General features: G+C 73.0%; 53 protein-coding genes, 1 tRNA gene, 1 other RNA gene and 2 pseudogenes (2 of these 57 running past the window's edge). 20 read left to right on the top strand and 37 right to left on the bottom strand.

Annotated elements, in window-relative coordinates; all coding sequences use genetic code 11:
- On the bottom strand, positions 1–1,540 hold the 5' portion of the coding sequence (locus ACI79T_RS07505) for a hypothetical protein (protein ID WP_456609424.1). The gene continues 332 nt to the left of window position 1, outside the view; the window shows 1,540 of its 1,872 coding nt (coding positions 1–1,540); the start codon lies at positions 1,538–1,540; its stop codon lies beyond the left edge, outside the window.
- A 1,673-nt stretch (positions 1,541–3,213) separates the two neighbouring features.
- On the opposite strand from ACI79T_RS07505, the gene ACI79T_RS07510 reads away from it, so the two are divergent.
- Complete coding sequence (locus tag ACI79T_RS07510; protein WP_456609425.1) at positions 3,214–4,062, top strand: hypothetical protein; 849 nt, start codon at positions 3,214–3,216, stop codon at positions 4,060–4,062.
- A 180-nt stretch (positions 4,063–4,242) separates the two neighbouring features.
- On the opposite strand, the gene ACI79T_RS07515 is transcribed toward ACI79T_RS07510, so the two are convergent.
- Positions 4,243–4,500, bottom strand: coding sequence for a hypothetical protein (locus ACI79T_RS07515; RefSeq protein WP_456609426.1), 258 nt, complete (start codon positions 4,498–4,500; stop codon positions 4,243–4,245).
- A 792-nt stretch (positions 4,501–5,292) separates the two neighbouring features.
- Between ACI79T_RS07515 and ACI79T_RS07520 the strand changes: the two genes are divergently transcribed.
- The 3 genes and pseudogenes from ACI79T_RS07520 to ACI79T_RS07530 all read left to right on the top strand — a co-directional run.
- Positions 5,293–5,502: a hypothetical protein gene (locus ACI79T_RS07520; protein WP_456609427.1), complete on the top strand. Its 210-nt coding sequence runs from the start codon at positions 5,293–5,295 to the stop codon at positions 5,500–5,502.
- A gap of 197 nt (positions 5,503–5,699) precedes the next feature.
- Complete coding sequence (locus tag ACI79T_RS07525) at positions 5,700–5,912, top strand: helix-turn-helix domain-containing protein (RefSeq protein ID WP_456609628.1); 213 nt, start codon at positions 5,700–5,702, stop codon at positions 5,910–5,912.
- Positions 5,913–5,986: 74 nt separating this feature from the next.
- A pseudogene (locus ACI79T_RS07530) lies at positions 5,987–7,012 on the top strand (tyrosine-type recombinase/integrase); the annotation flags it as partial.
- Positions 7,013–7,212: 200 nt separating this feature from the next.
- Here ACI79T_RS07530 and ACI79T_RS07535 read toward each other — a convergent pair.
- The 4 genes from ACI79T_RS07535 to ACI79T_RS07550 all read right to left on the bottom strand — a co-directional run bounded on the left by ACI79T_RS07535 (position 7,213) and on the right by ACI79T_RS07550 (position 9,061).
- Positions 7,213–7,285: transfer RNA gene (locus ACI79T_RS07535), tRNA-Ala, on the bottom strand.
- A 105-nt stretch (positions 7,286–7,390) separates the two neighbouring features.
- Positions 7,391–7,804 carry a VOC family protein gene (locus ACI79T_RS07540; RefSeq protein WP_456609428.1) on the bottom strand — a complete coding sequence of 138 codons (414 nt, stop codon included), beginning with the start codon at positions 7,802–7,804 and terminating at the stop codon, positions 7,391–7,393.
- Between the two features lie 20 nt (positions 7,805–7,824).
- The gene (locus ACI79T_RS07545) at positions 7,825–8,238 is read right to left on the bottom strand and encodes a helix-turn-helix domain-containing protein (RefSeq protein WP_456609429.1); all 414 of its coding nucleotides are present in this window, start codon (positions 8,236–8,238) and stop codon (positions 7,825–7,827) included.
- 25 nt (positions 8,239–8,263) lie between these two features.
- Entirely contained in the window at positions 8,264–9,061 is a 798-nt protein-coding gene (locus ACI79T_RS07550) for a M23 family metallopeptidase (RefSeq protein ID WP_456609430.1), read from the bottom strand.
- Positions 9,062–9,492: 431 nt separating this feature from the next.
- Here ACI79T_RS07550 and ACI79T_RS07555 point away from each other — a divergent pair, with 431 nt between their 5' ends.
- From ACI79T_RS07555 to ACI79T_RS07570, 4 genes are read left to right on the top strand one after another with little or no spacing between them, the layout of a single operon-like run.
- Positions 9,493–11,103 carry a mannitol dehydrogenase family protein gene (locus ACI79T_RS07555; protein ID WP_456609431.1) on the top strand — a complete coding sequence of 537 codons (1,611 nt, stop codon included), beginning with the start codon at positions 9,493–9,495 and terminating at the stop codon, positions 11,101–11,103.
- Between the two features lie 35 nt (positions 11,104–11,138).
- The gene (locus ACI79T_RS07560; protein ID WP_456609432.1) at positions 11,139–11,921 is read left to right on the top strand and encodes an HAD family hydrolase; all 783 of its coding nucleotides are present in this window, start codon (positions 11,139–11,141) and stop codon (positions 11,919–11,921) included.
- The gene (locus ACI79T_RS07565; protein ID WP_456609433.1) at positions 11,918–13,051 is read left to right on the top strand and encodes a CDP-glycerol glycerophosphotransferase family protein; all 1,134 of its coding nucleotides are present in this window, start codon (positions 11,918–11,920) and stop codon (positions 13,049–13,051) included. The genes ACI79T_RS07560 and ACI79T_RS07565 overlap by 4 nt, the downstream gene beginning before the upstream one ends.
- A complete protein-coding gene (locus ACI79T_RS07570) occupies positions 13,032–13,853 on the top strand; it encodes a phosphocholine cytidylyltransferase family protein (protein WP_456609434.1) in 822 nt (273 codons plus the stop codon). The genes ACI79T_RS07565 and ACI79T_RS07570 overlap by 20 nt, the downstream gene beginning before the upstream one ends.
- Before the next feature lie 16 nt (positions 13,854–13,869).
- Here ACI79T_RS07570 and ACI79T_RS07575 read toward each other — a convergent pair whose 3' ends face one another.
- From ACI79T_RS07575 to ACI79T_RS07595, 5 genes are read right to left on the bottom strand one after another with little or no spacing between them, the layout of a single operon-like run.
- Positions 13,870–14,943, bottom strand: a complete 1,074-nt coding sequence (locus tag ACI79T_RS07575) for a hypothetical protein (RefSeq protein ID WP_456609435.1) — start codon at positions 14,941–14,943, stop codon at positions 13,870–13,872.
- Entirely contained in the window at positions 14,940–15,608 is a 669-nt protein-coding gene (locus ACI79T_RS07580; RefSeq protein ID WP_456609436.1) for an SCO family protein, read from the bottom strand. Before ACI79T_RS07580 ends, ACI79T_RS07575 begins: the two co-directional genes overlap by 4 nt.
- Positions 15,605–16,336, bottom strand: coding sequence for a YcnI family copper-binding membrane protein (locus tag ACI79T_RS07585; protein WP_456609437.1), 732 nt, complete (start codon positions 16,334–16,336; stop codon positions 15,605–15,607). Before ACI79T_RS07585 ends, ACI79T_RS07580 begins: the two co-directional genes overlap by 4 nt.
- A 41-nt stretch (positions 16,337–16,377) precedes the next feature.
- On the bottom strand, positions 16,378–18,147 hold the full coding sequence (locus ACI79T_RS07590) for a copper resistance CopC/CopD family protein (RefSeq protein ID WP_456609438.1): 1,770 nt from the start codon (positions 18,145–18,147) through the stop codon (positions 16,378–16,380).
- The gene (locus ACI79T_RS07595) at positions 18,144–18,788 is read right to left on the bottom strand and encodes a zf-HC2 domain-containing protein (RefSeq protein WP_456609439.1); all 645 of its coding nucleotides are present in this window, start codon (positions 18,786–18,788) and stop codon (positions 18,144–18,146) included. The genes ACI79T_RS07590 and ACI79T_RS07595 overlap by 4 nt, the downstream gene beginning before the upstream one ends.
- Positions 18,789–18,862: 74 nt before the next feature.
- Here ACI79T_RS07595 and ACI79T_RS07600 point away from each other — a divergent pair, with 74 nt between their 5' ends.
- From ACI79T_RS07600 to ACI79T_RS07615, 4 genes are all read left to right on the top strand, one after another.
- Positions 18,863–19,426: a sigma-70 family RNA polymerase sigma factor gene (locus tag ACI79T_RS07600; RefSeq protein WP_456609440.1), complete on the top strand. Its 564-nt coding sequence runs from the start codon at positions 18,863–18,865 to the stop codon at positions 19,424–19,426.
- Between the two features lie 107 nt (positions 19,427–19,533).
- Positions 19,534–20,151, top strand: coding sequence for a DUF47 domain-containing protein (locus ACI79T_RS07605; protein WP_456609441.1), 618 nt, complete (start codon positions 19,534–19,536; stop codon positions 20,149–20,151).
- A 34-nt stretch (positions 20,152–20,185) separates the two neighbouring features.
- Positions 20,186–21,187: an anion permease gene (locus ACI79T_RS07610; protein WP_456609442.1), complete on the top strand. Its 1,002-nt coding sequence runs from the start codon at positions 20,186–20,188 to the stop codon at positions 21,185–21,187.
- Between the two features lie 247 nt (positions 21,188–21,434).
- Positions 21,435–22,415, top strand: a complete 981-nt coding sequence (locus ACI79T_RS07615) for a sulfite exporter TauE/SafE family protein (RefSeq protein ID WP_456609443.1) — start codon at positions 21,435–21,437, stop codon at positions 22,413–22,415.
- Positions 22,416–22,446: 31 nt separating this feature from the next.
- Here ACI79T_RS07615 and ACI79T_RS07620 read toward each other — a convergent pair whose 3' ends face one another.
- The 5 genes from ACI79T_RS07620 to ACI79T_RS07640 all read right to left on the bottom strand — a co-directional run bounded on the left by ACI79T_RS07620 (position 22,447) and on the right by ACI79T_RS07640 (position 27,438).
- Complete coding sequence (locus tag ACI79T_RS07620; protein WP_456609444.1) at positions 22,447–23,439, bottom strand: NAD-dependent epimerase/dehydratase family protein; 993 nt, start codon at positions 23,437–23,439, stop codon at positions 22,447–22,449.
- Positions 23,440–23,570: 131 nt separating this feature from the next.
- Positions 23,571–24,071 (bottom strand): DUF5994 family protein, encoded by a 501-nt coding sequence (locus ACI79T_RS07625; protein ID WP_456609445.1) that lies wholly within the window; start codon positions 24,069–24,071, stop codon positions 23,571–23,573.
- A 293-nt stretch (positions 24,072–24,364) separates the two neighbouring features.
- Positions 24,365–26,257: a translational GTPase TypA gene (gene typA / locus ACI79T_RS07630; RefSeq protein WP_456609446.1), complete on the bottom strand. Its 1,893-nt coding sequence runs from the start codon at positions 26,255–26,257 to the stop codon at positions 24,365–24,367.
- A 102-nt stretch (positions 26,258–26,359) separates the two neighbouring features.
- Positions 26,360–26,701 carry a hypothetical protein gene (locus ACI79T_RS07635; RefSeq protein ID WP_456609447.1) on the bottom strand — a complete coding sequence of 114 codons (342 nt, stop codon included), beginning with the start codon at positions 26,699–26,701 and terminating at the stop codon, positions 26,360–26,362.
- Between the two features lie 176 nt (positions 26,702–26,877).
- Entirely contained in the window at positions 26,878–27,438 is a 561-nt protein-coding gene (locus ACI79T_RS07640) for a YceI family protein (protein WP_456609448.1), read from the bottom strand.
- Between the two features lie 86 nt (positions 27,439–27,524).
- Between ACI79T_RS07640 and ACI79T_RS07645 the strand changes: the two genes are divergently transcribed.
- Positions 27,525–28,025 carry a MarR family winged helix-turn-helix transcriptional regulator gene (locus ACI79T_RS07645; protein ID WP_456609449.1) on the top strand — a complete coding sequence of 167 codons (501 nt, stop codon included), beginning with the start codon at positions 27,525–27,527 and terminating at the stop codon, positions 28,023–28,025.
- 46 nt (positions 28,026–28,071) lie between these two features.
- Here ACI79T_RS07645 and ACI79T_RS07650 read toward each other — a convergent pair.
- The 3 genes and pseudogenes from ACI79T_RS07650 to ACI79T_RS07660 form a co-directional block, all read right to left on the bottom strand.
- Positions 28,072–28,944: pseudogene (locus tag ACI79T_RS07650) on the bottom strand (enoyl-CoA hydratase-related protein); the annotation flags it as partial.
- Positions 28,945–29,019: 75 nt separating this feature from the next.
- Complete coding sequence (locus ACI79T_RS07655) at positions 29,020–30,012, bottom strand: acyl-CoA dehydrogenase family protein (RefSeq protein WP_456609450.1); 993 nt, start codon at positions 30,010–30,012, stop codon at positions 29,020–29,022.
- Entirely contained in the window at positions 30,009–31,244 is a 1,236-nt protein-coding gene (locus ACI79T_RS07660) for an acyl-CoA dehydrogenase family protein (RefSeq protein ID WP_456609451.1), read from the bottom strand. Before ACI79T_RS07660 ends, ACI79T_RS07655 begins: the two co-directional genes overlap by 4 nt.
- Positions 31,245–31,350: 106 nt before the next feature.
- Here ACI79T_RS07660 and ACI79T_RS07665 point away from each other — a divergent pair, with 106 nt between their 5' ends.
- Together ACI79T_RS07665 and ACI79T_RS07670 are read left to right on the top strand one after the other, a co-directional pair.
- Positions 31,351–32,004: a TetR/AcrR family transcriptional regulator gene (locus ACI79T_RS07665; RefSeq protein WP_456609452.1), complete on the top strand. Its 654-nt coding sequence runs from the start codon at positions 31,351–31,353 to the stop codon at positions 32,002–32,004.
- Positions 32,005–32,068: 64 nt separating this feature from the next.
- Positions 32,069–33,664, top strand: a complete 1,596-nt coding sequence (locus ACI79T_RS07670) for a long-chain-fatty-acid--CoA ligase (protein ID WP_456609453.1) — start codon at positions 32,069–32,071, stop codon at positions 33,662–33,664.
- Positions 33,665–33,711: 47 nt separating this feature from the next.
- On the opposite strand, the gene ACI79T_RS07675 is transcribed toward ACI79T_RS07670, so the two are convergent.
- Positions 33,712–34,872, bottom strand: coding sequence for a glycerophosphodiester phosphodiesterase (locus tag ACI79T_RS07675; RefSeq protein WP_456609454.1), 1,161 nt, complete (start codon positions 34,870–34,872; stop codon positions 33,712–33,714).
- 143 nt (positions 34,873–35,015) lie between these two features.
- Positions 35,016–35,867, bottom strand: a complete 852-nt coding sequence (locus ACI79T_RS07680) for a patatin-like phospholipase family protein (protein WP_456609455.1) — start codon at positions 35,865–35,867, stop codon at positions 35,016–35,018.
- A 76-nt stretch (positions 35,868–35,943) separates the two neighbouring features.
- Here ACI79T_RS07680 and ACI79T_RS07685 point away from each other — a divergent pair, with 76 nt between their 5' ends.
- Together ACI79T_RS07685 and ACI79T_RS07690 are read left to right on the top strand one after the other, a co-directional pair.
- Entirely contained in the window at positions 35,944–37,686 is a 1,743-nt protein-coding gene (locus tag ACI79T_RS07685) for a class I adenylate-forming enzyme family protein (RefSeq protein ID WP_456609456.1), read from the top strand.
- 74 nt (positions 37,687–37,760) lie between these two features.
- Complete coding sequence (locus ACI79T_RS07690; protein WP_456609457.1) at positions 37,761–38,819, top strand: potassium channel family protein; 1,059 nt, start codon at positions 37,761–37,763, stop codon at positions 38,817–38,819.
- A 264-nt stretch (positions 38,820–39,083) separates the two neighbouring features.
- On the opposite strand, the gene ACI79T_RS07695 is transcribed toward ACI79T_RS07690, so the two are convergent.
- A complete protein-coding gene (locus ACI79T_RS07695) occupies positions 39,084–40,604 on the bottom strand; it encodes an adenylate/guanylate cyclase domain-containing protein (RefSeq protein ID WP_456609458.1) in 1,521 nt (506 codons plus the stop codon).
- Between the two features lie 142 nt (positions 40,605–40,746).
- Between ACI79T_RS07695 and ACI79T_RS07700 the strand changes: the two genes are divergently transcribed.
- Together ACI79T_RS07700 and ACI79T_RS07705 are read left to right on the top strand one after the other, a co-directional pair.
- Positions 40,747–41,307, top strand: a complete 561-nt coding sequence (locus ACI79T_RS07700; protein ID WP_456609459.1) for an isochorismatase family protein — start codon at positions 40,747–40,749, stop codon at positions 41,305–41,307.
- A 111-nt stretch (positions 41,308–41,418) separates the two neighbouring features.
- Positions 41,419–43,164 carry a DUF2207 domain-containing protein gene (locus tag ACI79T_RS07705; RefSeq protein WP_456609460.1) on the top strand — a complete coding sequence of 582 codons (1,746 nt, stop codon included), beginning with the start codon at positions 41,419–41,421 and terminating at the stop codon, positions 43,162–43,164.
- A gap of 133 nt (positions 43,165–43,297) precedes the next feature.
- Here ACI79T_RS07705 and ssrA read toward each other — a convergent pair.
- From ssrA to prfB, 14 genes are all read right to left on the bottom strand, one after another.
- Positions 43,298–43,673, bottom strand: a transfer-messenger RNA (tmRNA) gene (gene ssrA / locus ACI79T_RS07710).
- 63 nt (positions 43,674–43,736) lie between these two features.
- On the bottom strand, positions 43,737–44,147 hold the full coding sequence (locus ACI79T_RS07715; RefSeq protein WP_456609461.1) for a protein-tyrosine phosphatase family protein: 411 nt from the start codon (positions 44,145–44,147) through the stop codon (positions 43,737–43,739).
- A gap of 17 nt (positions 44,148–44,164) precedes the next feature.
- Positions 44,165–45,313 (bottom strand): magnesium and cobalt transport protein CorA, encoded by a 1,149-nt coding sequence (locus tag ACI79T_RS07720; RefSeq protein WP_456609462.1) that lies wholly within the window; start codon positions 45,311–45,313, stop codon positions 44,165–44,167.
- Between the two features lie 276 nt (positions 45,314–45,589).
- On the bottom strand, positions 45,590–46,132 hold the full coding sequence (locus ACI79T_RS07725; protein WP_456609463.1) for a carboxymuconolactone decarboxylase family protein: 543 nt from the start codon (positions 46,130–46,132) through the stop codon (positions 45,590–45,592).
- Between the two features lies 1 nt (position 46,133).
- Positions 46,134–47,003, bottom strand: coding sequence for an SCO6745 family protein (locus ACI79T_RS07730; RefSeq protein ID WP_456609464.1), 870 nt, complete (start codon positions 47,001–47,003; stop codon positions 46,134–46,136).
- Positions 47,004–47,013: 10 nt separating this feature from the next.
- Positions 47,014–48,018, bottom strand: coding sequence for a GNAT family N-acetyltransferase (locus tag ACI79T_RS07735; protein WP_456609465.1), 1,005 nt, complete (start codon positions 48,016–48,018; stop codon positions 47,014–47,016).
- A 47-nt stretch (positions 48,019–48,065) separates the two neighbouring features.
- Positions 48,066–49,070 (bottom strand): GNAT family N-acetyltransferase, encoded by a 1,005-nt coding sequence (locus ACI79T_RS07740; RefSeq protein WP_456609466.1) that lies wholly within the window; start codon positions 49,068–49,070, stop codon positions 48,066–48,068.
- 43 nt (positions 49,071–49,113) lie between these two features.
- Positions 49,114–49,491 (bottom strand): VOC family protein, encoded by a 378-nt coding sequence (locus ACI79T_RS07745; RefSeq protein WP_456609467.1) that lies wholly within the window; start codon positions 49,489–49,491, stop codon positions 49,114–49,116.
- Positions 49,491–50,381 carry an amidohydrolase family protein gene (locus ACI79T_RS07750; protein ID WP_456609468.1) on the bottom strand — a complete coding sequence of 297 codons (891 nt, stop codon included), beginning with the start codon at positions 50,379–50,381 and terminating at the stop codon, positions 49,491–49,493. The genes ACI79T_RS07745 and ACI79T_RS07750 overlap by 1 nt, the downstream gene beginning before the upstream one ends.
- Before the next feature lie 23 nt (positions 50,382–50,404).
- Positions 50,405–51,319, bottom strand: coding sequence for an NADP-dependent oxidoreductase (locus ACI79T_RS07755; protein WP_456609469.1), 915 nt, complete (start codon positions 51,317–51,319; stop codon positions 50,405–50,407).
- Positions 51,320–51,332: 13 nt separating this feature from the next.
- Complete coding sequence (smpB, locus tag ACI79T_RS07760; RefSeq protein ID WP_456609470.1) at positions 51,333–51,809, bottom strand: SsrA-binding protein SmpB; 477 nt, start codon at positions 51,807–51,809, stop codon at positions 51,333–51,335.
- A 129-nt stretch (positions 51,810–51,938) separates the two neighbouring features.
- Positions 51,939–52,823, bottom strand: a complete 885-nt coding sequence (ftsX, locus tag ACI79T_RS07765) for a permease-like cell division protein FtsX (protein WP_456609471.1) — start codon at positions 52,821–52,823, stop codon at positions 51,939–51,941.
- Positions 52,824–52,883: 60 nt separating this feature from the next.
- The gene (gene ftsE / locus ACI79T_RS07770) at positions 52,884–53,564 is read right to left on the bottom strand and encodes a cell division ATP-binding protein FtsE (RefSeq protein ID WP_456609629.1); all 681 of its coding nucleotides are present in this window, start codon (positions 53,562–53,564) and stop codon (positions 52,884–52,886) included.
- Between the two features lie 192 nt (positions 53,565–53,756).
- Positions 53,757–54,866 (bottom strand): peptide chain release factor 2, encoded by a 1,110-nt coding sequence (gene prfB / locus ACI79T_RS07775; RefSeq protein ID WP_456609472.1) that lies wholly within the window; start codon positions 54,864–54,866, stop codon positions 53,757–53,759.
- A gap of 46 nt (positions 54,867–54,912) precedes the next feature.
- Here prfB and ACI79T_RS07780 point away from each other — a divergent pair, with 46 nt between their 5' ends.
- Positions 54,913–55,203: a DUF6343 family protein gene (locus ACI79T_RS07780; RefSeq protein WP_456609473.1), complete on the top strand. Its 291-nt coding sequence runs from the start codon at positions 54,913–54,915 to the stop codon at positions 55,201–55,203.
- Positions 55,204–55,224: 21 nt separating this feature from the next.
- Here ACI79T_RS07780 and ACI79T_RS07785 read toward each other — a convergent pair whose 3' ends face one another.
- Positions 55,225–56,233: the 3' portion of a lipase family alpha/beta hydrolase gene (locus ACI79T_RS07785; protein ID WP_456609474.1), read on the bottom strand. 2 nt of this gene lie beyond the right edge of the window; 1,009 of the gene's 1,011 nt are visible here — the last part of the coding sequence; the start codon is cut by the window's right edge — 1 of its three bases falls inside, at position 56,233; its stop codon occupies positions 55,225–55,227.

Below are 56,233 nucleotides of genomic sequence, written 5' to 3' on the forward strand. Positions count from 1 at the left end.
AGTCATCCGCGGGATGCGGGCGCTGCAAGAACTCGCGAAAGGGTGCGGTGGCGGCTTGGAACGTCCGGGTTGTGCGATGCTGCTCGGCCACGAGCTTCACTTGGTGGATTGCAGGATCGAGATGGGCCAGCAGTAGGCCGATTGTTGCCATGGGCGTTGGCAAGTCGACCTCGCCGCGGACAGTCATCGTGTCCCCGTCCCGCGCAATCTTGACCTCGCGCCAGCCGGATGCAGCCAGGAGCACAGTCGGAACCAAATCGGGGTCGAGCTCCTCCAGCAGGTCGCTGTCATCGGGCGTCTGTCCGACTCCCTCCCCAGCTGTGCGTATAGCCAGCTGTAGGCCGAGCGCGGTCTCGAGGAGGCCCAGGACAGCGTCGGCTAGCTCCTCGAAGCTGGCCTCGTGCGCGGATGCGGCCCTCGAAGCCTGCAGGGTCACGCCAGCCGGGTGGACGACGTAGTCACGATGCGCACTTGCATGCCGAGCCGGCACCAGCATGGCCTCCGTCAAGACTGCGGGTAACCGACCTCGAGCAGCTGCGACCACGCTTGTACCCGTCCGCCCGCGGGCCTCCTGATACGCGGCGACCGCATCCTCGCCAGGATCCCCGCACGCGAGCATTGTTGCGAGAAGGTGGCGAACAGGGCCTTCGATGACGTCCTGGATGAACAGGAGCTGGGCCCGCACGCCGATACGAGGCGGCAAGCCAGGTTGAGAAACCATGCTGGCGAGGTAGCGACAGGCGTCAAAGAGCGTCGTGGTCGCAGCTCGCTGGTAATCCGACCAATTCGCACTCTCACCCATGGCGCGCAACCGATCCTGGTTGAGTGTCTGATGCGCCTGCTCGCACACCAAGGTAAGACGATCCGGATCGAGCAGGACGCTCGCCGCCAGGAGGACTAAGTGAACCTCAAGGCCAAGGCCTGGCTTGCCGTCATTGGGAAGAACTGAGAGCCGACCGCGACCGATGCGGTCGAGGATCATGATCGATTCAAGACCGCCGCTGCTTGCTTCCAGGCGCTGAAGATCGCGAGTTATGCAGGCGGCAAGCAGGTCGGTCTCTCCGAGGTCAACAACTTGATGCGTGAAGGCCAGTTCTTCGCCGAGTTCACCCGCGAGCTGGCCAGCCTTGTCGAGAAGTCCCTGTCCCCTTTGTGCAGCATGCTGAGCCGCACCTAGATCGCTTGCACCGAACGCCTCGATGAAGGCGTCGACTGACTCCCGGACAGCTGTCACACACTGCAGAGCTCCCCTGCCGTGCCGCCGCCAAGGGCGCAGCCACACTCCAGCAGCGCGGGCTTCCCGCTGCCGTAGGTCCTTGGCTATCGCGACCAGCTCTCGGTTTGCGGCGCGCTCACGGTCTCCGCCCTTGTCTACCTCTTGAAGAATTGTAAAGAGTCGGCGAGGCAGCCCCGACAGGCCAGCAAGCAGCTCGGCCAGCTCGCCGAGGTCATCTGGCGGAACCAGGTCTTCGTTCAGGTGAGCCCGGATGGCTTGAGCAGCGGCGCGCCGACGCTGCGCCTTCACGTCGAGTTCCCCCACGGACGGGCCTACGCCACAAGTGGGGCAAGGTTGTCCGGCGACCCGTCGGTCCCCACAGCGCAGGCACCTGCGCGCGCTGAACGACAGGGACAGACGAAGGCGACCGCCAGCTTCGTCGTCCGTCGGAGCGGAGACCTTGGACCGTTTGCGGCCGTACTTTCCCCGCGCCACCGTCACTCTTCCTCACCGCCCAGCGGCGCTCGTGTAAGACCTTCAGGTGGGGCTGTGCGGGACTCTCCTGCTATGGCCAGGTAGCGGTGCCCTGGCGAGGCACATGAACAGGCTCCCGGGTGGACGACCCCACTATGCCGATAGGCAACGACAGTCTCGGTATCGAGCGCCCCCTTGGCCACTGGACCCCTCTGCGGCTACTGGCGACGCACTCGAGACCTCGGCGGAAGCTTGGAGGGACGTAATTGCGATTCGTCAGTCAGCGGCCCGTCGTGCCGTCCACCAACGTGCAGCCTCTCCCCTGCCCGCCTCGGCCGACCCACCAGGCTGCCAGGGACGGGCGCACGCATCGCCGTCTCGCCGCGGCCGAGGGATGAAGGTCTCTCATGGGGGATGGCCACCACTGCCCGTGTGAACCTTCGGGAGGATCCACTTCCGGCCGCTTGGCGGGAACCGGATGGTTGCGGGCGCGAGCTTTCGCGACTTCGCTCGCCGTCGCCGATTCGTGACCCGTTACGGGCAGACCCGAGCACAGGCGGAGCGACGGCTGCGGGAGACCCTGCGTAACCGGAGGACCGGCGGGACCCCGCCCGTCGACAGCCGGCTCAGCACCGTGACTGGGCTCTTGTTGGCCGAGGTCGACAACAGCGATCTCGCCTCGGGGGCAATGCGCCTGTACCGGTCGTCACCGAGGCGTACGTCTCTCCTCGGCTCGATGCATTGCGACTGCGCGAGATTGCTGTCCCGGCGACCGACCGGATGCTCGACGCGGTCCGCGGAGACCACGGCGCGGCCGCCAAGCCCCGAGCCTTGGCCGCAGACGAGACCAGTCCTACCGGGCCCGTGGCCGGGGTCAACCGCAATGTGAACGCCGCCACTATGCCGCCACCTGCCGGTTTACTGAAGCTTCCAAAGATCGCGAGCCATCACACGTCTTGCATTCACGGTGTCGGGACTCGTTGTGACGGATCGGCAAGCAGCCGCTGCAACCGGTTCACCCCACCCCTCGTCCGCTTCTTCCCCGTCACCGCGTTGCTGTACCAACAAGGCACCAACGTCCGCGGCGCCCAGCTTGCCCGCGCCATCGTCGCCATGCTCAGCGCGGCCATGAGTCACCCATCGACGATCTGGATCTCTCTGAGGCGCAGCTGTAGGACGCGATAGGGCAGGCGTCGGCTGGTCTGCTGCCAGGAGAGCGAGCATGGTCTCGGTCTTGCCCGTGCCCGTTGGCATCACAACGGTGGCCGGCTGACACCCATATACCGATGAAGCGGGAACAGCCGGTTCGAGCACCCACGGGCGGTCCTGGCCAGCGCGATGCTGGCCGCCGTCCGGACACCCCAGCCCAGTGGCACCTGGAGAAGCTAGCGGCGAGGCTGCCCAGCCGCATCCTTCTGGCCTCTGGCCGACAGCCGTCGAACAGGGGGCAGATAGAGAAGATCCCCGGCAGAGTCAGCCGGTGCAGTAGCAGCGGCCCCGCGCGACATCCGTAGACTCTGAGCGTGATGGCCACCTCAAAGCGGCGACTCTCCTTCCTCGACAGCACCCTGAAAGAACTGTTTGCAGTCTCGGGTAATCAGTGTGCGTTTCCGGGTTGCAGTCACCCAGTTATCGATGAACTAGGCCAGGTGGTTGCCCAGGTAGCCCACATTGTGGGGGTTGAACCTCTGTCGCCACGATACGACGCCACGTGGACCCCCGAGCAACTTCGGGAGTCTCGCAATCTCATCATCCTTTGCAACGCGCATCACATCGCAACCAACGACGTAAAGATGTATGACGTGCCAAAGCTAGTCGACATGAAGGCCCGCCACGAAGCGCGGTTCAGTTCGCTGGTATCAGGGTTGCAGAACGCGGTAGAAGACAGGACCGCAGGCGTCCGCTACCGACAGCCCGAGAACTTGCAACGCTTCGCCGTGACCGCCGGACTCAAAGAGGGACACGAGTTCCTAGTTAACGCGGCCGCGCAGATTCCCGCCGCGCTCGAGAGACTCAGGGTCACTCCTCCAGAGTTGCGGTCCCTGTTGGCCATGATTCTGGAGCACGGCTACGATGGCGGAACGGGAGAGTCTTGGTCAATCGACTTCACAAGGCTTGCCTTGCTGAACAACCTCGAAGAGCGCACCTACATCAACTATATCAACACCCTAATCGATATGGGATATGTATACGTGGATCACGAAGACGGCAACGATTCGTACATCGGCACCCATAGTCAGGTGGTAACCCGAGCCACAATGCTGGGAGTCGACTCCACTGTCCCAGCCATCATTTCTACGATGATGGACGTCGGCGGCATTCCGGCACATCAGATCCTTGTCAAGCTGGATTGGCGCTTCCTGCAGGGTTGACCGGTCGGACGTTGCCCAGGCCCGGCCCAGCGGCCGCTCCGAGCGCTCCGACGGACAGAGCTAGTGCCGCCCGTCGCAGCGAGTCGGACTAGAGGTCCCGTACGCGAAGGAGCGAGCCGAGACCGAGGCGGCGCCTGACGCGGGTGTCGGCCGACCCGTCGACCACGACGACAGGCCGCATCAGGTCGCACCAGCGCTCTCGACCAACGCCTGCGACACCAGCCCCTGCCCTTCCGGTTCGATCGAGTCGTCAACGAAGAGAACGCGATCGCCGGCACTGATGAGCTCCCGCCGGAAGCTCAGCGACAGATGTCTGCCCCGGTAGTCCGGCCCGGTCGTGCGCTGCAGCCAGGCGTCGCTGTCCGCCAGTGGCATCTCGTTCTTTCGGATCTCGACGTGCCCCACGCCGAGCGTGGCAGCGGCGAGTGCACCCAGCATCGAGCCCCGGGACTGGACCCCCAGGACTAGTTGTCCCGGTGCTCGCCATGGGGCGGCCGACGCTCAGCCTCAAGCCAAAAGTCGGCGTAGCCAACTCTGAACGTGTCGGGGTTTATCCGGAAGACCGCAACGGTGACGATCAGTGCGACCGTCGCAGAGACGGCAATTGTAGAAACGGATGCATCAGACAAGGTCACTCCCAGAAGACAGCGCGGACGCATGGCTTCTGGCTCGGTGCCCTCCCTCGCCATCGACGGTCTCACCGCCGAGCGGACCGCAAGTCACCTGGCATCAGCCCTCGTCGAGGGACTGCGCGATATAGGGGCACTCGCGACGCGGAGGAAGTAGAGCACGAAGAAACAGGCGAGGTCCAGGCCAACGAGACCACTCGCTGGAGCGACTCCCACCGACGGAGTCACCGGGCGCCCAACAAGATCAATGAATGCGTGTGTGGCACGCCCGGTGCTGCAACTCGTAGTGACGGGTTACTGCAGGCTCATGTGCAGCGTCGTACGCATGGGAAGCAGCGGAAGCCCCTACCAGGCTCGGCGGCGCGAACTGGAGAAGGGGCGGCGCCAGAAGAACCAGCGGACGTCCATGAGGGAGGCCCGCTCGCCGAAGGCGGGCTCCGGCGTCGAGGGGCGAGATCGCCGGACCGCCGCGACGGCCTGCGGGTGGTGCGGAGGGCCGATCGCTCCGGGAAGCCGGGGGCCGATTCCGAAGTGGTGCTCGGCCACCTGCCGGCACCGGGCATGGGAGCAGGCCAGGGCCGCTGCTTCCGGCCTGTCCGCGGTGCATCTCGTCGAGCGGCGCGTCGAGGTCCACGTTCCTCTCGCGCCCACACGCCGCGACTGGCCCAGGTTGCTCGGCGAGCTCACCGGCCAGCTCAACGACGGGCGCGTCTACGACCGCGATCTGCCTGCGCTGTCGCGGGCACTGCAGCCCGTACTGGAGGTCTACCGGAGACGCGCCCACCTCACCGGCGCTCCACACCTGTACTGAACTGAGCCTCCGGGACGTCTGCAGTAGCCCTTGGTGCCGCTGGACCCTCTAGTCAGCGCGCGATGCGTGCGGCCGGGCAGGTACTGGAGATGTTCTGAAGGTCACTCCCCCACCGTTGCACTGCAGCCGTCACGCAGCATTGCGCGACTGATCCGGGAGAGGTCGACATGGGTAATCCGCAGCCGATTCAGGACGTCATGGCCACCGATCGGCTCCTCCTCACGCCCGAAGAGGCGGCGGAGGTCCTCCGCGTCGGTCGCACGACGGTGTACGCCCTCATGAAGAGCGGGGAGCTGCGTCCCGTCCACATCGGCCGCAGCTGCCGGATCTCTCAAGCAGAGCTGGACCGCTACGTCCGCCGGCTTGAGGCTTCCCCGTCCCGTCCACATCCTTCGCCGGACGCCGCATGAATCCACAACGCGCCTGTCCCTCCCCCGAGGGCTCCGCGAGACTGACCCTCCGGAAAAGCGCCAAGGGGTAGCGGATGGCGGGACGTGCGTCGAACGGCGAGTCGACGATCTACAAGGGCGCCGACGGGCGCTGGCACGGCTACGTCTCCGTCGGGTTCACGCTCGACGGCACGCTCGACCGCCAGCACGTCAGCAGCAAGAACCGCGGCGTCGTCGTGGCGAAGGTCCGTGAGCTCGAGCGCAAGCGCGACTCCGGGACGGTCGGCGAGACGTCGACCCCGACCGTCGCCTGGTGGCTCGAGCACTGGCTGACGACCATCGCCCCGCGCCGTGTACGGCAGCGGACGCTGGAGAGCTACGAGTCGGCCGTCCGCAAGCACCTGATCCCCGGCATCGGCCGGCACCGCCTCGACCGACTGCGCCCCGAGCACCTCGACCAGCTCTACACCGCGCTGGTCGACGCCGGCTACTCCCCCGCTACCGTCCTGCGCCACCACCGAATCCTGTCCCGCGCCCTCACTGTCGCCGTCCAGCGCGGCCACGTCGCTCGCAACGTCGCCGCCCTCGTCGACCCGCCCGCGCAACGCCAGAGCGACATCGCCACCGCACTCGACCTCGACGAGGCCCGCGCCGTCCTGGAAGCCGCCGCGGAGGTCCGCAACTCCGCCCGCTGGACCGTTGCGCTCGCTCTCGGCCTGCGCCAGTCCGAGGCGCTGGCGTTGCAGTGGAAGGACATCGACCTGCTCGCGGGCACGCTGACGGTCCGGCGCAGCATCCACCGGGTTCGCGGCGGTGGCCTCATCTACGAGGAGCCGAAGACCCGACGCAGCCAGCGCACCCTGGCCCTACCGCTCCCCCTGGTCACCGAGCTGGAGCAGCAGCGGACCGCCCAGCGCGGCGAGCGGATGCTGGCCGGCTCCGAGTGGCACGACGAGGACCTCGTCTTCGCCCAGCCCAACGGCCGGCCGATCGACAAGAAGACCGACCACGACGACTGGACCCGGCTGCTCGAGGCGGCCGGCGTACGCCATGCCCGCCTGCACGACGGCCGGCACACCGCGGCCACCCTGCTGCTGAGCGAGAACGTGCATCCGCGGGTGGTCATGGAGCTGCTCGGCCACAGCCAGATGCGCACCACCATGGACATCTACAGCCACGTCATGCCGGCCCTGGCCCGCGAAGCCGCCGACCGGATGAGCGCCCCGCTGCTGCCAGGTAAGGGTGGGCAAACTGCAACCACAACTGCAACCAGAGACGACTCAGGCCGCTCCCCAGAAGGGGAACGGCCTGGTCATCGGGGTGGAGCTGAGGGGACTCGAACCCCTGACCCCCACACTGCCAGTGTGGTGCGCTACCAGCTGCGCCACAGCCCCGAACCGGCCCGGAGTGGTGCGTCCGAGCCGGGAGTAACTGTACAACCCCGCCCGCCGCGACCGGCGGAGGGGGTGGGCGCCGCGCGGGGCGGGGCGGGCCGCTGCTCAGACCTGCTTCATCTGCGCGATCCGCAGGTGGTTGCCGAACGGGTCGCGGAGGCCGAAGTCGATCCCGTACGGCTGGTCGACCGGCTCCTCGGTGATCTCCACGCCCTTGGCCACCAGGTCAGCGTGCGTCCGGTAGGCGTCGTCGCAGGCGAAGAAGAGATGTCCTCCGGCGACCCCCTTGGCGATCGCCTCCCGGACCTGGGCGGCGGTCTCCTCGCTCATGGAGGGCGGCCCCGGCCGCTCCAGCAGGACGGCTCGGTCGGGCTGGCCGGGCAGGGCGACGGTGAGCCAGCGCATCGGGCCGAACTGCATGTCGTTCTGGACCTCGAACCCGAGCTTCCCGACGTAGAAGTCGAGCGCCTGGTCCTGGTCGGGCACGTAGATCTGGGTGATGGTCAGCGAGGTCAGCATGGGAGGGACGCTAGGGAGCGTCACTCCCCCGGCGCTTCTCCGAAACTGCTCGGCCGCAGCCAGGCCATCGCGAAGCAGGAGGGCACGGCGGGCAGCGGGCCGCGGCGCCGGTAGGCGCTGGGCGGTTCGCCGACGACGTCGCGGAAGACCCGGCTGAACGTGCCCAGGCTGGAGAAGCCGACGGCCATGCAGATGTCGGTGACGCTGCGGTCGCCGGTGCGCAGCAGGAACATCGCCCGCTCGACCCGTCGGCGCTGCAGGTACCGGTTCGGCGTCTCGCCGAAGGTGGCCCGGAAGGTGCGGATGAAGTGCGCCTCCGAGATGTGCGCGATCCGCGCCAGGGTCGGCACGTCGAGCGGCTCGGCGTAGCGGCGGTCCATCGCGTCCCGCGCGCGCAGCAGCCTCCGGGTCGCGTCCTCCGCGGGTCGGCTCACGCCGGGATGATGCCCGCTGCGGGCGTCAGACCTCGACGCCGCGGGCGGCCAGCCACGGGATCGGGTCGACCTTCTTGCCGTCCAGGCCGCCCTTGTGCACCTCGAAGTGCAGGTGCGGGCCGGTCGACTGCCCCCGGTTGCCGAGCAGGGCGATCGTCTCCCCCGCCTCCACGTACTGCCCCGGCTGCACCAGGATCTTGTCCATGTGCCCGTAGACGGTGACGTCGCCGTTCTCGTGGAGGATGTACACGGCCAGCCCGAAGCCACTGGCCGCGCCGGCGCGCAGCACCACGCCGTCCACCGCCGCGTACTCGGGCGTGCGCATGGGTGCGGCGAGGTCGATGCCGTAGTGGAAGGTGCCCCAGCGGCCGCCGTAGCCACTGGTGAGCCGAGCCCCGGCGACGGGCAGGACGGCCTTGGGCCGGGCGGCCTCGGCGGCGGCCGCGGCCGCCGCCGCCTCGGCGGCCTCGCGCTCGGCACGGGCGGCGCGGGAGGCGGCCACCTCCTCGAGCCGGGCCTCGGCCTCCGCGACCGAGATGGACGCCTGGGGCAGGACCTCCACACCCTCCTCGGTGGTCATCAGCACGTCGGAGGCCTCGATCACGGACGTGGCCTCGGCCGAGGCAGCGGGTGCGCCCTGCAGGCTCAGCCCCGCCGCGGCGACGCCCCCGAGCAGCACCGCGGCGAGCAGCAGGGCGGGGCTGCGCCGGACCTGCGCCCGGGCCGGACGACGCCGGGCGCGCCGCTCGGCGGCCCGGCCGGCGTGCGGGTGCACCGCGCCGAGCAGTTCCGTGCGGGCCTCCGGGCCGGTCCCTGCGTCCATGCACCTGTCCGTCTCGCGTGGGGAAGTCGCGCGCCCGTCCGGGCGGTGCCCATCGAAACATTCCGTGACGGGTCCGTGACCGGACGATCGGCGCGTTGCTCGCGACACGCCGCGTGACCCGCACCACTGGTCCCATGAGTCACACGCGTTACTTACAGCCGTGTGATTGGACCCGGTGCAGAGAGCCCGCGGGGCGTCGGTGATCATGGACACGCGCCACGGGAGGGTGCGGGGCGTTTCGAGGGGCTCGCAACGGGCATTCCCTACCTCCGGCGTGAAAGATCCGCGCCGGTCCGGCGCCTCCGCGCCCGCGAAGCGGCGCCGGGCCTTGTTGCGCGACACCCGGCACCACCCGTGTACTGCTGACCTCCGGGGACCCGTAACCGGTCGGCCCGGTGGCGCCGTGCTCAGAACAGAGAAGGAGGGACGCGATGTCACAGGCCGAGCTCCTGCCCCTGCGGGCGACTACCCGAACGGCTCCGGCCGGCCATCCGGCGACTCCCGTCCCGTCGGACACCGCCACCGCCACCGCCCCCAACATCGTGGCGGCCGCGGACATCCACCCGCTCACCGACGCCACCCTGCCGCTGCACGAGGCGCAGCTCAGCGTCCCGACCTACGACCGGTCGGCGCTGACCCCGGCCGTCGTCCACTTCAGCGTCGGCGGGTTCCACCGGGCGCACCAGCTCCTCTACTTCGACGAGCTCGCCGAGCGCCGCATCAGCGACGGCTGGGGCGTCGTCGGCGTCGGCCTGCACAGCCGCACCATGAAGGACGCCCTCGCGCCGCAGGACCACCTCTACACGGTCGTCGAGCGCAGCCCCGACGGCGAGCGCGCCCGCGTCGTCGGCGTCATGGTCGGCTACCACTTCGCGCCCGACGACCCGGCCGCCGTCCTCGACCTGCTGACCGACGAGCGCACGCGCATGGTGTCGCTGACCATCACCGACAGCGGCTACCGCCTCGACCCGCAGACCGGCCTGTTCGACCCCGACGACGACGACATCCGCCGGGACGTGGCGGAGCCGTCGTCCCCGAGCACCGTGTTCGGCTACCTCGTCGAGGCGCTGGACCGGCGTCGGAGGGCCGGCCTCGACCCGTTCTCCGTCGTCTCCTGCGACAACATGCACCGCAACGGGGACGCCGCCCGCGCCGCCGTCATCGGCTTCGCGCGGCTGCGCGACGAGGTCCTGGCCCGGTGGATCGCCGACCGCGTGGCCTTCCCCAGCAGCATGGTCGACCGGATCACGCCGCACACGAGCGTCGAGGAGCGGGCCGCGGTGGCCCAGCGCTACGGCGTGGACGACCGGTGGCCGGTGATCACCGAGCCGTTCTCCCAGTGGGTCATCGAGGACACGTTCTCCGCCGGCCGCCCTCCGCTGGACACCGTCGGCGTCCGGTTCGTCCCCGACGTCGGCAGCTACGAGCTGATGAAGACCCGGCTGCTCAACGCCAGCCACTGCGCTCTCGGCTACCTCGGTTCCCTCGCCGGCTACGCCAGCCTCGACCAGGTGATGGCCGACCCGGTGCTCGCCGGCTACGTCGCCCGCCTCATGGACGTCGAGGTCACCCCGCTGCTGCCGCCGCCGGACGGCATCGACCTGGCCGAGTACAAGCGCACCCTGCTCCAGCGGTTCGCCAACCCGGCGATCGCCGACGGCCTGCCCCGGCTGTGCCGGCGCGGCTCGACCAAGATGCCGCACCACCTGCTGCCGTCGCTGCGCCAGGCGATCGAGGAGGGGCGGCCACACGGCCTGCTCACGCTCGCCGTCGCCGGGTGGTTCCGCTACCTGCGGGGCACGGACGAGGCCGGCCGGCGGCTGCCCGTCGAGGACGCCCTCGCCGACCGGCTGCAGGCGCTGGCCCGCGCCGGCGGCAGCGACCCGCGGCCCCTCCTCGGCGAGACGTCGGTGTTCGGCGACCTCGGCTCCCACCCGGCCTTCGTGGCCGACCTGGCAGCGGTCCTGACCGCCTTCGACCGCCACGGGGTCCGGCAGACCGTGGCCACCCGCATGCTCGGCCCTGCGGCTCTGCCGCGGTGAGCCCCCCTCCTCCGTCCCCGAAGGGAGCACATCTGGTGCCGACCGTTCCGCCGACGCTCATCGAGCGGGTGCAGTACCTGCTCTGCGACGCCGACGGCAACCTCTTCCCCTCCGAGGAGCCCGCGTTCGACGCCTCCGCCGAGGTCACCAACGCCTTCCTCGCCTCCATCGGCATCGACCGCCGGTACACCGCGGGCGAGCTGCGCCAGGCGGCCACCGGCATGAACTTCCGGTCCACCGCCCTGGCGCTGGCCACCGAGGCCGGCGTGACCGACGTCGACGTCGAGCCCTGGGTCGTCGAGGAGCGCCGCGCCGTCACGGAGCACCTCGGCCGCACGCTGCGCCCCCACCGGCCCACGCTGGACGCGCTCGGCGCGCTGGCCGGCCGGCTGGAGCTCGCCGCGGTCAGCTCCAGCGCGCTGTCCCGGCTGGCCGCGTGCTTCACCGCCACCGGGCTGGACGACCTCATCCCGCCCGCGCGCCGCTACAGCGCCGAGGACTCGTTGCCGGTGCCGACCAGCAAGCCCGACCCCGCCGTCTACCGGCACGCCTGCGACGCCCTGGGCATCGCGCCCGAGCAGGGGCTCGCGGTCGAGGACGCCGTCGCGGGGGTGCGGTCGGCCGTCGGCGCCGGCTGCCCCACCGTCGGCAACCTGCTGTTCGTGCTCCCCGAGGAGCGCGCAGCGCGCCGCGAGGCCCTGCTGGCGGCCGGCGCCGTGACCGTCGTCGAGTCCTGGGCGGAGCTGGCCGACCTCGTCCTGCCCGTGCTCACCGGACGGCCGGACGCCGACGGCGCCCTGACCGGAGCCGCCCGGTGAACATCGTCTACGCCGCCTTCCGCGGGCACTTCTCCGACAGCCCGCGGGCGCTCTACGAGGCCCTGCGCGCGCAGGGCGTCGACGCCACCCACACCTGGCTGTCCGCGCCGCACACCCAGGCCGGCTTCCCGCCCGACGTCCGGACGTTGACCTTCGGCAGCCCGGAGTCGATCGCGGCGCTGGAGGGGGCCGACCTGGTCATCTCCAACGACCACATCCCGCTGGACTGGGAGAAGCGGCCCGGGACCACGTACCTGCAGACGTGGCACGGCACGATGCTCAAGCGGATCCACAACGACGTGCTGTGGGCACCCGAGGGGCGGCTGGCCTACCTGGACCAGGACATCGCCCGCTGGGACCTGCTGCTGTCGCCCAACTCGGTCACGACCGAGCGGCTGCGCAAGGCGTTCGGTTACCGCGGCCCGATCCACGAGACCGGGCTCCCCCGCAACGACGTGCTCTCCAGCCCCCACCGGAACGAGATCCGTGCGCGCGTGCGGTCGGAGCTCGGCATCGGCGCGGACCAGACGGTGGTGCTCTACACCCCGACCTGGCGCGACGACCTGGTGTTCGAGGGCAACGGCGAGCGGGACTTCGAGTTCCCGATCGACCTCGACGCGTTCGGCGCCCGGCTGGGCGGGGACCACGTGCTGCTGCTGCGGCTGCACAACATGGTCATGAGCCGGCTGGAGATCACCGAGGGGTCAGCCGTCCGCGACGTGTGCAACCACCCCGACATCGCCGACCTCTACCTCGCCGCCGACCTGATGGTGACCGACTACTCGTCGACGATGTTCGACTTCGCCGTCACGGACAAGCCCCAGCTCTTCTACACCTACGACCTGGACCGGTACCGCGATAAGCTGCGAGGCTTCTACTTCGACCTCGCCGAGGTCGCGCCCGGTCCCCTCGTCGCCACCAGCGACGAGCTGATCTCGGCGATCGCCGACATCGACACGGTCACCGCGGAGCACGCCGAGCGCTACGCCCGGTTCCGCGAGACCTTCTGCCACCTCGAGGACGGCGCCGCGACCCAGCGCGTCCTCGACCTGATCCTCCCGTCCGCGACCGCGGCCGGGCAGACCACCAGCACGACCACTGAAGGAGATGATGTCCGTGCGGACCGGTGACCACGTCCTCAGCCCCGTTCGTCGGGGTGGCGCCCCCCTGTCGGCCCGCACGACGTCCCGACGGCTGCAGACGCCGTCGGTGCAGGTCGTGATCCTCGCCGCGGGCATGGGCACCCGGCTGGGCCGGCAGGACCCCAAGCCGCTGACCCGCCTCGACGACGGGCGCAGCATCATGCAGCGGCAGCTCGACGGCCTGCGCACCGTCCTCGGCGACGACGTGAGCGTGACGGCGGTGGTGGGCTACCGCAGCAAGCGGATCATGAAGGCCTCGCCCGACCTGCTGTTCACGTACAACCCCGACTTCGCCGTCACGAACACGTCCAAGAGCCTGCTCCGCGGCCTGCGGACCACCCGCGAGGGCGGCGTGCTGTGGCTCAACGGCGACGTGGTGTTCGACCCGGCGGTCCTGGAGGTCGCGCTCCCGTACATGGCGGCCGACCAGAGCTTCGTCTGCGTCGACACCAGCACGGTCGCCGAGGAGGAGGTCAAGTACACCCTCGACGGCGACGGCTACATCCGCGAGCTGTCCAAGATCGTCCGCGGCGGGCTGGGCGAGGCGGTGGGGATCAACTACATCTCCTCCACCGACAAGGCCACCCTCATCGAGCACCTCGAGGAGTGCTCGCACGAGGACTACTTCGAGCGGGGGCTGGAGACGGCCATCGCCGAGCGCGGCCTGCGGGTCCGCCCGGTGGACATCTCCGCCTACGCCGCGGTCGAGGTCGACTTCGAGGGCGACCTCCAGCGGGCCAACACCCTGTTCGGGGCCGACGGCCCGAACGTCGTCGCCGAGGTCGGCTGACCTCCGGGGACCGTCGTCAGGCCGCCGTCGGCCGGCCGGCGGCGGTCCCCGCGGGCGCGGCGTCGTCCTCGCGGAACCGGCGCACCGCGGCGATGCCGCCCACCAGCAGCCCGACGCCGAGGGCTGCCAGGAGCCCCACCGCGACCCGGGCGACCGGCTGCGGACCCGCGGAAAGCACGTTCGCCGACCACAGCACGTCGACGTCGGGCAGGCCCTGCACCAGCAGCAGCCAGCCGGTGACGACGGCCAGCAGCCCGGTCATCGCTCCCCGGCCCCGCACCGCCGCGCGCACCCCGAGGACGGCGCACAGCAGGGTCGCCGCGGCCGGCACGAGCGCCGAGACGACGGCGCCCGCGTGCGAGCCGGTGGTCACCGACGGCGCCGGGGTGGCCAGCGCGTGCCACAGCGCCGCGCCCGCCCCCACGGCGAGCAGCCCGCCTAGCAGCCGCGGAGTGCGGGCCAGCAGCCCGGCGGCGACCGCGGCCAGCAGCACGGCCGCGACGGGCGGCCACACCACCCAGGGCGACGGCGGCGGGCTCCAGGTCAGCACGCCGGCGACCTCCGCCTCGGTGCCGCCGTGCCGCAGCGGCACGATCCACTCCGACACCACGTGCTCCCGGGTCGGGTCGGCGCTGACCTGGGGCGGCAGGAGGTCCTGGCTCATCCAGTGGGTGCGGTGGTCGTGCCAGACGTACTCCGGCTCCGTGGAGATCCGCTCCCACTCCGGGGTGGCGTCGGGGGCGGCCGACTCGGGCAGCGTCGTCCGCCCGTACCGGTCGAGGTTGATGTACGTCGCCGGGCTGTGCACGTTCCGCCAGACCCCGTCGGGACCGATCCGGAGGTAGGGCTCGTCGGAGTACCCCGGCACCATCACCTCGGTGCCCGACGCGTTGACCAGCTCGAGCTCGTCCCCGAACTGCAGCACGCGCACGGTGATCCCGGGCAGCTGCGGGGTCACCGAGACCACGTGGCCGTCGAAGTTGCTGCCGGCCGCCTCTCCCCCGACGTGCGCCGATGCGGGGCCGGCCGGCGCCAGCAGTGCGAGGACGCCGGCCAGGACGATCAGCAGCCGGGCCGGCACCGGGCTCACGCGCCCGTCACCTGCCGGAGGTCGGCGGCGATGTCGGCGGCCGTGTTCCCCGAGTTGAAGGCGACCCGCGCCTCGTCGTCCGTGCCGTACAGCAGCAGCAGCGTCGAGTGCAGCCGGCCCTCGTCCTCGGCCAGCTCGACCCCGGCCGAAAGCTGCGCCTGCTCGATCGCGTCCTGGTCGCCGGTGAGGCCGACGAACGACGTGGGCAGGTCGGCGTCGAACTGGTCCAGGTACTCCCCGAGCACCTCGGGGGTGTCGGTGGCCGGGTCGGTGGTCACGAAGACCACCTGCATCTGCTCCACCAGGGCGGGGTCCAGCCCGCGCAGCGCCACCGTGACGTCGGCCATCGTGGTCGGGCAGATGTCCGGGCAGTCGGTGTAGCCGAAGAAGAGCAGCGTCGGCCGGCCCGCCGTCTCGGCCCGGAAGTCGTACGGCGCGCCCGTCGAGTCGGTGAGCGTGAACGTCGGCTTGCGGTAGGACTCGGGTAGGTCGATGCCGGCGTACTGGTCCTCCGGGCCCTCGACCACGGCCGGTGCGCCCGCCGAGTGGTCGTGCTCCTCGGTCTCGCCGTCCCCCGCGCCCCCGCAGCCGGCCAGGAGCAGGCCGGTGGTCAGGAACAGCGCCGGTACGGCCCGGCGGGGACGGCGGCGGACGGCGTGATTCACGAGGACACGGTACGTCGGTTGGCGCGCACGCCGAGGACGACACCGGCGAGCGCGACGAGCAGCGCCAGGATCGCGAAGAACAGCGCGAGGGCGGCCGGGCCGGCGGTGTGCTCGCCCTCGTCGGCGGTCTCGGCGGCGGCCGCGGAGTCCGCCGTGCCGGCGTCGCCGCCGGCCTGCTCGGCCACCAGGGACAGCACCGGGGCGGGGCGCTCGGGCTCGTCCTGACCGGCGACGGTCGGCTCGATCCACGCCGCTTCGCTACCGTCGCTGTAGGTCTGGACCGCCGGGAAGGTCAGCTGCTCGCCGTCCGGGAAGGGCCCCCCGGAGAGCGCGAACTCCTGGAACTGGCCGGGCGCGATGCCGCCGCCGTCGTCGGCGCGGTACTCCACCACCGAGACGTAGGAGCTGATCTCCTGCCCGTGCACCTCGATGGGCTCGGCCAGGTCGGCGGTCGTGGTGGTCACCGTCCAGCCGGGGACCGGCTGGGCCCGCAGCGAGCCCATGGCGGACTCCTCGGGGATCTGGATGCGCAGGGCGATCGTGCTGGCGGTGTCGCTCTCGTTGGGCACGCGGAAGGTGAGCTTGCCGTAGCCACCGGCCGCGGCGTCGTCGGAGGAGACGGTGACGTGCGCGGAGGCGGACGTGGCGAACACCACGGCTGCCGCGCAGGCGGTCACGGCGGTGAGCAGCAGCACGGCCAGCCGGTGCAGCGGGCGGGACAGGGACATCGATTTCCTCTTCATCGGGGGGGGTGGAGCGGTCAGAGACGTCAGCGCACCGGGAAGTCGGTGGCGGCGCTGAGCGCGGTGAACTCGTCGAGCCGGACGGTGACGGTGAGGGTCCAGGTGCCGGCGCCGGGGATGTCGACCCCGTCGCCCACGAAGTGGCCGGGTCCGGCCGGCGCCAGGTCGACGTCGAGCGGGCCGATCTCCTGGCTCCGCTCGGTGAGGGTCACCCGGATCTCGGCGGGCTGGGTGAGCCGTCCGGCGTCGTCGAAGAGGTAGATGTGCAACGCGTTCTCGCCGGGGCGCGCGGGCTCGATCGACACCTGCACGCTGCCCGACGCCGTGCCGGTGCCGCCCTGCAGCGGCAGCACGGTCTCCACGGGCTGGGCCACCGCCGTGCGCGCGGGCGGCGTGGCGACCAGCACCGCCGACAGCGCCAGCACGACCGCGGCCACCGCCGCCTCCAGCAGGAGCGAGCGGCGCAACGAGGGCAGGTGGTCGGCGGCGTTCTCGGCCTGCGCCCGGTCCCGCTCCGTCGCGGCCGCGAGCTCCTCGGGCGCGGCCCCGCCCCGGGCGGCCGCGGAGAACGCCTGCGCGGTGACCGTGCGGCGCCGCCGGGGCCGGCGGATGCCCAGGCGCTGCTGGACCCACACCCGCGATACCCCGGCCGCGGCCAGGAGGAGCACGACGAGCAGCAGCTTCGCCGCGAGGAGCTGCCCGTACGTGGTCTGCACCAGGGCGGTCGGGGAACCCACCTCCCGCACCGACTGCACGATGCCCGACACCACCAGCGCCACCACCGAGCCGAAGGCCAGCCGGGAGAAGACGGGCAGGACGGCGCCCACCTCGCCGGGCGCCGTCCGGGGCCGCACCACCGCGGCCAGCAGGCCGGCGAGCCCGCCCAGCCAGATCGCCATCGCGCCCACGTGCACGACCGCGACCAGGACGGCCAGCACCGGCCACGGGCCGGCCACCGGGTGCCCGACCGCGGCGGTGGCGAGCACGAGACCACCGCCGAGGACGGCGACCGCGGCCGTACCGGTGGGGGACGCGGCGCCGCGCCAGGTACGGCGCAGGACGACCAGCAGGGCCAGCGCCAGGACGACGCGGGCCAGCGCCGCCCAGCCGGCACCCGAGCGCGCCGTGGCGCCGAGCAGGGCCGGGTCGGCGATCGAAGCCAGCCCGGTCCCGGCGGCGTACGGGCCCTGCAGCAGGAACGTCGCCAGGGCTGCGGCGGCGACCGCGACGGCCCCGCCGCTGGCCATCCGCCGCATCCGCCCCGACCCGCGCCCGGCCGGCCAGCAGGCGAGCACGAGCACCGGGACGCCGAGGGCGAGGGCGAGCCCCGCGTACCCGACCCAGCGCGCGACCGGCAGCAGCACACCCACGACGGGGTCGGTGGACGCGGCCTGGCCCTGCGCGGCGGCGGTCAGCAGCTCGCCGTCGCCGACCGCGAAGGAGAAGGCGCCGGAGACGGGGTGCGAGTCGGCGGAGATCACCCGGTAGGTGACGAGGTAGCCGCCGTCGGGCAGGTCGCTGCGCAGCGGGATGGTGACCTCGTCGCCGGCGACCGAGGCGGTCCCGGTGTCGACCCGCTGCTGGTCGGCACCGAGCACCCGCGCGTACCCGGCGCCCAGTGAGACGCCTTCGCTGAAGCGCAGCGTCACCTCTCCGGGTGCGGTGTCCACCCGCGCGCCCTCGCCGGGCTGGGTCGAGACCAGGGTCGCGTGCGCGGCGGCCGGGTCGGCTGCCCCGATCCCGGCCCCGAACCAGCCGGCGACCAGCAGGAGGAGCAGGAGCGCCGAGCGCCTCACGCGGTCACCCGCCGGTCGGCCACCGCCGGGAGCGGACGGCGCCGGCGGCCGCGCCACGCCACCGTGGCGACGAGGGCGACCCCGGCCACGAGGAGCAGGTGGGCGAACGCCCGGTCGGCGTGCACGTGACCGGCCTCCAGGTCGGCGATCGTCACCGGCAGCAGCAGCGCGGTGAAGGAGCCGAGGAACGGCAGCGCTCCCGCGGCCAGCCGCGGGCCCGCGGCGACGGCGAGGAAGGCCGCGGCCACCGCCAGGTTCCACGCGCCGCTCTCCCGCGCCATGTGCACCGGGGCGCTCATCGCGCCGGCACCGGAGACGAGCACCGGCCAGGCCAGGGCCGCCTGCGCGACGCCGACCGCGAGCAGGGCCAGCCGGAGTGCGGTGTCCGCCAGCCGGGCACGCGCGGCGGCCCGGGCCCCGGGCAGCTCGCGGGGCAGCGCGCCGAGGACCGCGACGGTGAGGTCGGGCACCGGTGGGGCGGGGGCCAGCCGCGCCCGGCGGGTTACCCGCTCCGCGGCGGCCGCCCAGGCCGCGCACCCCGGGCACGCCGCCAGGTGCTGGTCGAGCTCGTCGGCGGGCACCCCCGACGGCTCGCCGTCCAGGCGCGCGGAGAGGGCTTCGCGGCAGGTGTGGCAGGACATGGTTGATTAGTCGCCGCCGGACGCCGTCCGGTTCCCGGCTCCCCGGGTGACCTGCGTGACAGCCTGACGAGGACATGGACGACCTGGGCCGCATCGCCGCGGACGCCGCCGACGGCGATCCGTTGGCCGCGGCCACCCTCGTGCGGGAGACGCAGTCCGACGTCTGGCGGCTGTGCGCCGCCCTCGGCGACCGCGGGTCCGCCGACGACCTGACCCAGGAGACCTACCTGCGGGCCTTCGGCTCCCTGCACCGCTTCGAGGGCCGGTCCGCCGTGCGCACCTGGCTGCTGGCCATCGCCCGCCGCGTGTGCGCCGACTCGCTCCGCTCCCGCCGTCGGCGCCGGCTGTCACTGGTCCGCGACACGACCGACCTGGAGCTGCTCGCCGCTCCCGGTCCCGGGGACGCCGTCGCCGAGGGCGCTGCGGTCACCGACCTGCTCGGTCGCCTGGCGGCCGACCGGCGGGAGGCGTTCGTGCTGACCCAGTTGCTCGGGCTGTCCTACGCCGAGGCTGCGGAGGTGGCGGGCTGCCCCGTCGGCACCATCCGGTCCCGGGTGGCGCGGGCGCGCGCCGACCTGGTGGCCTCCCTCGGCGGGGTGAGCGCGGACGCCCGACGGGGCGACGCCGCTCACAGCTGACCCCGAGCGCCCCGTCGACCACCCGCTGGACACCTATGCTCCCCGGCGGTCGTACGTCCGCCGCGGGCGACGGGGACCGTCCCGCAACCGCTACCTGGAGCTTCCGCGTGCCGTTCAGCCTGACGCCCAAGGACTCGAGCTTCTACCCGCTGTTCACCGCGTGCGCGCAGAACCTGGTGACCGCGACCGAGGTCCTGGGTGAGTTCGTCCACGACCACGCGCGCCGCGGCGAGCTGGCCGTCCGGCTGCGCGACCTGGAGCACACCGGCGACCAGTCGACGCACGCCATCTTCCGGGCGCTCAACACCAGCTTCGTCACCCCGTTCGACCGCGAGGACATCTACCGGCTGGCCAGTGACCTCGACGACGTCATGGACTGCGTCGAGGCCGCCGCCGACCTGGTCGTCCTCACCGGCCTGGGCACCCTGCCCGCCGAGATGCACCAGCAGGTCGCGCTCCTGCAGCGCTGCGCGCAGACCACCGCCGAGGCGATGCCGCGGCTCAGGACGCTGAAGGACCTCTCCGACTACTGGATCGAGGTCAACCGCCTGGAGAACGAGGCGGACAAGCTGTACCGGCGGCTGCTCTCCCGGCTGTACAGCGGGGAGTACGACGCGCTGGAGATCCTGAAGCTCAAGGAGGTCGCCGACCAGCTGGAGGAGGCGGCCGACGCCTTCGAGCACGTGGCCAACGGGGTCGAGACGATCGCCGTCAAGGAGTCCTAGGCCCCGATGGACCTCTGCTGATGGACCGCTGCTGATGGACACGGCCTTCCTGGCCCTGACCGCGATCATCCTGGTGGCCCTGGCGTTCGACTACACCAACGGCTTCCACGACGCGGCCAACGCGATCGCCGTCGCCGTCTCCACCAAGGCGCTGACCCCGCGGACGGCGCTGGCGCTGGCCGCGGTGATGAACCTGATCGGGGCCCTGCTCTCCACCGAGGTCGCCAAGACCGTCGGCGCCGGCATCATCGAACCGCCCGAGGGCGGCGAGGGCCTGGAGATCGTCTTCGCCGCGCTGATCGGCGCGATCGCCTGGAACCTCGTCACCTGGTGGTTCGGCCTGCCGTCGTCGTCCTCCCACGCGCTGATCGGGGGGCTCGTCGGCGCCGCCCTCGCGGCCGCCCACGCCGTGCAGTGGACGGGCGTGTTCGAGAGCGTCATCGTCCCGATGGTCGTCTCGCCGCTGGTGGGCTTCGGGCTGGGCTACCTCGTCATGCTCGCGCTGCTGTGGACCTTCCGGAACGCGCACGTCACGCGCGGCAACCGCGGCTTCCGGCGGGCGCAGATCGTGAGCTCGGCGACGATGGCCCTGGGCCACGGCATGCAGGACGCCCAGAAGACGATGGGCATCATCACCCTGGCTCTGTACACGGCCGGGGAGATCGACGACTTCGAGGTGCCGTTCTGGGTGGTCCTCGCCGCCGCTGCCGCCATCAGCGCGGGCACCTACGCCGGCGGGTTCCGCATCATGCGGACCATGGGCCGACGGATTATCCAGCTGACCCCGGCCGGTGGCTTCGCCGCCCAGACCGTCGCCTCCAGCGTCATGGTCACGACTGCCACGGTGTTCGCCGTCCCGGTGTCGACGACGCACATCACCACCACGTCGATCATGGGCGTCGGCTCCACCCGGCGGCTGTCGGCGGTCCGGTGGGGGGTCGCCGGCAGCATCGTCACCGCCTGGGTGGTCACGCTGCCCGCCGCCGCCGCGATCGCCGCGTTCGTCTATCTCGTCACCGACCTCGTCGTCGGCTGAGCGCGCGGTCCCGGTGCCGTCCCACCAGGTGACATCGCATTGACGCCTAAGTGCATCGATCTGGTAGACATATCCGCGTGACACGGTCGACGGCGCTCCTCCTCGTGAGCCGCCTGCACGTCGACCTGCTGCGCGTCTGCACCGCCGCCTGTCCGGGGTCCTGATCCGCGGCGCCACCTCGTGGCGCCTGCTCGACCCCCTGCCAGGCCGCCTGCCGCGGCATCCGTGAGACCGGAGCCCGTTCCCCGTGAAGACCCTGATCCTGCTCGCCCTCGTCGGCCTGGGTGCCCAGCTCGTCGACGGCAGCCTCGGCATGGCCTACGGCGCCACCTCGACGACGTTGCTGCTGGCCATCGGCACCAACCCGGCAGCCGCATCGGCGACCATCCACCTCGCCGAGATCGGGACGACGCTGACGTCCGGTCTCTCGCACTGGAAGTTCGGCAACGTCGACTGGAAGGTCGTCGCGAAGATCGGCATCCCCGGCGCGATCGGAGCCTTCGCCGGCGCGACCGTCCTGTCGAACCTCTCGACCGCGGTCGCGGCCCCGGTGATGTCCCTGATCCTGCTGTCCCTCGGCGTCTACCTGCTGGTCCGGTTCACCCTGCGCGGCATCGACCGGCGGAACCTCGGCAAGCCGGTCCGCGCCCGCTTCCTCGGCCCGCTCGGGCTGGTCGCCGGCTTCGTCGACGCCACCGGCGGCGGCGGCTGGGGACCGGTCGGCACGCCGGCGCTGCTGGCCAGCGGCCGGATGGAGCCGCGCAAGGTCATCGGCTCGGTCAGCACCGCCGAGTTCCTGGTCGCGCTGGCGGCGAGCCTGGGCTTCCTGTTCGCGCTGGGCTCCCAGGGGATCGACTTCGCCTGGGTCGCCGCGCTGCTCATCGGCGGCAGCATCGCCGCACCGCTCGCCGCCTGGCTCGTGCGGCACATCCCGCCGCGCATGCTGGGTTCCTTCGTCGGCGGGCTCATCGTGCTGACGAACAGCCGGACGCTGCTGCGCAGCGACTGGGTCGACGCCGGCGACACCACCAGCGGCGCCGTCTACTCGGTGCTCGCCGCGATCTGGGTGCTGGCCGTCGTCCACTCCTTCCGCCAGTACCGCAAGGACCAGGCACGGGAGTCCGCCGACGCCGTCGCCGAGACCGCCGAGCGCAACGTGGTCGCCGACGTCTCCACCCCCGCGGACGAGCCGGTCGGCGCCGGCCGGCCCAGCGCGCCCCGCGACTGACCCACCCGCCCGCGGTGATCAGCCGGCCTGATCACCGCGTCGACAGCAGGGCGGCCTCCAGGTCGGCGGGGAGGCCGGGCCCCGGCTGATCAACGGGCCGGTGGGCCGGCGGCGCGGGCCGGTCGGAGGTCCGCAGCCACGCCCAGGTGTCGGCGACCGTGGACGCCGGCGCCCGGGTGGCGAGGCCGAGGTCGACGGCCCGGGAGGTGTCGACGTCCCAGGCCGTCCGCGCCGTCTCCTGCCGCAACCACAGCGGCAGGTGGAGCCACTCCTGGACGCCGGCGGCGAGCAGGTCGGCTTCCGGCACCGGCACCCACTCCGCGCTGCTGCCCGTGACGGTCCGGCAGAGGTCCAGGAGGCCGCCGAGGGTCGTCATGCCGGCCGGCCCGGTGGCGTTGACCGCGCCGGTGCGGCCCTCCTCGGCCATGGCCACCAGCCACGCCGCGAGGTCGCGGGCGTCGACCAGCGCGATCGGCTGCGCCGCGCCCTCGGCCGGGACGACCACCCGCCCGCCGCGGGCGATCCGCTCCAGCCACCAACCGAGCCGGTGGACCGGGTCGTGCGGACCGACGATCAGCCCGGCGCGCGCGGTGAGGAAACGGCCGTCGACCGCCGCGGCGAGTTCGCGCTCGGCGAATGCCTTGATCGGCCCGTACTCGTCGTCCTCGGTGTCCCAGGTCGGCTCGCCGGCCTCGGGGCCCACGGGGCCCGGCGGCCAGTTCCGGTAGGCGTTGAGGCTACTGACGAAGACGTAGGCGCCGACCCCGCCGAGCACCGCGGCGGCGTTGCGGGCGGCCGCGCGGGTCTGGCAGGACGTGTCGACCACGAGCTCGGGCGTCCACTCCCCCAGCGCCCCCGGCAGGGCATCGGGGTCGGTCCGGTCGCCGTGCAGGGCCCGGGCGCCCTCCGGCGGCGCGCCCGTGACGCCCCGGGTGAACGTGGCGACCTCGTGACCGCGGGCGAGCGCAGCGGCGACGACGTGCCGGCCGAGGAAGTGGGTGCCGCCGAGGACGAGGAGCCGCATGCGCCTCACCTCAGCGCAGCCGCTCCCCCGTCGTCCAGCCGGTTCGCGCCAGGCGTAGCGAGGTGACGTGCTGGGACGACCCTCCTGCAGGGGCCTGCCGCGAGCCTGCGAATGACGGGGGCAGGGGGCCCTCAGACGGCCCGGCTGGCGGGCAGGTCGGGGACCTGCGGCAGCGGCGTGGAGCGGGCCGCGGCGAGGACCATCTGCGGTGATGACGGCAGGCCCCGGCGGGTGCACAGCCGCAGCGCCCGCGCGCCGGTCAGCACGTCGGTCTCCGGCGGGACCACGAGCAGGTCGGCCCGCCGGTTGCCACCAGCCCAGGTCAGGCAGACCACCTGCGGGTCCATGCTGCGGAAGCCACCGGCCCGGACGGTGCGGCCCTGCACCTCGAGCTTGCGGGGGGCGGGCTGCCAGGCATCGAGCGCGTAGGTGAACCGCTCCACCCGCACGCCGTGCCGCTCCAGGGCGGCGATCAGCTCGGGCAGCTCCACCGCGAGGTCCCGGCTGCGGGGGAACCACGCGCCGTCGAAGGCGGAGCCGCCCGACCCGGCGTCGGCGCGCAGGCTCACCCGGACGTCGATCCCGCCCCGGAAACCCTCGGACACCGGAACCGTGCGGGTGGTCGTCGCCATCAGCGTTCGGCCTTCTCTCGTCGCTCGCTCGCCGTGGGCCCGGACAGCAGGCCCCGACACGAACGTAGGCCGCGGCACGCGTGGTTGCCGGTGAGCGTGGGACGGGCGGGTCGCCGCCGTACGGCCGGTCATCACGAACCGTTACCTTGCGACCACTGTCCCCGCCCCGATCCCCGACTTTCCGCGGAGGAGCAGGGCGGAGTTCCCGCGGAAGAGTTGGGGTGGGGTGCCCCGGGAACGCCGCGCGCCCCGCCGCGGTGGAGCTGCGGTGGGGCGCGACGGGAAGAGCAGGATCAGGCGGGCTTGGGCTTGCGGTTCTTCGCCTTGCCGCGCTCGGTCTGGTCCAGCACGACCTTGCGGATGCGGACGGTGGCCGGGGTGACCTCGACGCACTCGTCCTCGGCGCAGAACTCCAGCGCCTGCTCCAGGTTGAGGATGCGCGGCGGGATGAGCCGCTCCAGCTCCTCGGAGGTGGACTTGCGCATGTTGGTGAGCTTCTTCTCCTTGGTGATGTTCACGTCCATGTCGTCCGGACGGGAGTTCTCACCGACGATCATGCCCTCGTAGACGTCCGTGCCCGGCTGCACCATGAGCTGGCCGCGCTCCTGCAGCGAGAACATCGAGTACGTCGTCGCCACGCCGGAGCGGTCGGCGACCAGCGAGCCGGTCGGGCGGGCGCGCATGTCGCCCAGCCACGGCTCGTAGCCCTCGAGGTTGTGGTTGAGGACGCCGGTGCCGCGGGTCTCGGTGAGGAACTCGGTGCGGAACCCGATCAGGCCGCGCGAGGGGACGATGTACTCCATCCGCGCCCAGCCGGTGTCGTGGTGCACCAGGTTCTCCAGCCGGGCCCGGCGGACCGCCAGGGCCTGGGTCAGCGTGCCGACGTACTCACCGGGCGTGTCGATGGTGACCCGCTCGACCGGCTCGTGCAGCTTGCCGTCGATGGTCTTGGTGACGACGGTCGGCCGGCCGACGGTGAGCTCGAACTCCTCGCGGCGCAGCTGCTCGACGAGGATGGCCAGCGCCAGCTCGCCGCGCCCCTGCATCTCCCAGGTGTCGGGCCGGTCGGTCGGGAGCATCCGCACCGACACGTTGCCGACCAGCTCCTGGTCGAGGCGGTTCTTGATCAGGCGGGCGGTGAGCTTCTTGCCCGACTTGCCCGACAGCGGCGAGGTGTTGATCCCGATGGTGATCGAGATCGACGGCTCGTCGACGGTCAGCGGCGGCAGCGGCCGCGGGTCGTTCGGGTCGGCGAGGGTGTCGCCGATCATGATGTCCTCGATACCGGCGATGGCGACCAGGTCCCCCGGGCCGGCGCTGTCGGCCGGGGTGCGGGTGAGGCCCTCGGTCACGAGCAGCTCGGTGATCTTGACGTTCTTGATCGTGCCGTCCACGCGGCACCAGGCGACCTGCTGGCCGCGCTTCATCTCACCGGAGTGGATGCGCAGCAGGGCGAGGCGGCCGAGGAACGGGGAGGCGTCGAGGTTGGTGACCTGGGCGCGCAGCGGCTCCTCGGCGTCGTAGGACGGCGCCGGGATGGTGTCGAGCAGCGTCTTCACCAGCGGCGCGAGGTCGGGGCTGTCCGGGACGGTGCCGTTCTCCGGGCGGTTGAGCGAGGCCTGGCCGGTGCGGCCGTTGCAGTAGACGATCGGGAACTCGAGCGCGTCGACGTCGAGGCCGGTGTCCTCGAGCAGCTCCATGAACAGCTCGTAGCTCTCGTCGACGACCTCCTCGATGCGGGCGTCCTGGCGGTCGGTCTTGTTCACCGCGAGGATGACCGGCATCCCCTTGGCGAGCGCCTTGCGGAGCACGAACCGGGTCTGCGGCAGCGGGCCCTCGGAGGCGTCGACGAGCAGGACGACGCCGTCGACCATCGACAGGCCGCGCTCGACCTCACCGCCGAAGTCGGCGTGGCCGGGGGTGTCGACGATGTTGACGACGACGGGGTTGCCGTCCTCGTCGGCCAGCCGGATGGCGGTGTTCTTGGCGAGGATGGTGATGCCGCGTTCGCGCTCGAGGTCCATCGAGTCCATCACGCGGTCCTGCGTGGAGTCGTTGTCGGTACCCTCGCCCTTGGCGCGGCCGAGTGCGCCGGCCTGGCGGAGGAGAGCGTCGACCAGGGTCGTCTTGCCGTGGTCGACGTGGGCGACGATCGCCACGTTGCGCAGGTCGTTGCGGATGGGCATGCGGGAGGGCACCTCGGGGAGCTCGGGAGCGCGCCGCGCGGACGCGCGCGGGCATCAGGTCAACAGCCTTCGCGGCCCCGACCTTCCCTCCACTCTAGGTGCTCAGCGGGCGGTGACCGTCTCCCGCTGCCGGTCGACCACCCCGTAGGTGGCTCCGGCAGCGGCAACAGTGACCAGACTCACCGCGAACCAGGCCGGGAAACCGGCGCCGAGCGCCAGGACGTGGGCCAGGACGAACGCCCCCACGTAGAGGGCGGCCAGCCCGGCGGTGACGGCCGGCCCGCGCCGGCGGGCGGCGATCCAGCCCGCCCCGACCCCGCAGACGGCGAACACCGCGCCACCCAGCGCGCGGATGCCGGTGCCCTGCGCGATGCCGAAGCCGGCGGCCAGGCCGACGGCCACCAGGAGCCAGGCGGGGATGCGGGCGAGCGACGACGTCGACATGCCTCCCAGTGTCCCCTGCCGACCGCCGCTCGATCCCGCCGACATACGTACCGCGGCGGTATCGACGGCCCTGGGAGCCGCCGTCATGCGCATGTCGGCGAAGATCCGGATGCGACCCCGGGACGCGCGAGGACCCCGGACGACGATCCGTCCGGGGTCCTCGACAGGCGCTGGGATTAGGCGGTGCGGAGCACGGCCTCGATCTCGAGCTCCACGGTGATCTTGTCGCCGACGACGACGCCGCCGCCGTCCATCGGCATGTCGATGTCGACGCCGTACTCCTTGCGGGAGATCTCGGTCTTGGCGCTGAACCCGGCGCGCGTGCCGCCGTAGGCGTCGGGGCCGAAGCCGTTGAGCTCCAGCTCCAGGACGACCGGCTTGGTGATGCCCTTGATGGTGAGGTCACCCTCGACGGTCCAGTCGGCGCCGTCGGTCTTCACCGCGGTGGAGCGGAAGGTCATCACGGTGTGGTTGCCGACGTCGAAGAAGTCGGCGGACTTGATGTGCGCGTCGCGCTGCTCCTGGCGGGTGTCGATCGAGTCCATGTTCACGGTGGCGGTGACGGTGGACTGCGTCGGGTCCTCGGCGGTGACGATCTCGCCGGAGAACTCGCGGAAGTAGCCGCGGACCTTGCTGACCATCATGTGGCGGACGGAGAAGCCGACGGTCGAGTGGCTGGCGTCGATGTCCCAGGTGCCGGCGAGGTAGCCGGGGATCTGGACGGAGGTGCTGGTCATGGTGTCTCCCAGGGGTGTTGAGGTCGGGCAGGTCGTCGTCCGCAGCGTAGTTGAGCGCTTGACTATTCCGCCAGTACTCTGTGCCCATGACCGCATCCGTGTCGCCGGAGTCCCTCCCCACGGGTGAGCCGCGCTGGCTCGACCCCGAGGAGCAGAAGGCCTGGCGCGCCTGGCTCTACAGCTCGCAGCTGCTGCAGGACCGGCTGGACCGCGAGCTCACGCACCGCACCGGCATCTCGCACGCCTACTACGAGATCCTCGTGGCGCTCTCCGAGGAGCCCGACCGCATGATGCGGATGAGCGAGCTCGCCGACCGGTGCCTGTCCTCCCGGAGCCGGCTCTCGCACGCGGTGTCCCGGCTGGAGGAGCGCGGCTGGGTGCGCCGGCAGGTCTGCGCCGAGGATGGCCGTGGGCAGCTGGCCGTGCTCACCGACGAGGGGTTCGCCGCCCTGGAGGGCGCGGCGCCGATCCACGTGGAGGGCGTGCGCCGGGAGCTGTTCGACCAGCTCTCCCCCGAGCAGGTGCTGGCGATGCGCGACTTCGGCGAGACGCTGCTGCGCCACCTCGACCCGAGCCGCATGCCCTGACCCGCGGCCGGGACGGCCCACCCGGCGGCCGTCCCGGCCGGTGACGTCAGCCGGTGACGTCCTCCGGCGCGGCGGGCCAGCGCGGCACCCCGGCGACGGCCCCGTCGGGGAGCGGCGCGGAGAAGCGCGGGGGCCGCTTCTCCAGGAAGGCCGCCACGCCCTCCGCGGGGTCCGGCCCCTCCCCCAGCTCCATGAGCGCCCGCGACTCCGCCCGGTGCGCGTCCCAGGGCGAGGCCGCACCCAGCATCGACCACAGCAGCTGGCGCGCGGCCGCCACGGCGACCCCGCTGGTGTTGGCGACGATCTCGCGGGCCAGCGCGTGGGCGGTGGGGAGGAGGTCGGCGTCCGGCACCACTCGCGAGACGAGCCCGCCGCGCAGCGCCTCGGCCGCGTCGAACACCCGGCCCGTGGCCACCCACTCCATCGCCTGGCTGATGCCGACGACCCGGGGCAGGAACCAGGACGACGCCGCCTCCGGCACGATCCCGACCCGGCCGAAGACGAAGCCGAAGCGCGCCGACCTCGCCGCGATGCGGATGTCCATGGGCAGGGTGAGGGTGGCCCCGATGCCGACGGCCGGCCCGTTGACCGCGGCGATGACCGGCTTGCGCAGCGCCGCGAACGGCAGCGCGGCCACCCCGCCGGCGTCCCGGGGGACACCGGCGATGTCCTGGCTCAGCGGTCCCGGTGGCCGCTCGCGGGTGCGCCGGCCGCCGAACGTGCCGGGACCGCCGCCCAGGTCGGCGCCGGCGCAGAACGCCCGGCCCGCCCCGGTCACCACGACCACCCGCACGTCGTCGTCGGCGTCCGCGGCGGCGGCCACCGCCGCGAGCTCGTCGGCCATGGTCAGGGTGAAGGCGTTGAGGCGGTCGGGGCGGTGCAGCGTGAGGGTCGCGACGCCGTCGGCCACCTCGTAGCGGAGCTCGGTGAGGTCCGTGGTCTTCCTCCTGTCAGCGGGCGACGCCCCGGTGCCGGGAACGCCGGGAACGGGTGGTCAGCCGTCGAGGGCGCCGGCGACCGCGAGCCGGGCGACGGCGTCGAGGTGCTCGGCCTCGTCACCCAGGAGCAGCCGGTCCACCTTCGCCCGGCGCCAGAAGAGGTGCGCGTCGTGCTCCCAGGTGAAGCCGATCCCGCCGTGCACCTGGATGAGCGTCCCGGCCGCCCGTTCGAAGGTGGTCGCCGCGTACGCCTTCGCGGCGGAGGAGGCCAGCGGGAGCTCCGCGGGGGCGCAGTCGGCGGCCCAGGCGGCCCACCAGACCAGCGACCGCAGCTGGTCCACACCGGCCCAGGCGTCGACCAGCATGTGCTTGACCGCCTGGTAGGACCCGATCCGCCGGCCGAACGCCTCCCGCTCCTGCGCGTAGGCGATGCCCAGCTCCACCGCGCGGTCCGCGCCGCCGAGGTCCTCGGCCGCCAGCACGACCGCGGCCACCTGCCGGGCGCGGGCCCAGAGCTCCCCCGCGTCGGGGGCGAGTACCCGGCGGGAGGTGAGCCGCACGGAGGCCAGGCCGCGGGTGGCGTCCAGCGGCCGGCCGGGGACGACCTCGCCCTCCCCGACCACCAGGTCGCCGCCGTCGAGTCCGAGGAAGAGCGTCGCGTCCGCCCCGTCGATCGACGGCGCCGAGCCGTCCACCGACCCGTCGAGGACGGCGAAGGCGGTCGACCCGTCGGCCAGCTGAGCGGCCAGCTCGGGCTCGTCGGCCAGCAGGACCGCGGCCCGTGCGGCGGTGACCAGGGACGGCGCGGCCAGGACCGCTCCCCCCTGCTCGGCGACGACGGCGAGGTCGAGCACCGGCCGCCCCGAGCCGCCGGCCGCCTCGGGCACGGTGATGCCGAGGAACCCGATGTCGGCCAGCGCCTTGCGGCCCGGTTCGAGCCGGCCGCCCTCGAGCCCGGCGCGCGCGGCAGCGGGTGAGGCGTTGCCTCGGAAGAAGTCACGGGCGCCGGCGGCGATGTCGCGCTGGTCGGTGTCGAGGTCGAAGTTCATCGCGGTCCTCCCGAGGTCCGGCCCGCCGAGAACGCGTCGGTCTTGTCGTTGCGGGGCTCCGGCGGCAGGCCCAGCACCCGCTCGCCGAGGATGTTGCGCAGCACCTGGTCGGTGCCGCCGGCGATGGCGATGCCGGGCAGCCACGACTGGGTGCGCTGCCAGCGGTCGTCGCCGTCGGAGGTCGCGGCGTAGACGGCGTCGTCCCCGAGCAGCCGGACGCCGGCGTCGGCGATCAGCCGCGCCGCCTCCGTGCCGGCGAGCTTGCCCGCGCTCGCCTCGGGGCCCGGGATGCCGCCCTGGCTGAGCACGGTGAGCCGCCGGTAGCCGGTGTAGCGGGCGGCGAGCGCGGCTACCACGGCCCGGCCGACGGCCTGCCGGGCCAGGACCTGGCGGTCGCCGTCGAGGGCGGGCAGCCGCTCCCGGGCGTGCTGCGCGAAAGACTCGACCGACAGCCCGATGTCGCCGCCGGCCCCGCCGATGGCCACCCGCTCGTTCATCAGCGTGGTGAGCGCGACCCGCCAGCCCTCGCCCGGCTCGCCGAGCCGCTCGGCGTCGGGGATGCGCACGTCGTCGAAGAAGACCTCGTTGAAGTCCGACTGCCCGCCCATCTGGCGCAGCGGGCGGACCGTCACGCCCGGCGCGTGCATGTCGACGACGAACATCGTCAGCCCGGCGTGCTTGGGCCGATCCGGGTCGGTGCGGGTGAGCAGGATGCCGTAGTCGGCGACGTGCGCCAGCGTCGTCCAGACCTTCTGGCCGTTGACCACCCAGTCCTCGCCGTCGCGGACCGCCGTGGTCCGCAGCGCCGCCAGATCCGAACCCGACGCCGGCTCGCTGAACAGCTGGCACCAGACGTCGTCGGCCCGCAGCAGCCGGGAGAGGTAGCGGTCGCGCTGGTCCTGGCTGCCGTGCGCGATGACGGTCGGGCCGCACATGCCGATGCCGATGTGGTTGATCAGCCCGGGCACGCGGGCCCGGGCCAGCTCCTGCGCGACGATCGCCTGCTGCACCAGCGTGCCGCCCTGGCCGCCGTACTCCCGGGACCAGGTGACGCCGACCAGCCCCGCGTCGGCGAGCACCTGCTGGGTGCGGCGCATCTCGGGCTCGTGCCGGCGGGCGTCCACCCCCTCCTGGCCGGGCGCGAGGTGCAGCAGCTCGCCGGCGTGTTCCTCGAGCAGGGCACGGACGCGCGCCCGGTAGGCGGCCTCGTCGGGGCTGTCGTCGAAATCCACGGGCGGCACCTCTCGTCGACGGGCGGACGGTCCGCAGCGTGACAGCCGTCACCCGGAACGGTCAACGGTGACTGCCAGGCGGCCGGACCCCGGTTACGCTGCGTCGATGACCGCCGAGCCGCTCGACCGGAGCGCCGTGCGGGCGCCGCGCTCGAGGTCGGAGCGGACCGCCGACAGCCGGCTGCTGATCCTCGACGCCGCGGTCGCCTGCCTGGTCGAGGACGGCTACGCCGGCGCCTCGACGCTCGCCGTCCAGGCCCGCGCCGGCGTCTCCCGCGGCCGGCTGCTGCACCACTTCCCCTCCCGCGCCGAGCTGCTGGTCGCCGCCACCGAGCACCTGTCGACGACCCAGCTCGACGAGGTCCGCCGCCGGGCGGCGGCGCTCATGCGGGACGAGCCGACCGGCCGCGACCGGGTGGACCGGGCGATCGACCTGATGTGGGCCACGTTCCAGGAGCCGCCGTTCTGGGCCGCCATGGAGCTGTGGACGGCCGCCCGCACCGATCCCGAGCTGCGGACGGCGCTGCGCGGCGGGGAGCGCCGCCTGCGCGAGGCGATCGCCGCCGTGGCCGCGGGGATCTGGGGCCCGGAGATCGCGGCGGCCCCGGTCTACGACGACCTCTGCGAGCTGCTGTTCACCAGCATGCGGGGGGTTGCGCTGGTCTACGCCTTCGAAGACCGCCCCGCCCCGACCGATCCGCACCTCGCGCTGTGGAAGCGGCTGGCCGCCCGGCTGCTCGCCCTCGACAGTCAGGGTTGACCGCCCCGCTCCCCATCGACAGCATGACGCAGATCACACCCGCGTCGGACGTCGAGGAGCAGCCGTGAGCGTCGAGATCCCTGTCCTGCAGGGCCGGGGCATGACCATGAGTGACCAGCTGGCCCGCTGGAGCCGTGCGACGCCGAACGCGCCGGCGCTGCGCTTCGAGCGGACCGGGCGCAGCTACGCCGAGCTGGACGAGCGGGTGACCCGGCTGGCCCGCGCCCTGCGGCGGCGCGGCGTCGGCACCGGGGACCGCGTCGCCGTCCTGGCCCTCAACGGCATGGCGACCTGGGAGGCCTACCTCGCCGGGGTGCGGCTCGGCGCGGTCGTCGTCCCGGTCAACTTCCGGCTGGTGGCGGACGAGGTCGCCTACGTGCTCGCCGACTCCGGTGCCGTGGCCCTCGTCGTCGACGCCGCCCTGGCACCGGTCGCCGCCGAGGCGCGGGAGCAGGCGCCGGACGTCGGCACGGTGCTGGTGATCGGCGAGGGCAGCGCCGGCCCGGGCAGCGGGGACTACGAGGACGCGCTCGCCACCGCCGGGACCGACCCGCTCGACGTCGCCGTGGCCGAGGACGAGGCCGCCTTCATCATGTACACGTCGGGCACCACCGGCCGCCCCAAGGGTGCGGTGCTGACCCACCGGAACCTGCTCCTGCACGCGTTCAGCCAGATCACCACGCTGGGCTGGGACCCGGACGACCGGGTCGGGGTGCCCGGCGCGCCGCTGTTCCACATCGCCGGGCTGGCCGGCGGGCTGCCGCCGCTGCTGCTGGGCGGCGTCCACGTGATCCTCAGGTCGGGCGCCTTCGACCCGGCCGCGACCCTCGATCTGATGGAGCGGGAGAAGGTCTCCAGCATCTTCCTCGTGCCCGCCATGTGGGCCGCCGTGCTCGCCGTGCCCGACCTCGCCGCCCGCGACCTCTCGCACCTGCGCCGGGTCTCCTGGGGCGCCGCGCCGGCCTCCACCACCCTGCTGCGCGCGCTGATCGACGCCTTCCCCCAGGCCGAGGTGGTCACCGCCTTCGGGCAGACCGAGTGCAGCCCGGTCACCTGCCTGCTGCGCGGCGAGGACTCGGTGCGCAAGATCGGCTCGGTCGGCACGCCGATCCTCAACGTCGAGGTCCGCGTCGTCGACGAGGCGATGGAGGACGTCCCGCGGGGTGAGGTCGGGGAGATCGTCTACCGCAGCCCGATGGTGATGAAGGAGTACTGGAACAAGCCCGAGGCGACCGCCGAGGCCTTCGCCGGCGGCTGGTTCCACTCCGGGGACCTCGTGCGCCAGGACGAGGACGGCTACTTCTACGTCGTCGACCGCAAGAAGGACATGATCATCTCCGGCGGCGAGAACATCTACTGCGCCGAGGTGGAGAACGTCCTGGCGGCCCACCCGAAGGTCGGCGAGGTGGCGCTGATCGGCGTCCCCGACAGCCGCTACGGCGAGGCGCCGCTGGCCGTGATCGCCCCGCGGGACCCGGCCGACCCGCCGACCTCCGACGAGCTGGGCGCCTGGTGCCGCGAGCGGCTGGCCCGGTACAAGAACCCGCGGGAGTACTCGGTCGTCGGGGCACTCCCCCGCAACCCCAGCGGCAAGGTGCTCAAGACCCAGCTGCGCATCGAGCACTCGGCGGGCTCCCTGGTCGCCGAGCCGGTGGTGTGACCCGCCGGGCCGGCGGAGCGGGCGCTCCGCCGGCCCGGCGGTCCGGCTCAGGCGGCCGGGGCCATGTCGCTCACGAACAGCTCGCGGGAGACGACGCCGGTGTCCGGCTGGTCGGTGAACATCCCGTCGATGCCGGCCTCCCAGAAGGCGGCGTGCTCCTCCAGCGCCCGGCCGTACTCGTCGAGCTCGGCACCGTCCCGCAGCGCCGGCGGCAGGAAGACGTTCTCGTTGCGGAACGTGTACGGGTGCACGAGCAGCGCCGCCCGGTGCGCGTCGTCGACCAGCGCCGTCGGGGTGCCGAGGGTGCCGTCCTCGTTGCGCGGGATGACCTGGTTCTTCTCCGGCCCCACGCCCTCGGCGTAGGCGGCGATCTCCTGGAGCCCGGCCGCGGTGGTCAGGTCGGCGTAGGTGCGCGGGTCACCGGCGGCGGTGAAGTCGTAGGGCTGGCCCGAACCCGAGAGCAGCTGCACCAGCCGCACGCGCACACCCTGCTCCTCCAGCTCGCGCAGGTTGGCCGTCTCGAACGACTGGATGAACACCGGCGAGTGGTGCTTGTGCACGCGCGCCTCGCGCAGGTCGGCCATCAGCGGCTCCTCGAGCGAGAGCCCGATGGAGTCGAAGTAGGTGGGGTGCTTGGTCTCGACGTAGACGCCGATCTCGCGGCGCAGCTCCTTGGTGAGCTGGGCGCGCAGCTCCAGCACCTCGTCGAGCGTCGGCACCTGGTAGAGGCCGTCGTAGAGGGTGTTCTCCTCGCGCACCTCGGGCAGCCGCTCCACGGCGCGCAGCGTCCGCAGCTCGGCGAGGGTGAAGTCCTCGGTGAACCAGCCCGTCAGGGGCGCCCCGTCGATCATCTTGGTGGTGCGGCGATCGGCGAACTCCGGCCGGTCGGCCACGTCGGTGGTCCCGGAGATCTCGTTCTCGTGCCGGGCGACCAGCACGCCGTCCTTGGTGCTGACGACGTCGGGCTCGATGTAGTCGGCGCCCATGCGGGCGGCCAGCGCGTAGGACGCGAGCGTGTGCTCGGGCCGGTAGCCGGAGGCGCCACGGTGCCCGACCACCAGCAGGTCGTCGGCCAGCGCCTCGCCGGGCTCCACGGCCGGCGGGCGGGGGGCGGCCCCCGCCGAGGCGGCGGCGGGGATGACGAGGGCCAGGGGCACGGCGACGGCGACGGCTGCCATCGAGGCCCGGAGGCGGTTCTTGCCGATCATGAGGACTCCCGCGGGTTCGGGCGGCGACCCTCGCCGCCGACCCCACGGGGATCACACCGACCCCGGATGGACGACACGCCCGTCCCGGGGCGAACCCCGGGTGACGACCGGACGGACACGAGATCCCCCGGCAGCCGGAGCGGTCAGGCGGTCCAGACCTCGGCCACCCGTGCGGCGACCGTCGCCGCCTGGGCCCGGCCGGCCCGCGCCGAGGGCTCTCGCGCGGCGGGGTCCAGGACGTTGCGGCCGATGGCCGCGCGGGCGCCCTCGTCCGGGGCGACCACGGCGACGCGCGCGAGCAAGCCGGTGACCTGGGCGTCCACGCTGGCCATCGGCCCCACGCCCCGCGGGATCGGCGCGAGCACGACCAGGCGGTCGTAGCCCTGCGCGAGATCGGCGTTCGCCGCCGACCGCATGCCGCCGTCGACGTACCGGCGGCCGTCGATGGTGACCGGGGGGTACACCCCCGGCACCGCGCAGCTGGCGGCCACCGCCTGCAGCAGCGGAACGCCGGACTCGCGGTCGAAGGGCCGGAACTCGCCGGTGGCGGCGTCGACGGCGGTGACGGTGAGCGGCCGGTCGGGCCACTCGCGGGAGACCAGCCGCGAGCCGATGACGTCCAGCCGCTCCTGCTCCGTGGGCGTGAGCCCGGCCTTCTCGGCCGCCAGCGCCAGAGAGCCCACGCGGCGGCGGAACTCCACGTCGCGGCCGCGGCTGGCCAGCATCGCCCAGGCGTACCGGGCCAGGTTGCCGCGGGTCATCCGGGCGACCCTCTCCTGCGTCGGGGGCTCCAGCTGGCGGGCGTACATCTCCTCCAGCGGCGCCCCGCTGGTGAGCTGGGCGCCCACCACCGAGCCGGCGGAGGTGCCGACGACCAGGTCGGCACCGCTGAGGTCGACCCCCGCCTCGGCCAGGCCGGCGAGCACGCCGATCTCCCACGCGATGCCGGTGATGCCTCCGCCGCCCAGGACGAGGGCGGTGCGCTGGTCGCTCATGGCTCCATCCTCACAGAACCCTCGACACCGGCTGTGAGCTGGGCCACCCTGTGGTGCCACCGACGAGAGGAAACGCATGACCACCGTGCAGTCCGCCCCGGGAACGACGACGGCCAGCTGGCCGCCCGGGCTGCCTCGCTCCCTGGACTACCCGCGGGTGCCGGTCGGGTCCATCATGCGGGCCGCCGTGCGCCGCTGGGGCGACCGGACGGCGTTCCTGGACCACGACGTGCCGCTGACCTTCACCGAGCTCGGGGCCCGCGCGCACGCCGTCGCCGGCTGGCTGGCCGACCACGGCATCGGGCGCGGCGACGTCGTCGCCGTCCACATCCCGAACTGCCGGCAGTACCCGCCGCTGTACTACGGGATCCTGCTGGCCGGCGCCACCTTCTCCCCGACCAACCCGCTGCTCCCGGCCGCCGACCTCGCCGCCCAGCTCGACGACGCCGGGGCGACGGTGCTCGTCACCTGGGACCAGGTGCTGCCGTTCGTGCGCGGCGCGCTGGCGCAGACCCCGGTGCGGACCGTCGTCGTGACCGGCGAGGCGCACATCCTCGACTTCGCCGCGCGGATCGACGGGCTCGAGGACGGCGACGTCGACCTCGCCGACCTGCTGGCCGGCGACCCCACCGACCGCCACCTGGACAGCGCCGTCGACGTGGTCGAGGACCTCGCGCACCTGGCCTACACCGGCGGCACGACGGGCGTCAGCAAGGGCGTGGAGCTGCCGCACCGCCAGGTCGTGACGAACGTGGTGCAGTCGGGTTGCTGGACCTCGGGCTCGGTGCCGGTGCTCGACGAGCACGGTGACGTGACGCTGGAGCAGGTGCTCGGCCCGGACGAGTGCCCCACCCGGCTCGGCGAGGCCCGGATCATCAACCTCACGCCGTGGTTCCACGCCATGGGCGCGATCGGCTACCTCAACGGCATGGTCATGGGCGGCACCATGACCGTCATCCACATGCGCTTCGACCCGGTGAAGTACGTCGAGGACATGGTCGCCCACCAGGTGACCTCCATCGGTGGCGCACCGCCGATCTTCGTCGCCCTCCTGCAGGTGCCCGGGTTCGCCGAGGCCGACCTCTCGCACGTCCGCGGGATCAGCAGCGGCGCCGCGCCGCTGCCGGTGTCGCTGATCGAGAAGATGGGCGCACTGATGCCGAACGCCACCATCGGCGAGGGCTACGGGCTCACCGAGGTCACGATGATGGCGACCGGCAACCCGTCCTTCCGCTCCGGCACCCGCAAGCCGGGCACGGTCGGGGTGCCGCTCTTCGACACCGAGATCAGCATCCGGCCGCTCGGCGGGGGCGACCCGCTGCCGGCCGGCGAGCGCGGCGAGGTCTGCATCCGCGGCCCGCAGGTGATGCGCGGGTACGCGCACCGCCCCGAGGCCACCGCCGAATCGATCGACGCCGACGGCTGGTTCCACTCCGGTGACGTCGGCATCCTCGACGAGGACGGCTACCTGGCGATCGTCGACCGCACCAAGGACATGCTGCTCTACAAGGGCTACAACGTGTTCCCGCGGGAGCTCGAGGAGATCCTGTTCGGCGTCCCCGGGGTGGGTGGCGCCGCCGTCGTCGGGCGGCCGGACGAGGACGCCGGCGAGCTGCCGGTGGCCTACGTCGTGCGCAAGGACGACGCCGATGGCGCCGCGCTCACCGCCGAGTCGGTGATGGCCGCGGTGAACGACAAGGTGACGCCGTACAAGCGGCTGCGCGACGTCCGGTTCATCGACGCGATCCCCGTGTCGGCGGCGGGCAAGGTGCTCAAGCGCGAGCTCGCCGCGCGCGAGCGGGAGGCCGTCGGGGGCTGACCGGATGCGCGCCGCCGCCCCCGATCGGGTGCGGCGGCGCGCATCCACGGTTCCCGCTCACTATCGTCCGCGGGGTGGACGAGGAGCGGAACGGTCTGGAGACCGAGCACACCGGCGTCCGGATCGCGCACGTCGAGTCGTCGCCGGTCCGCCAGGTGTGGCGCCGGGTGCTCATCGCGGCGGTCGTGCTCGTCGTCGTCATCCTCGTCGTCTACCTGGACCGGGAGGGGTACGAGGACAGCAAGGGCGGCCCGATCTCCGTCCTCGACGCCGCCTACTACGCGACCGTCTCGCTCTCCACCACCGGGTACGGCGACATCACGCCGGTCACCCCCGGCGCACGGCTGACCAACGTCCTGCTGATCACGCCGCTGCGCATCATGTTCCTGATCGTCCTCATCGGGACCACCCTCGAAGCGCTGACCGCCCGGTCGCGCGAGGAGTTCCGCATCCGTCGCTGGAGGTCCCGCGTGCGTCAGCACGTCATCGTGTGCGGTTACGGCACCAAGGGCCGCAGCGCCATCCGCTCGCTGCAGGCCAGCGGCACGCCGCTGGAGAAGATCGTCGTCGTCGACCCGGACCCGCGGTCGATCGACGAGGCCAACGCCATGGGGCTGACCGGCATCGTGGGCGACGCCGGCCGCACCGAGGTGCTGCGCCGGGCGTCGGTCGAGCGGGCCCGGGCGGTGATCGTGGCCGCCAACCGCGACGACGCGTCGGTGCTCATCACGCTGACCGTCCGCCAGCTCAACCCGAGCGTGCCGATCACCACCAGTGTCCGCGAGGAGGAGAACGCCAACCTGCTGCGGCAGTCCGGCGCGGACACCGTCATCACCACGTCGGCCACCTCCGGCCGGCTGCTGGGCCTGTCCACCGATGCCCCGCGCGTGGTCGCGGTGGTCGAGGACCTGGTCACCGGCGGCCAGGGCCTGGACCTGCACCAGCGGTCGGTGACCACCGACGAGGTCGGCCTCGGGCCACGCCAGCTGCGCGACATCGTCCTGTCGGTGACCCGCGGCGGGCGCACGCTGCGCTTCGACGACCCGCTGATCGGCACCCTGCAGTCCGAGGACGTGCTGGTCGTGGTGAAGGCGCACGAGCCCGGCAAGGCCATGCGGCCGCCGACGCAATAATTCTGTCGTCCTCCGGACGACACCGCGGCCAATTGCCGTCCCCTGCTGCGACGAGCGCCTTCGTCGTGCCTGCACGGGCCCCTCCGGGGCCCACTCGGCACGACCGTGCAATCCGCGGCCACGTGCCGTCCCCCACCTGCGGCGAGCGGGTCCGTCGCGCTAGCGCGGGCCCCTCCGGGGCCCACTCGGCACGACCCCGCCATCAGTGCTCGCCGACTGGTTCGGGTCCACTCGGCACGACCCTGCGTTCCCGCGGGAACGTCCCTAGTTGCGCACCCAGGTGGTCGTGGGCTCGTCGCGGCCGCGCAGGCGGACCTCCGCGTCGGGGCGCCAGTGGTGCCACTCGGCCGGCTCGGCCGCGAGCACCGTCGCCTCGCTGGCCACCGCCCGGCCCGGGTGGTCCTTGGCCAGCTCGGTGAGCCGGGCTGCCTCGTTCACCGGATCGCCGATGACGGTGTACTCCAGCCGTCTGGACGCGCCCACCTGACCGGCCCACACCCGGCCGAACGCGACGCCCACCCCGACGTCCACCTCGCCCGCCTCGGCGACCGCCGCGCAGATCCGCCGCGCCGCCCGCAACGCCGCGCCGGCCGGATCCGGGCGGTCGGCCGGGGCGCCGAAGACGCACAGCGCCGCGTCACCCTCGAACTTGTTCACCAGCCCGCCCTCGCCCTCGACGGTGTCGACGACGACGCCGAAGAACCGGTTGAGCAGGCCGACCATCTCCGCCGGCCCGGTGCGCCGCACCAGCGACGTGGAGCCGGCGATGTCGACGAAGAGCGCCGCGACGGTGCGCTCCTCCCCGTCCAGGGACACCCCGGTGGCCAGCGCCCGCTGGGCGACCGTCGTCCCCACGTGCCGGCCGAAGAGGTCGCGGAGCCGCTCCCGCTCGGCCAGGCCCGCGGCCATGGAGTTCACGCCCTCCTGCAGCAGGCCGATCTCGCCGGCGTCGTCGACCACGACCTCGACGTCGTAGTCGCCCCGGCCGACCTGCTGCACCGCGCGCCGCAGGTCCCGCAGCGGCCGCCCCACGGCCCGGGCGGTGAGCACGGTGGCCAGCGCGCCGACCAGCAGCGCGACGACGACGAGGAACACGACCGCCGTGCGCCCGGGGCCGTCGGGGTTGCTCGGGTCCAGGTACAGCAGGACGACGCCGAGCAGCGGGACGCCGGAGGTCAGACCCCAGGTGAGCAGCAGGCGGATGTGCACGCCGAGCGTCAGCGCACCGGCGGGCGGGTGGGCGGCCAGGGCGCGGGCGGTGACCACCCGGGCCGCCCGGGCGACCAGCAGGTAGGTGACACCGGCGGTGACCACGCCACCGAGCACCACCGCGACGCCGACCCGCGCACCGACCCGGGCATCGGGGAAGGCGAGGGCGGCGACGGCGCCCACCAGGACGGCACCCACCAGCCACACGAGGGCCGCGATGAGCGCGGTGTCCAGCGGCAACCGCAGCGCGTGCGACGCCTCCTCCCCCGTCGGCTCGCGGCCCGCCACCAGCCATCGGTTGGTGGCCCGCTGCCGCCGGAGCCCCGCCAGCACGGCGACCGGCAGCGCGACGGCCAGGTAGGCAGCCGCCGCCCCGAGCACCTCCGCCCGGCCGGCGCCGCCCTCGCCGTCCTCCACGCCGATCAGCAGCAGCACCACGGTGCCGACCCCGATCAAGTTCGCCGCGATGACCAGCAGCACGATGACCGGGACGGCCAGCCGGCCGCTGGGCGCCCACTCGGCCCAGCCGCCGTCCCGGGCCACCTGGCGCGGTCGGGAGCCCTGCTCGTCGGTCACGGTCGGCGCAACGAGGCCGGGCGGCCCAGGGTGCGGGGCCTCCCCCGATCGTGCGGACGGCGGCCCGGTGCTCGCCCGGCACCGAACCGTCCCCGGTCCGCCCTACGGTGACCCCGTCGTCCCGTCGCCGTCGGAGGCAGCCATGACCGCACTGGAGAACCGCCCGCGCACCGCCCTGCTCGTCATCGACGTGCAGAACGGCGTCGTGGGCAACGCCTACGACCGCGACCGCGTCGTCGGCAACATCCGGCAGCTCGTCGACAGGGCCCGCGCCGAGCAGGTGCCGGTGGTCTGGGTGCAGCACTCCGACGAGGAGCTGGCGCAGGGCTCGGAGGAGTGGCAGTACGTGCCCGAGCTGACGCGCCTCGACTCCGAGCCGCTGGTGCACAAGACCTACGGCGACTCCTTCGAGGACACCGACCTCGAGGAGCACCTCGCCGAGCACGCCGTCGGGCGGCTGGTGGTCACCGGCGCGCAGACCGACGCCTGCATCCGCTCGACGCTGCACGGAGCCCTGGTGCGCGGGTACGACGCCACGCTCGTCGCCGACGCGCACACCACCGAGGACCTGCGCCAGTGGGGCGTCCCGATCGGCCCCGACCAGGCGATCGCCTACACGAACGCCTACTGGGGATTCGCCTCCGCGCCGGGCCGCCGGGGCACCGTCTCCCCCACCGCGGAGGTCGACTTCTCCGGCGGCTGAGCGGTCCGGGGGCGGTCCCGCGCGCCGGACGCCGGGGCCGGGCCCGGGCGACCGGCATCATCACCCCCACGCCCGGGCACGCGCGCCCGGCCGGCGAGGAGGAGGAGACCCGTGACAGCCCCCCGACGGTCCGACCGCGTGCGCACGCGGCGGCGGTTCGACGTCGTCGGAGTCCTGCTGCTCGCGCTCGCGGTGGGCGTCCTCACAGCCGTCGTCGCTCTCGCCGGGGGCGGCGAGCGGGTGCGGCTGCTGTGGGTCGCGGCGACCGTCGAGGACGACGGCAACGCCCGCGTCACCGAGGTCATCGACTACGACTTCGGCGGCGAGGAACGGCGCGGCATCCTCCGCCAGGTAGAGGGCCTGGACCCCGCAGACCCGGTCGAGGCGTCCTCGACGGACGCCCCCGACGACGTCACCGTCACCGAGGCCGGGGAGATCCGGGTCGGGGACCCGGACCGGACGGTGACCGGCCGGCACCGGTACGTCCTCAGCTACACCCTCGACGGCGTCGTCTCCGGGGACGCGCTGGCGTGGGACGCGGTGGGCACGGGGTGGGACGTGCCGATCGACGCCGTCCGGGTGCACGTGAGCGCACCCGCCGAGCTGGCGCAGGGCAGCTGCTCGGCGGGCGAGCCCGGATCCACCGAGCCCTGCGCCGTCGAGCGGACCGAGCCGGGGCACCTCGTCGCCCAGGTGGACGAGCTGGACGCCGGCGAGGGCGTCACCGTCTCCGGGACCGTCGGCGCCGCCCTCGACAGCGCCCCCGCGCTGCCCGGGCCACCGGCCACCGCGCCGCCGGTCGAGGGCTCGAACCCGCTGTGGCCCGGCGCCGTCGCCGGCGGGGTCGCGCTGCTGGCGGCGGCGGTCGCCCTGGCCGCCATCCGGCGCGCCGGCCGGGAACGGGTGCCGACGGTCGGCATCCCGGTGACCTCCGGTCCCGGCGAGCAGGCGCGGATCGACCTGGCCACGCTCGCCGACCACGCATCCCCCTCCCCCACGCTCCCGGTGGGGATCTCCCCCGCACAGGGCGGCGTGCTGTTGGCCGGATCGGTCACGGCGGCGCACCGGACCGCCTGGCTGATCGACCAGGCCGTGGCCGGCACCGTCGACCTGGAGGCGGCGGACGGGCGTGCCGACGAGGTCACCCTGGTAAGGCGACAGCCCGGTGAGGGGCCGGCCCGCCGCCTGCTGGACCAGCTGTTCCAGGACCGCGAGCGGTTGCCGCTCGGCGAGTACGACGAGGGGTTCGCCAAGGGGTGGGCCGCACTGGGCAAGGAGCTCGGCGACTGGCAGGTCTCGAGCGGGCTCTGGGATGGCGACGCCGACCGGCGCACGGTGTGGATCCGGGTGCTGGGCGGGCTGGCCGGGGTGGCCGGCTTCGCGCTGGCCCTGTTCGCCGGCTACCTGTCGATCGAGGACGTCGGGCTGCCGCTCGTGCTGGCCGGAATCGGCGGCGCCCTGGCCGGGGCGGGGGCGGCCGCGGCGATCGCCGGCTGGGAGCTGCGCGTGCTCACGCCGGCCGGGTCCGCGGCCTGGCTGCAGGTCGAGTCGTTGCGGCAGTTCCTCGCGTCCGCGTCACCGACCGCGGTGGACGAGGCGATCGGCTCCGGCCGGCTCGGCCGGTACACGGCGTGGGCCGTGGCGCTGGGCGAGGCGGAGCGCTGGGCCGAGCTGGCCTCCGCCGCCCGCGTGCCGGTCCACTCCTCCTCCGACGCGCGGTACCTCCACTACGCGGTCTACGCACCGGTCCTCGTCGCCGGCTGCGGTACCGCCAGCACGGCACCGTCCTCGTCCGGCGGCACGAGCGGCGCGAGCGTCGGTGGTGGAGCCGGAGGTGGTGGCGGCGGCTCCTGGTGACCCCTCGGGTACCCCCGACCGGCCGACGGATCGGCCACGGGTGGCGGCCGGCCCGTCCGGTGCGGGACAGGCGACCGGAGGGCGGACGCACGAGAGCCCCGGTCATCGACCGGGGCTCTCGCACGCAACAGGATGGTGGAGGCGGCGGGAATCGAACCCGCGTCCTGCGACGCATCACCAGGGCTTCTCCGAGCGCAGTTCGCTGTGCCTCTGCTCGGCCCTCCCGATCTCACGAACGAGTCGGGATGACGGGCCCAGTCGCTGTTCGGTGTCCCACACGCACCCGCGACCGGTGCGTGCGGTGAGTCATCTAGCTGATGCCAGGATCCGGGCCGATGACGAACCCGGGCTGACAGACTCGCCTAGCTGCTGTTAGGCAGCGAGAGCGAAGTCGCGCTGATTGGAATCGGCGCTTGTGTGTTTTGCAACGGATGGTTAACGAGATCATCGTTGCCTTCCTCGGCTCGCTTCCCCTGGTCAAACGACCGCAGTCGAGACCAATCGCCCCCTGTGTAGTTGTTCGAACAGCTTAACGGGCCGCGCCACCCGGTTGTTCCCCCCGGGCCCCGGCGTCACCCCTCGGCGAGCCGCCGGAGCCAGCGGCGCTGCCACGGCGTCTCGACCGCGCGCGGGTGGTACCCGGCCCGCACCCACCGGACGGCGTCGCGCGGTGGCGACCCGTCGAGCACCGCCAGCGCGGCCAGCGCCGTCCCGGTCCGGCCAATCCCGCCGGCGCAGCCGACCACCACCCCCTCCCCGGCCGCCGCCCGCCGGTGCGCCTCGCGCAGCGCGTCCACCGCGTCGGCGCGGTCCACCGGCACCCAGAAGTCCGGCCAGCGCACCCGCCGGTGAGGGCCATCCGGCGCCGGCCCGCGGCCCAGCACCAGCGCGAAGTCCGCCGGCTCGGCCGGTGCCCCCAGCCGGCGTCCCCGCACGTGGGCACCGGAGGGCAGCGTGACCACGCCACCTGCGGCGTCGGCCATCGCACCTCCCCGGAGGGTCAGATCCAGTCGCGGCGCTTGAACACCAGGTACAGCGTGAGGCTGACCCCGAGCATCAGCACCAGCGCGAACGGGTAGCCCCATACCTCGTCCAGCTCGGGCATGTGCTCGAAGTTCATGCCGTACACGCCGCCCACCAGACTCGGCGCGAAGAGGATGGCCGCCCAGGCCGAGATCTTCTTGACCTCCTCGCCCTGGGCGATGCTCGTCTCGGTGAGCTCGCGGATCTCCTCGTTCTGCCGCTGCGCCACCAGGGTCGCGTTCACGGTGAGGATGTCGCGCAGCTGCAGCCGGAAGCCCTCCACCCGCTCGGTGACCTGGATGACGTGGTCGGCGACGTCGCGCAGGTAGCTCCGCAGCTCCTCGTCGACCCCGTACTTGTCGAACCCGGCGGTCAGGGCGGCGATGATGCCGCTGAGCGGCTGGGCGGCGCGCTGGAACTCCAGCACCTCCTGCGACAGCTCGTAGATGCGCCGGGAGACGCCGGGGTCGCCACCGAAGACCTGGGTCTCGATCTCGTCGATGTCGTTGGCCAGCCCGTCGACCACCGGCCGGTACCCGTCGACGACGGCGTCCAGCGTCGCGTACAGCACCGACTCGCTGCCCTTGGCCAGCAGCGCCGGGTCGCTCTCCAGCCGGCGGCGCACCCGCGAGAGGTCGGGCGACTCGCTGTGCCGCACGGTGATGGCGAAGTCGCGGCCCAGGAACAGGTGCAGCTCCCCGAACTCCACCTCCTCGACCGCGTCCAGGTACCGGGCGGACTTGAGGACGACGAAGAGAGTGCTGCCGTACCGCTCGAACTTCGGCCGCTGGTGGGCCTTGATCGCGTCCTCGACGGCGAGCTCGGGCAGGTCGTAGAGCTCGGCCAGGGCCCCCAGCTCGCTCGGCTGCGGGCGGTAGAGCCCCATCCAGGCCAGCCGCTCCTCGCCGGCGGCCAGCTCCTCCCGGCTCTCGGCCGCGGTCTCCGGCGTGGCGATGCGGCGGCCCTCGGAGTAGACCGCGTTGTCCACCATCCGCGCCTGGGCGGGCGGGGCGTCCGGCACCGCCGCGGACGCCGTGGCACCGCTCGGCGGCGGCACGGGCTCCAGCCGGGGACGGCGGGTCAGCGTGGTGAGGGCGGTCAGCGGTGCGAGACGGCGCTCGGTCATGACGGGCTCCCGGGGCGAGGGGACGGCGGTGGGCACCGGAGTGGCCCTCCCCACCGGCCCCCGGGCCCGCCCGCGCCTCGTGTGCAGCGCGGCTGGACCCGGTCCTCGGTCAGGCGGGGAGGACCTCGGGATCGGTACTGGGAGGCTCGCTGCGCATGACGGCCTCCTCCCTGGTCCGGCCGCCCGCCCTCGCAACACGGCCGTCGACCATGGTCCCACGCGAGCGGCCCCGGCCCGAGGGTGTGCTCGCCCACACGGGTGAGCGCCGGCGACGGGTCAGCCGGCGACCTCACCGTCCGGCAGCGGCACCTCCAGGGCGACCAGGAACCGCGAGACCATCGCGTACCCCGCCACGGTGGCCGTGAGCTCGACGACCTGGCGGTCGTCGAAGTGCTCCCGCACCGCCGCGAACACCGCGTCGGGAACGGCGACGCCCCGGGTGGAGGCATCGGTGAACGCGAGGACGGCGGACTGCACCGCGGACCAGGCGTCCCCGGCCGCGTCCGGTCGGCGCAGCAGCTCGAGCTGGCCGTCGGTCAGCCCGGCCCGCTGCCCGATCGGGGCGTGCGCGGCCCACTCGAACTCCGCGTCGTTCAGCACCGCGACCCGCAGGATGACCAGCTCGCGCAGGTCGGCCGGCAGCGTCGTGCCCGAACGGAGCGCGCCCAGCAGCGCGTTCCACCCCTCCGCGACCGGCGGGCTGTGCAGCAGCAACCGGTCCAGGGAGCTCAGCCGTCCGCCCCGGCGCACCCGCATGCGGTCGGCGACCTCGCCGTCCTCCGCGGCGAGCGGCAGGCGGGCTTCCGCACCGTGCGCCACGTCAGCCGCGTCCGAAGATGCCCTGGCCGAACGCGCCGTTGGCGGTCAGCACGCGGGAGAGCCCCTTGCCGAGCTCGACCACCCGGCCGGTCTTCACCGCGCCCAGCGACAGCCACGGGTCGGCGGCCAGGGCGTCGGTCTGCATCTCGATGCGGGCGCGCAGCTCGTTGCCCTCCTCGGTCAGCCCGGCGTCGTCGAGCAGCCCGCGGTCGGCGAGCGCGGCGCAGGCGGCGTCCCACTGCTCGTCGTTCCACCCGCGGGTGGCCTTGGCGGCCTGCACGGTGAAGCCGCGCCCGGTGGCGCAGTGGGTGATCAGCGCCTCCAGGCCGGTCAGCCCGGCGTGCACCAGGACGGCGACGTGCCCGTCGCCGCGGTGCTCGCGCAGCAGGGTGGCCCCGTGCCACAGGGCCAGCAGCGGCTCCTCCGGCCACGGCAGGTCGGCGTGGCCGGCGTAGAGCGGCCGGCCCTCGGCGCTCAGGCCGGCGCTGGCCTCGCGCAGCAGCCCGGCCAGCTCCGCGACCTCCGGGGAGCCGGCGGCCTCCTCACCGAGCAGCCGGGTGAGGGAGGCGCGGGCGGCGTCGAGCCGGGCGGCACGCACCTGCTCGGGCGAGGCGAGCGTCCAGGCGCGCGGGATCATGTGCGCGACCAGCGACGGGGCGAAGTTGTAGAACGTCGCCGTCACCACGCCGGCCCCCACGGCGCCCATGGGGGCGGCGCGGCCGGCGAAGTAGACCATCCGCCCCGGCCGCAGGCCGATCGCCCCGAGGTGCTCGTCCTGCTCGGGGGCGAAGTACAGGTGCGAGTGCAACGGGTCGATCGCGCGGTGGGCACGACCGACGAGGGCGGGATCGAAGTGATCGGCGCTGACCATGCGCCGGACCTTAGTCAGCCCGCCCCTGAGGAGACAGCCGGCGGGACCAGGAGACCTGGGTGTGCGCGGTCGAGAACCCGAGGCTCTCGTAGAGGCCGAGCGCGCCGGTGGAGTTCTCGCTGTCGACCTCCAGACCCGCCGTCTGGCAGTCGTTCGCGGCCGCCACGTGCAGCGCCTCGATGATGACCGCCTTCGACAACCCCCGCCCCCGGGCCCGCGGCACCACGCCGATCTGCCCGAAGTAGCACTGCCGGGTCCCGGTCGCCCGCCCGCCCGACTCGTGCACGTAGGCCAGCGCGTAGCCGACGACCTCGCCGTCGAGGACCGCCAGCACCGACAGGTCGGGGCGGAAGGCACGCATGCCGGTGAACATCACCTGCCAGGAGACGGCGTCGCGCTCGCTGGACCCGTAGTGCTCGGTGAACGCCGCGTTGTGCGCCTGCCGGACCTGCTCGTCGCGGTCCCAGGTGAAGGGCACCAGCTGCACGCCTTCCACGACGCGACGGTCGGGCAGCCCGGTGAGCGGGCGCTCCATGTGGAAGAACCAGCGCAGCTGCTCCAGCCCGGCCCGGCGCAGCAACGCCTCCAGCGACGTCTGGCTGGTGTACACGGTCGCCGTGAGCCGGGCCGGCGCCTCGGGATGGCGGGTCGCGTGCAGCTCGGCTCCGCGGTCGAGCTGCCAGGCCAGCAGCGCCCGGCCGATCCCCTGCCCCCGCCACTCGGGGTGCACCCGGCCCTGCAGGTGGACGCCGTAGGCGTCCCGGAAGGTGGGCGGGGCGATGGTGGTGGCGTAGCCGACGACGGTGCCGTCCCGGGACTGGACCAGCAGTCCGTCGTGGTCGAGGTCGACCAGCTCGTTGACCCACAGCTCGACCAGATCGGCGCCGTCGGGGTGGTCGCCGGTGTGGTCCACCGGCTCCGACGCGGCCAGCAGTGCGGCGACCGCGTCCGCGTCGTCGGCTCGGAGTGGTCGGACGGTCAGGCCGTCGGGCAGGGCAAGGCGGGGCGTGGACACGGGGACCCAGGCTACGGGCGCCCCTCCGGCCGGCCGTCGCCGCGCAGTCAGCCGGACGCCGCGACCGCGGGGAGTGCCCGGGCCCACGACACCTGCGTGCGCACCGTCTCGAAGCCCAGGCCCTCGTAGAGGCGCAGCGCGCCGGTGACGTTGTCGCTGTCGACGTCGAGCACCGCGGTGCGGCAGTCGGCGCCGGCGGCCGTCCGGAGGGCGGCGGCGATCGCCGACGACGCGATCCCTCGCCCACGGGCGGCCGGCAGCACGCCGATCTGGCCGAGGACCACCTCGCGGTAGCCGCGCGCCTTCGTGTCGGACTCGTAGACGTACGCCAGGGCGTAGCCCAGGACGACACCGTCCTCGACGGCGACGACCGACAGGTCGGGCCGGAACGAGCGCTGCCCGGTGAACAGCTTCTGCCACGCCGCCTCGTCGCGCTCGGTCGAACCGTGGTGCTGGGTGAACGCCGTGTTGTGCGCCCGCCGCACCTCGTCGTCGCGGTCAGGCGTGAAGGGCACGAACGCCACGCCCGGTACCGGCCGGAGGTCGGGCAGGCCGCCGGCGAGCTCCCGCGCCATGGTGCGGTACCAGCGCTCCGCCGTCAGCCCGCGTCGCCGGGCAAGCCGCTCCAGGTGGGGCTGGGTCCCGAAGACCCCGGCCACCGGCCGGGCCGGGACGTCGGGATGCCGCTCGGCGTGCAGCTCGGCTCCGCGCGCGAGCTGCCAGTCCAGCAGCGCCGCCCCGATGCCGACGCCCCGCCGGTCCGGGTGCACCCGCCCTTCCAGCGTGACGCGGAAGGCGTCCCGGACGCCCGAGCCGGCGAAGACGACCGCGTATCCGGCGAGCGCGCCGTCGGCGTCGCGGACGGCCAGCCCGTCGCGGGCGAGGTCGATCTCCCAGCCGGCCCACCACTCGCTGACGTCGTCGGCCTCGGGGAACTCGCCGGTGTCGTCCAGGGGCTCGGCGGCGACGAGCAGCGCCGCCACGGCCGGGATGTCGTCGGTGTGCAGCGGGCGGGCGGTGAAGCCGGCGGGGACGGCGGGAAAGTCGGCCACGGAGCGAGAGGTTAGGCAGCCGGCCGCATCGCGGCCAGCGAATTCAGCGACGCACGAAGAGGCAGAAGGGATGGCCCGCGGGGCCGCGGTAGACCCGCACGATCTCCGCGTCGTCCTCGTGCCCGCCGACCTGCTCGGCCCCGGCACCCTCCGCGACCGCGCAGGCCGCCTCGAGGTCGTCGACCAGGAGGTCCAGGTGCTGCTGCATCTGCTGGGTCCCCGGCTCCGGTGGCCACACCGGCGGCACGTGGTCGGTCTCGAGCTGGAAGGACAGCCCGGTGCCGCCGTCGGCAGGCCGGAGGGTCGCCCACTGGTCGGTGTCGTTCCGCAGCGGCCAGCCGAGCAGCCGTTGGTAGAAGCGGGCCAGCCCGCGCGGGTCGGGGGTGCCGAGGACGGCGGCGGTGAGGGTGAAGCTCGGCATCAGGCCTCCAGTCCGAACAGCCGGGCGCCGTTCTCCCACAGGACGGCGCGCAGCCACTCCTCCCCCAGGTCCAGCCGGTGCAGCGCCTGCAGCTGGTGCGCGTAGGCGTACGGGATCGAGGGGAAGTCGCTGCCGAGGAGCACCTTGGCACGCAGGGCCGACAGCCGCGGGAGGTCGGTCCGGTCGAAGGGCATCAGCCGCTCGGTGAAGTCGGTGGCGAACATCGTGGTGTCCAGGTGCACCCGCTCGTACCGCTCGGCGAGATCGAGGAACGCCCGGTACTCGGGCATGCCCAGGTGCGCGATGACCAGCTGCAGCCGCGGGTACCGCTCGAGCAGGCCGATCATCGGCTCGGGGCCGGTGTGCTCGCCGGCCAGCGGACCGGAGCCGCAGTGGATGACGACCGGCGTGCCGGTCTCCTCCAGCCGCGCCCACACCTCGTCGAGGAGCTGGTCGCGCGGGTCGAAGGCACCCACCTGGACGTGCACCTTGAACACCCGGGTGCCGCCGTCCAGGGCGGCGGCGACGTAGGCCGGCGCCTCCGGCTCGGGGTAGAACGTGGCCGACCGCAGCACCTGCGGGTGGGCGGCGGCGAACCCGGCCGACCACTCGTTGAGCCAGGCGGCCATCCCGGACTTGTGCGGGTAGGGCAGCGTCGGGAAGGCCCGCACCCCCAGCCGCTCCAGGACGGCGAGCCGCTCGTCCTCGGACAGCGGGTAGGCGACCGGCCAGTCGGCGCCGTAGTGCGTCCCGGCCGCCTCGAAGTACTGCCACACCTTCGCCTGCACCCGCTCGGGCAGGAAGTGCACGTGCACGTCCACCAGCCCGGGGAGCCCGAGCTCCCGCCAGTACCGCGGGACGTCCTCGTCACCGACGGGCGGCTCGACCATGCCCGAGACCGTATCTGCCGTCCTCAGTCGAGGGTGACGACGACCTTGCCGCGCACGTGCCCGCCGGCGACCAGCCGGTGGGCCTCGACCAGGTCGGCCAGCGGGAACGCCTTGGCGATCGGCACCCGCAGCTGGCCGGCGTCGGCCATGCGACCGAGCTCCTCCAGGTCGGCGTGCTCAGGGCGGACGAAGACGTACCGGCCCCCCATCTCGTTCACCGACGGGTCGACCACCGAGGCGATCCGCGACCGGTCCCGCGCCTGCTCCGGGGCATCGGCGAGCGCGTCGCCACCGACCAGGTCCAGGACGGCGTCGACCGGCTCGGCCAGCTGCTCGCTGATCGGGCCGGCGGAGTAGTCGAGCACCTGCGCGCAGCCGGCGTCGGTGAGGAAGCCGTGGTTGCGCGGGCTGGCGGTGCCGATGACGGTGGCGCCCAGCGCGACGGCGATCTGGACGGCGTTGAAGCCGACGCCGCCGGCGGCCCGGTGGACGAGCACACGGTCGCCCTCGCCGACCTCCAGCGCCTCGGTGAGCGCCTGGTAGGCGGTCAGCCCGGCCAACGGGAGGGCCCCCGCCTCGGCGAAGGACAGCGACTCCGGCTTGTGGGCGAGGCAGCGCTGCGGGGCGGGCACCAGCTCGGCCGCCGTCCCCCACTGGACGTCGTCGCGGCGCACGTAGCCGAACACCTCGTCACCGGGCCGGAAGGCGACGACCGCGGGGCCGACCGCCTCGACCACGCCGGCGACGTCCCAGCCCGGGACGATCGGGAAGTGGTGCGGGAAGAAGCCCGCCAGACCGCCGGCGCGGATGCCCATGTCCACCGGGTTGACGCCGGCGGCGCGCACGCGCACCAGCACTGTGTCGGGCCCGACCGGCGGCTCGGGCAGGTCGTCCCGCAGGGTCAGGACGTCGTCGTCGCCGAACCGGTCGTAGGCCATTCCTCGCACGGGCTCAGCGCCGTCCCTTCACGTACCGCCCGAAGGCCTTCTGGATCTCGCGGCGCGAGTCGCGCTCGGCGAGGTCGTGCCGCTTGTCGTAGGACTTCTTGCCCTTCGCCAGCGCGAGCGTGGCCTTGACCTTGCCGTCCTTGAAGTACAGGTCCAGCGGCACGAGCGTGAGCCCGCCCTCGCGGGTCTTGCCCTCGAGCTTGTCGATCTCCTCGCGGTGCATGAGCACCTTGCGCTTGCGGCGCGGGGCGTGGTTGGTCCAGGTGCCCTCGGTGTACTCCGGGATGTGCACGTGCTGCAGCCACACCTCGCCGCTGTCGATCGAGGCGAACCCGTCGACGAGGGAGGCACGGCCTGCCCGCAGGCTCTTCACCTCGGTGCCGGTGAGCACCAGGCCCACCTCGTAGGTGTCGAGGATCGAGTAGTCGTGCCGCGCCTTCTTGTTCTGGGCGATGAACTTGCGCCCCTGTTCCCGCGGCAATGTTCCTCCGTCGTCCTCCGGACGACACCGCGGCCAGGTGCCGTACCCATCTGCGACGAGCGTGCCCCGGCCCTCGTCGTGGAGGCCTCCGGCCCCCACTCCTCGGCCGTCTCGCGGGGCGGCTCGCCCCTACAACCTTACGTACAGGCGCAGGGTCACGTAGGCGGCGACCGCGGCCAGCCCCACACCGACCCCGGAGACGACCACGCTGTTGGTGATGATCGCGTCCCACTCGACCGGCGGGATGATGCCCGCCTTGATCGGCCCGGCCAGCGTGCGGTCGATGAAGAGGACCTTGGTCAGGATGAGCCCGCCGGCGGCCAGCAGGCCACCGATGAGGCCGGCGAACGCGGCCTCCAAGATGAACGGCAGCTGGGTGTACCAGCGGGAGGCGCCGACCAGCCGCATGATGTTGGTCTCGTTGCGCCGGTTGAACGCGGCCAGCTGGATGGTGTTCGAGATCAGTAGCAGGGCCGCCAGCGCCTGGACGACGGCCACGGCGATCGTCGCGTTGCGGGCCCCGTTGAGCAGGCTGAACAGGCGGTCGAGGAAGTCACCCTCGTCGCGCACCTGGTCGACGCCGTTCTCCCCGTTGGGGAACTCGGCGGCGATGACCTCGTAGCGCTCGGGGTTCACCAGCTCCACGCGGAAGCTCTCCGGCAGCGCGTCGGGCGGGGTGTTCTCCACCAGCTCGGGCTGCTGGCTGAACTGCTGCCGGAAGCGCTCGTAGGCCTCTTCGCGCGTCTCGTAGATGAAGTTCGCGACCTCCGGCGAGCCGGACAGCTCCTGCTCGATCGCCGCCCGCTGCTCGTCGGTGACGTCGTCGGCCAGGAAGATGGAGACCTGCACCTTGTCGTAGTAGATCTCCTTCATGTCGGAGATCATCCCGGCGATGAGCAGACCGGTGCCCATGAGGCCGAGCGAGATGGCCGTGGTCAGGATCATCGCGACCGTCATGGTGAGGTTGCGACGCAGCCCGGTGGCCACCTCGGAGAGCACGAAATTGACGCGCATGGATTCCCTGTCGTGGAGTGCGTGCGGACGCGGTCGGTGGTGTCGGTGCGGGAGGCGCTGCTAGCGACCCACGCCGTAGACACCGCGCGACTGGTCGCGGGTGAGGACTCCCCCGTTGAGCTCGATGACGCGGCGGCGCATGGAGTCGACGATGTGGTAGTCGTGCGTCGCCATGATCACCGTGGTGCCGGTCCGGTTGATCCGCTCGAGCAGCAGCATGATGCCCTCGCTGGTCTCCGGGTCGAGGTTTCCGGTCGGCTCGTCGGCCAGCAGCACCAGGGGGCGGTTGACGAACGCGCGGGCGATCGCGACGCGCTGCTGCTCACCACCGGAGAGCTCACCGGGCAGCCGGCCGGCCTTGCCCTCCAGCCCGACCATCTCCAGCACCTCGGGGACGACCCGCTTGATCGTCCGGTGCGGCTTGTTGATGACCTCGAGCGCGAAGGCGACGTTCTGCGCCACCGTGCGGTTGCGCAGCAGCCGGAAGTCCTGGAAGACGCAGCCCATGGTGCGGCGGAGCTTGGGCACCTGCCACTTGCTCATGGTGTTCAGCGCCTTGCCGTTCACCGAGACCGTGCCCGTCGTCGGGTCGTCCTCCTTCAGCAGCAGCCGCAGGAAGGTCGACTTGCCCGAGCCGGAGGACCCGATGAGGAAGACGAACTCGCCCTTGTCGATCTCGGTGGACACGTCGTCAAGGGCAGGCCGGCCGCTGGCCGGGTACAGCTTGGTGACGTGTTGCATTTCGATCACGAGGCGCCACGGTACTAGTCCCGGAGGCCCCGACGGCTGCTTCGCCACGGAACGCTCCGGACTCGTTCTCGCCCTGTGTCACCGTAACCCCGCAACGGCCCGGTCGCCCGGTCACGGACGGTTGCGTCCGGCTCCGGATCGCCCGCGAAAATGTGACCGCACTCGCGGCGGCCCGGTCGGGCCTTACGCGGCGGTGGTCTCCTGCTGCTTGCGCCAGCGGATGCCCGCCTCGATGAACGAGTCGATGTCGCCGTCGAGCACCGACGAGGTGTTGCCGGTCTCCTGGTCGGTGCGGAGGTCCTTCACCATCTGGTACGGGTGCAGGACGTAGGAGCGCATCTGGTTGCCCCAGCTGCTCCCCTCGCCCTTGAGCGCGTCCATCTCGGCCCGCTGCTCGGCCTGCCGGACGACGAGCAGCCGGGCCTGCAGCACCCGGAGCGCGGCGGCCCGGTTCTGGATCTGCGACTTCTCGTTCTGGCAGGAGACGACGATGCCGGTGGGGATGTGGGTCATCCGGACGGCGGAGTCGGTCGTGTTGACGCTCTGCCCACCGGGCCCCGACGAGCGGAAGACGTCGACCCGGATCTCGTTCTCCGGGATGTCGACGTGGTCGGTCTGCTCGACGACCGGCAGCACCTCGACGCCGGCGAAGGAGGTCTGCCGACGGCCCTGGTTGTCGAACGGCGAGATGCGCACCAGCCGGTGGGTGCCCTGCTCGACCGAGAGCGTGCCGTAGGCGTAGGGCACCTTCACCGAGAAGGTGGCCGACTTGATCCCGGCCTCCTCGGCGTAGCTGATGTCGAGCACCTCGGTCGGGTACTTGTGCCGCTCGGCCCAGCGCAGGTACATCCGCATGAGCATCTCGGCGAAGTCGGCGGCGTCGACGCCGCCGGCCTCGGACCGGATGGTCACCAGCGCCTCGCGGCTGTCGTACTCGCCGGAGAGCAGGGTGCGCACCTCGAGCTCGGCGATGGCGCTGCGGATGCTCTCGAGCTCCTGCTCGGTCTCGGCGGTGGTGGCCTCGTCGTTCTCCTCGGCGGCCATCTCGTGCATCAGACCGACGTCCTCGAGCCGGCTGCGGAGCTCCTCCACCCGACGCAGGTCGCCCTGCATGTAGGAGAGCTTGGAGGTCAGCGCCTGCGCGGCCTCGACGTCGTCCCAGAGGTCGGGGGCGGCGGCCTGCTGCTCGAGCTCGGCCACCTCCCGGCGGAGTCGGTCGACGTCGAGGACGGCCTCGATCGACTTCAGGGTCGTGTCGAGTTCGTCCAGGACGACGGAGAAGTCAGCGGCCACGTCGACCCAGGGTAGTGCGCCCCCCGCCCGGGTAGGCAGGTGTGCCATGACGGACCCGAACCGACCACGTTCCCGGGAGGACTACGCCCGCGGCCTCCCCGACCACCACGACCCCACGGCGGGCCTCGGCGGAGCCCCCTCGGCCCGGTCGGCGCTGACCCTCCGGCTCGTCCTGGCGATCTTCGGCCTGGTCGTCTGCATCGGGGGCGGGATCCTCATGCTGCGGGCCGACCCGGTGCCGGTCGCGTTCCCGATCGTGCTGTTCGTGCTCGCCGCCGTCGCCGCGGTCGACATCGTGGTCATCCTCCGGCGGAAGGCGCGCGGCGAGCCGGGCTGATCCCGTCCGCCGGCCCGGGGCTCAGCGGCGGGCGTGGACGTACGGGGCGAGAGCCGGCTCCTCGTCGACCTCCGCGGCGTCGCCGTCGCTGTCGACCGCGTACCCGACGAAGGCCGCGTGGTCGGCCGCGAAGGTGGCCGGGTCGACGCCGGGCTGGAACAGCTGGGCGCACGTGGTCAGCGGGATGCGCCCGCGCACCGCCGGCCCGTCGTGGGTGAGGGCGTCGACCACGATCGCGTAGCCGACCGGGTCGTAGCTGCCGATGGCGAAGTGGTCGGCGGCGTTGGCCGGGCAGACCTCCTGGGTGGCGACGTTCGCGATCCGCCCGTCGCCGGTGCGCAACGCGGAGCTCGCCATCGCCGGGGTGTTGGGGACGACGATCTCGTCCGCGGCCGTGTAGGCGACGGTGTAGTCGACGCCGGCGAAGGTCTCCGCCCCGCTGTTGAGCGCCTGCAGGAACTGCGACTGCGAGGCCTGCTGGTGGTTGGCCGGCGTGCACGGGCCGGTGCTGCACGAGGTGTCGGCCAGCACCGTGCCGTGGTTCGACGGCGAGAGCCCCACGAGGTCGTCGACCAGCTCGCGGGTGTCGGGCCAGAAGCGCAGCGCCCAGCGGGGCACCATCCCGCCCTGGCTCCAGCCCACGACGTCGACGTCGCGGCGGGCCTGCTGGCTCATGGTGCGGATGGCGTGCACGAGGTGCTCGCCGGCCACCTGGATGTCACCGGTTGCGTCGGAGGGCAGGGTGACCGCGCACCAGCGCCAGCCGCGCTGGTCGAAGGCCCGCATGTAGTTCCAGTCGAAGCCGACCTGCGGGTCCATCGTCGTGCCCGGCACGAGCAGGACGGGGTCCTGCCGCAGGTCACGCAGCGGCCCGTTGCAGGTGAGGCTCTCCTGCAGATCCGTCCTGGACACCGACAGCGCAGGCCCGCGCTGGTCCAGCGGGGCGTACTCCCCCGTCGACGGGGCCGGTGCCGCCGAGGCGACGCCACCGCCCAGCAGCACGGCGGCCAGCGCCGCGGTCAGGGCGGTC

This window comes from Blastococcus sp. SYSU DS0619, assembly GCF_054051035.1.

Coding starts and splice junctions, on each gene's coding strand:
- ACI79T_RS07515 (WP_456609426.1), bottom strand. CDS start 4,500: ATGCTGGGTGCACTCGCCGCTGCCACGCTCGGCGTGGGGCACGTCGAG.
- ACI79T_RS07525 (WP_456609628.1), top strand. CDS start 5,700: ATGGCCACCGATCGGCTCCTCCTCACGCCCGAAGAGGCGGCGGAGGTC.
- ACI79T_RS07540 (WP_456609428.1), bottom strand. CDS start 7,804: ATGCTGACCTCGCTGACCATCACCCAGATCTACGTGCCCGACCAGGAC.
- ACI79T_RS07550 (WP_456609430.1), bottom strand. CDS start 9,061: ATGGACGCAGGGACCGGCCCGGAGGCCCGCACGGAACTGCTCGGCGCG.
- ACI79T_RS07555 (WP_456609431.1), top strand. CDS start 9,493: ATGTCACAGGCCGAGCTCCTGCCCCTGCGGGCGACTACCCGAACGGCT.
- ACI79T_RS07570 (WP_456609434.1), top strand. CDS start 13,032: ATGTCCGTGCGGACCGGTGACCACGTCCTCAGCCCCGTTCGTCGGGGT.
- ACI79T_RS07585 (WP_456609437.1), bottom strand. CDS start 16,336: ATGTCCCTGTCCCGCCCGCTGCACCGGCTGGCCGTGCTGCTGCTCACC.
- ACI79T_RS07595 (WP_456609439.1), bottom strand. CDS start 18,788: ATGTCCTGCCACACCTGCCGCGAAGCCCTCTCCGCGCGCCTGGACGGC.
- ACI79T_RS07600 (WP_456609440.1), top strand. CDS start 18,863: ATGGACGACCTGGGCCGCATCGCCGCGGACGCCGCCGACGGCGATCCG.
- ACI79T_RS07610 (WP_456609442.1), top strand. CDS start 20,186: ATGGACACGGCCTTCCTGGCCCTGACCGCGATCATCCTGGTGGCCCTG.
- ACI79T_RS07620 (WP_456609444.1), bottom strand. CDS start 23,439: ATGCGGCTCCTCGTCCTCGGCGGCACCCACTTCCTCGGCCGGCACGTC.
- ACI79T_RS07625 (WP_456609445.1), bottom strand. CDS start 24,071: ATGGCGACGACCACCCGCACGGTTCCGGTGTCCGAGGGTTTCCGGGGC.
- typA (WP_456609446.1), bottom strand. CDS start 26,257: ATGCCCATCCGCAACGACCTGCGCAACGTGGCGATCGTCGCCCACGTC.
- ACI79T_RS07635 (WP_456609447.1), bottom strand. CDS start 26,701: ATGTCGACGTCGTCGCTCGCCCGCATCCCCGCCTGGCTCCTGGTGGCC.
- ACI79T_RS07640 (WP_456609448.1), bottom strand. CDS start 27,438: ATGACCAGCACCTCCGTCCAGATCCCCGGCTACCTCGCCGGCACCTGG.
- ACI79T_RS07645 (WP_456609449.1), top strand. CDS start 27,525: ATGACCGCATCCGTGTCGCCGGAGTCCCTCCCCACGGGTGAGCCGCGC.
- ACI79T_RS07655 (WP_456609450.1), bottom strand. CDS start 30,012: ATGAACTTCGACCTCGACACCGACCAGCGCGACATCGCCGCCGGCGCC.
- ACI79T_RS07665 (WP_456609452.1), top strand. CDS start 31,351: ATGACCGCCGAGCCGCTCGACCGGAGCGCCGTGCGGGCGCCGCGCTCG.
- ACI79T_RS07675 (WP_456609454.1), bottom strand. CDS start 34,872: ATGATCGGCAAGAACCGCCTCCGGGCCTCGATGGCAGCCGTCGCCGTC.
- ACI79T_RS07680 (WP_456609455.1), bottom strand. CDS start 35,867: ATGAGCGACCAGCGCACCGCCCTCGTCCTGGGCGGCGGAGGCATCACC.
- ACI79T_RS07685 (WP_456609456.1), top strand. CDS start 35,944: ATGACCACCGTGCAGTCCGCCCCGGGAACGACGACGGCCAGCTGGCCG.
- ACI79T_RS07700 (WP_456609459.1), top strand. CDS start 40,747: ATGACCGCACTGGAGAACCGCCCGCGCACCGCCCTGCTCGTCATCGAC.
- ACI79T_RS07715 (WP_456609461.1), bottom strand. CDS start 44,147: ATGGCCGACGCCGCAGGTGGCGTGGTCACGCTGCCCTCCGGTGCCCAC.
- ACI79T_RS07720 (WP_456609462.1), bottom strand. CDS start 45,313: ATGACCGAGCGCCGTCTCGCACCGCTGACCGCCCTCACCACGCTGACC.
- ACI79T_RS07730 (WP_456609464.1), bottom strand. CDS start 47,003: ATGGTCAGCGCCGATCACTTCGATCCCGCCCTCGTCGGTCGTGCCCAC.
- ACI79T_RS07745 (WP_456609467.1), bottom strand. CDS start 49,491: ATGCCGAGCTTCACCCTCACCGCCGCCGTCCTCGGCACCCCCGACCCG.
- ACI79T_RS07750 (WP_456609468.1), bottom strand. CDS start 50,381: ATGGTCGAGCCGCCCGTCGGTGACGAGGACGTCCCGCGGTACTGGCGG.
- ACI79T_RS07755 (WP_456609469.1), bottom strand. CDS start 51,319: ATGGCCTACGACCGGTTCGGCGACGACGACGTCCTGACCCTGCGGGAC.
- ftsX (WP_456609471.1), bottom strand. CDS start 52,823: ATGCGCGTCAATTTCGTGCTCTCCGAGGTGGCCACCGGGCTGCGTCGC.
- ftsE (WP_456609629.1), bottom strand. CDS start 53,564: ATGCAACACGTCACCAAGCTGTACCCGGCCAGCGGCCGGCCTGCCCTT.
- ACI79T_RS07780 (WP_456609473.1), top strand. CDS start 54,913: ATGACGGACCCGAACCGACCACGTTCCCGGGAGGACTACGCCCGCGGC.